Below are 56,983 nucleotides of genomic sequence, written 5' to 3' on the forward strand. Positions count from 1 at the left end.
AGGCGGCATCCGGCGTCGATACATTGAAGACGACCTGCATCGGCTTTGTCCTGCCGCCCGCCGCCACGCCGAGCCGGCCATCCGCGCCACGGGCGAGCGGCAGGATCGCCTCCGCGCCCGCCTCGCCGGTCAGCCCCAGCGAACCGCCGGCCATGCCGAAATAGGTGGGGCTCGACACGACGCCGCCCTTGGCGAAGGGCGTGACGCCGCCCAGGCCGCCAAGCAGGCCGGAGAAGAGCGACGACATAAGCCCCTGCAGCGGCTTCATGCCGGCATCCAGCGCCAGCCCCGCCAGATTGGTCGCAAGTCCGCGCAATACGTCGTCGAGGCTCCGCCCGCTGACGGCCGCTCCCTTCAACGCCGCCGTCAGGCTGGCCCCGAACCGGCCGGACTTCTTCTGCAGATCGTCGAGCGCGCGATCAAAGGCGCTGGTATCGGCGTCGATCGCGACCGTCACATTCTCGGTTTCTGTCATGTCTCACCTGTCGGGAAATGCTTGGCAGAGGGCGTCGAACGCTTCGCGCGATGGCGCATTCGCCGCTCGTGCCGTGAGGCCCAAAGCCGCCGCCAGCTCGCGCGGCGTCATGGCCCAGAAGGTTTTTGGAGAAAGCCGCAGATGCCCCAGCCCCGCCTGCATGGCTGCATCCCAGGGAAATGGAGGTGCTGATTCAGCCGCGGCTCTTAAGGGTTTGGCGCAGAATCGCTTTCCGGCTTTGATGTCGTTCCGAAAGTGGCGGTCAAAAGCTCGCTGACGATGCGGGCAAAACCCGCCGCGCCGCCATCGGCCTGCATCCCGGCCACGTCTTCCTCGGTGACGCTGTGGCCGCCGCCGCGCAAGCCCGCCGTGATGATGCGCACCATGTCGCGCGCCGAAAGCCGGGCTGAGGAAAAACGTGCGATCAGCGCCGTCAGATCCTCCGCCTCGAAGGCCGCCTCCAGCTCGGCGAGGCTCCCAAGCGTCAGGCAGAGCGCCCATTCGCGACCATCGAGAACCGCCGCCACCTCGCCGCGATGCCGGTTCACCATCATATGAGCTCTCCGAAGGTGATCACGCCGGCCGATTCCAGCGCGATCTCGAAGGTGACCTCCGCATCGTGATTGCCGCCATATTCCAGCGCGGTGATCTGGAACGGCCCGTCGAGCGTGCCGAAATCGGGCAGGATGATCCGCCAGGCGAGGATCTCGCCATTGAAGAAGGCGGCGCGGGTGAGCGCATCTGACGCGGCATCCCTAAAGATGCCGGAGCCGGTGACGGTGGCGCGCTGCACGCCGCTGCCGCCGAGCAACTGCCGCCACCGGCCGGCGGCATCGGCGTCGGTGACGTCGACCGTCTCGGCATTGAAGGCGATGCGCTTGGCGCGCAGGCCCGCGCAGGTTTCATATCCTCCGTCGGGACGGGCGAGCTTCAGCAATATGTCCTTGCCTCTCTGGGCGGGCATGGAGAGTTCTCCTTATAAGCGGAAGAATACGTTCCCCCTCCGGGCTACCGCCAATCTCCCCCTTGTGGGGGAGATACCCGGCAGGACAGAGGGGGGTGATTGAAGTGCGCTATGCTTGTTCCGTCACCGCACGATATCTCAGCAGCCCGTGATAACCGTCGCGCTCGTCATCATTGCGGGCCTGCGAATATTGCAGCGCCATGTTGATGAGCCGGTGTCCGTCGAGCGTCAGGGCGGCCTGCGTTATCCGGGTGGCGATCAGCTCCATGATCTCCAGCACCTGCTTCCTGCCGCCGGCGCGCGCCCAGACATGGATGGTGAAGAGATGCTCGTCGCCAACCTCGCTGTCGGTGCTCCAGTCATAGACCGCGGTCTGGCCGAAGGTGACGTAAGGGAAGGCAGCGGCGGCCGGTATGTGATCGTAGATATTGGGCCCGCCCAGTTTCGCCGCCAGGGCAGCATCACCGGAAAGGGCGAGATAGACCGCCTTCTGCAGTTCCATATTGGCGCTCGTCATCGGTTTCGTCTTCCTTCCGTGCGTCCGTTCTCGGTTCCATCAGCCCTTCCCGCAGTTCTTTATTTTTGCGCAAGTCCGGACGGAAAACCGCTTCACACTTTTCCTGGACTTGCTCGACGCCACGCCAGCGCAAGCTGCGGATCAGGCCATCCATGGTGAGAGCCATAGAGAGCTTCATCGGCCCTCCTCCCTCACCCGAGCGAGACAATAGCGGCCGCTTTCATCGGGATCATGAACGGTGAGGATAGTGAAGCACCGCCCGCCCTTGCGCAGCCGCATGCCGCTCGCGATATCATCGCGAAAGCGCATCGTGATGCGGTGGGTGATCTCCTCGAGCGGCTGCGCTCCGAAGTACCGCACCGTATCGGAAACCGGCTCGATACGAGCCCAGAGGGTGGCGATCTCCTCCCATGTCTCCCTATAGCCGCCGATGCCGTCGGCAACTGGCCGGAGCCGTTCGAGCGCCAGTTCGCTCGTCAACCGCCCGGCATCGATGAAGACCGTGTTCATAGCGAAACCCTGCGCCAGATATCGACGAGGCGGTCGAAGGCCGGCGGGAAGGAGACCGGCTGCGCCTCACCGTCGAACGCACCGCGAAACTCGTAGAGATGGGCGGTGAGCGTCAGGATGGCGTGCTTCAGGCTATCTGGCACATCCGCGCCGGTTTCGCCGAAACCCGCCACGAAATCGATCTCCAGCCCGCCGAGTGCGGACGATCCCGCACGCGGGCTGAGATAGAGCCGCTGCGGCCGCGAGCCCTTGTGCAAATGGCGCTCGCCCGCGCCGATCGCCGCCGGCGTGCCGTCGGGCTCGTATGCGCGAATTTCCACGATTTCCCGCACGGGATAGCGGAAGAGCGCGATGCGGCCCGAGCGCGGCCAGCGGTCGAGATGGAGCCGCCAGGTCTGGTCGATCAGCGCCAGCCCCGTTTGGGCTTCCACCACCTCGCGCGCCGTGCGCAGGAGCTGCTCGATAACGGCGTCCTCGCTAGTGGAGGAAATCTTGAGAAAAGCGCGCGCGTCGGCGAGCGTCACCGGCTCTGCCGCCGGCGGCGTGATCAAATGCATGGTCATGGGGAAGTCCTTGGAGTGTTCAGGTAAAAACGTCGGCGGGACAACGCCCCCTCTGGCCTGCCGGCCATCTTTCGCCTGCTATCGTCGTCATCCTCGGGCTTGACCCGAGGATCCATGGCAAGGGAGCGGAAGCGGTACTGTTACCTGCACCGGGATAGTGGATCGTCAGTCCGGATACGTTATCCGCTAACTGGAATGCATCGATGTAGCGAGAAGGTCAGCGCCCCTCAGCCGTGGATCCTCGGGTCAAGCCCGAGGATGACGACTGGAGGGGCGGCGGAGATGTCCGGCAGGACAGAGGGGGCGCTGTCCTGCCAGCGTTTCTATTTAGCAATCTGCCTCAATCCCCGAACTTCAACAGCTTGATCGCATCGAAATCCTGGACGCCTCCCCCGACGCGCTTGGTCGTATAGAACAGCACATAGGGCTTGGCGGAATAGGGATCGCGCAGGACGCGGACGCCGGTGCGGTCGACGACCAGATAGCCGCGGGCGAAATCGCCGAAGGCGATGGCGCAGGCATCCGCCGCCATATCCGGCATGTCCTCGGCCTCGACAAGGCCGAAGCCCATCAGCGAGGCCTTGCCGCCCAGGGCCGCCGGCGGCTGCCAGAGATAATTGCCGTCGCGGTCCTTGAGCTTCCGCAGCGCGCTCTGCGTCTTGCGGTTCATCACCCAGGTCGCGTTCTGGCGATAGCCGGATTTCAGGGAATAGACGAGGTCGATCAGCACGTCGGAAGCGTCTTCCGCCGGCAGCGCGCCGGCGACGCCGGTGGCGATCGTCCCAAGCCTGCCCCATTGCCAGTCCGCTTCCTCGACGGTCGCATAATTCAGAAGCCCGCGCGGCTTGTTGACGCCGTCGCCATTGACGAAGGCGGCGCTTTCCTGCTCGGCGAAGGCGGTCTCCACTTCCGACGATATCCACTGCTCGACATCGACCGCCGCATCATCGAGAAGCGAGGCGGTGGCGGCCGGCATGGCGTAGAGCTCCATCGTCGGGAACTGCAGCTCGGCAAGCACGCCCGACGCGGTTTCCGGGCGCGCGTCCGTCTCGCCGACCCAGCCGACCGCGGGACCGCTGACCGAGAACGGCTTCTTCAGCACCGCGCCGGAGACCTGACGCACCGAAGCAATGGAGCGGATAGGCGAAAGGCCGGCAAGCCGCCTGCCGATCTCGGTCTCGATCTCCGGCGGCACCAGATAGCCGCCATCGGGACCGGAGCCATAGGAATGGGCCTTCGCCTCCAGCCCGCGCAGCGCCTGCTCGTCGCCCCGGCGGACATAGGTTTCGAAGGCGTTCTTGTGTTCGAGCGAGGCAGCCGGGTTTCCGCGCCCCAGCGCCGGACGAGCCTGCTTCAGGAGCATCTGATCGAGCGCCTGCTTCTGCTCCTCCAGGCTGCGGTTGATGCGGTCGACCTTCTCGACGGTCAGCACATCGGGACCCATGCGCTTCTCGATCTCAACCAGCCGCTCGTCATTGGCCTGCTTGAAGGCGTCGAAGGCCGACATGAACTCGTCGAAGGCCTCGGCCACGTCCTGCGCATTGCCGAGCGCCTTGATCTCGACGCCCTTCTTCTCGGATGGAATAGTGTCTTCCTGCATTATCGTTCCTTCTTGTGAAATTTACCGGCGGCGGCGCGGATGCGCCTGGCCAGCGTTGCGAATTCCCTTGTTGTCGGCAGCCTCCCCCGCTTGACGTTTGCGATGCGGGCGGAAGGCAGCATGGGGAAGGTGACCACCGAGATTTCCCAGAGATCGGCCTCGACGATGCGGCGGATGCCGGTCCGCGTCTCCTTGCGCGCACGCACGGTGCGAAAGCCGACGGAAAGCCCGTCAAGGGCGCCGCTGCGCATCAGCTCCAGCGCGTCGCGCGCCCGGGGCACGCCCTTGGCCAGGCGGCCTTCCACATAGAGGCCACGCACATCTTCCCTGATCACGGTCCAGACGCCGATCGGCTCGTTGGCATCATGCTGCCACAGCATGCGGATGCCCGACGTGCCGCGCACCTTCAGCGATTTTGCAAAAGCGCCCAGCTCGATGACGTCCCGGCCGAGATCCACCTCGCCGAAGAGGCTGGCATAGCCGGAAAAGCTGCCGTCGATTTCCACCTGTTCAAGCGCCAGCCCGGCCAGTTTCGTCTCAAGCTGCAATTTCGGCCGCAGCCTGGCCTGGTCAGCCCTCATCACGGACCTTCCTTTCCTGTCGTTCTGGAATGAAATCGGGAAGCGGCGCGGCCTTCATGCGCTCGGCGAAGCGGTTGAAGATGCCGAGCGCCGACCAGGCGGCGAGGCTTGCGGCGGCCGATCCCATCAGCATCAGCTCCGCCTTGCCGAGACTGCCGTCGATGGCGAGCTCCTCGGCGATCTTCACGCCCGCCGCGCCGCCAAAGACGAGGCCGCAGATGATGCCGACGGCGAAACGGATCGCCGCCTCCTGCTTGCCCTTGGGCAGCATATAGGCGAGCGACACGGCGGAACCGGCAACCGCGCCTGCGGCCTTCGCCAGCAACACCCACGCCGTATCGCCCATTTCCTGAAACGCGCTCATGGGGGTCTCCATTCCTAAGGATCGGATGTCGCGGGACAGCGCCCACTTGGGCATTCCCTCTATCGTCGTCATCCTCGGGCTTGACCCGAGGATCCACGGCAAGGGGCGGAAACGGCATTATCGTCCGCAACGGAATTACGAATGGCCAGCCCGGATATTGATCGTACTTGCAAGCTGGAACGAGTCGATGGGCACGCAGGTAGCGCTCCTCAGCCGTGGATCCTCGGGTCAAGCCCGAGGATGACGATTGGATAGATGGAGTCGCCAATATCCCGCCACAGCACCTGCCAATGGCTGTTAATACCCCACCGCCTGCCGCTTCTCCTCGTCGGTCAGGAATGGCGCATCGGAAATGCGCCGCCAGAGGGCGTCGCGTTCGGCCGAAAGCCCTTCGATGCGGTCGTAATCATGCTCCAGCCGGAGATCGTCGCCATAAAGCGGCCCGAGCCAGTTGCCGAGCGCCTTGGCGGTGCGCGCGATCAGCGGCAGCACGGTAAGCCGGTAGAAGGCGCGGTTGGCCTCGGCATAATTGGCGTAGGTGTTGTCGCCGGGAATGCCGAGCAGCATCGGCGGCACGCCGAAGGCGAGCGCGATGTCGCGGCTGGCGGCATTCTTCGCCTCGATGAAATCCATGTCGCGCGGGGAAAGCCCCATCGCCTTCCAGTCGAGCCCGCCTTCCAAGAGCAGCGGACGCCCTGCCCCCGCCGCGCCGGTATAGCCATCTTCCAGCTCGGCTTTGAGCCGCGCAAACTGCTCCTCGGTCAGGTTGCCGCCGTCCTTTGGCGCATAGACCAGGGCGCCGGAGGGCCGCGCCGAATTGTCGAGCAGCGCCTTGTTCCAGGCGCCCGCCGCATTGTGGATATCGAGCGCCATCAACGCCGCTTCGAGGGGCGCGAAGCCATAGTGATCGTCAAGCGGGTGGAAGAGGCTCAAATGCAGCGCCTGCCCGCCCGCCGGCCCGTCGAGCGGCACGACGCGCTTGACCGCGCCGCAGCGATAGGTGAGCGCCTGCGGCCATCCCTCCTGATCCGTCTCGACGGTGACGCGTTCGGGGCGCAGCAGATGCAGTTCGCGCGCACCGCCCGCCGCCTCGACCCGCTCGACATAGGCATTGCCGGAGAGAAGCAGATGGCCATAGAGCATCTCGAAGAAGGCGGTGCCGTTCGTCCCCCGCCGCGGACTGGCGATGAGATCGAGCAGCGGGTGGGTCTCGTGCTCGGCCGTGCCTTCGTAGAGGAGCCACGGTACCGCGCTCGCCGCTTCCGCGATCATGCGCACCGCGCGATGGACGATCGGGTTTCGCATGAAGCCCTCGCGCGCCAGGGTCGGATAGTCCCGCGCGATCCAGGATGCGCTGCGCTCCACATGCAGGGCGACGAAGCCGGTGGTGGATTTCAGCTCGCGTGCGGGAGCATTCGCGGCGCGGCGGCGCCACGGCCAGGGGATGGGCATGGAATGGCCTTTCTTCATCAATTTTCTGATTTAGCGCCGGCGGGACAGAGGGGGCGCTGTCCCGCCAAGCTTGCCGTCTAAAACACCCTATTTCTACTCCACCCGTCTAATCCTCGGCATCCTCTCCCTCCCCAGCATCAGCTCGTTCAGCGCCCAGACCAGCGCGTCGAGCCGGTCGGGCGAGCGGCCGGAGGAGAGGCCGGCGGGGGCGAAATCGCACATCTCGTCTTCGAGCGCCGGAAAGCGCCCGGCGTGGCGGATGCGGCCCTGCTCGTAGAGGGCTGCGACCGGCTCGGCGCGAAGCCATTTGCCGCGCATCGCCCTGACGGAACGGACGGGCACGCCATGGTCTTCGGCTGATATCACCGCCTTGACCATGTCGCCGCCCTGGTTGACCTCGGCGATGATCATGTCCGCCTCGAGGCGGTGATAGAGCGCGATCGCCGCCCTCGCCCATTGATAGGGCTTGACGCGCGGCAGGCTTTCATCGGCCAGAACCCAGCCGAAGCCGTCATGGTCGATGCCGGCGGCGACGATGCCGCAGGCGTCGGAATTCCTGCCAGCGCTCGCCGGCGGGTCGACGGCGACGACGATGCGCTTCAACGGCGGCACCGCCTTGCAGACGAGGCTCTCGATCAGCGCGCGCGACCAGAGCGCATCGGCGCGATCCTCGATCAGCTCGCCGTCGAGTTCCTGCCGCCCGAGACGCGAGCCGGCATAGCGGCTCTCGATCATCTCGACGAAACCGGGCGCGAGGTGACCGGCATTCTCCGCCGTGCGCATTCGCGTCACCGGCATCGAATTATCCGCAAGGAGCGCCCGCAGCAGAACGGTGGGGCGCGGCGTGGTGGTGACGATCTGGCGCGGAGCATGGCCGAGCCTCAGGCCGAATTGCAGCATGTCCCAGGTCTCCTGCGGGTGCTTCCATTTGGCGAGCTCGTCGCACCAGGCGGCATCGAATTGCGGCCCGCGCAGGCTGTCGGGATCCTCGGAGGAGAAGAACGACGCCACCGCGCCATTGTCCCAGACGAGCCGCCGCCGCGTCGCCTCCAGCCGGGGACGCTCACGGCGCGAGACGGAGAGGATGCCGGACGGGCCCTCCACCATCACCTCGCGCACGTCGGCGAGCGTCTCGCCGACCAAAGCGATATGACCGCATTTTTCACGGGCAATCGTCGGCAGCCCCAGGGCCATGCCGATGACCCATTCCGCGCCGGTGCGGGTCTTGCCCGAGCCGCGCCCACCCATCAGAACCCAGGTGCGCCATGGCATCAGCGGCGGCTGCTGGGCGTCACGCCCCTCGCAGAACCACTCCCTCGTCAGCGCCAGCGCCGTCTCCCCGCTCAAACCGGCGTCGAATGATTTCGTCTGCCCGGAGATTTGCAAGTTCGTCGATCCTTCTGTCGATGCGCGCCAGCGCCTCGCTGATTTCCTCCGGCGTGACCGCCACCCCGGCGGCTTCCGCGAAGGGACGCCTCGCCTTCTCCGGCGTCAGCTCGATCAGCGTCTTCAGCGCCCGCGCCAGCGATACCAGCGCATCGACCGCCGCCTTGTCCGGCACCCGACCTCCTTCCGTCAGGCGCACCAGCTCGCCGCGGATATTCGCCAATATCTCTTCGATGTCGGGAAGCTGGCCCGCACTTTCGTCAGCGTCGGGATCGAGGCCTGACTGGCGCAGGCGGCGGAGATAGGTTTTCTCCTCGATGTTCAGGAGAAAGGCGATATCCGCATGCGGCACGCCATATCTGCGCGTGACACGATAGCCCGCGCGGGCGCGGCCGCCAGGATTAGCTGGTGCTGTCATGGTGATTTCCCGCCGTCATCCCTGAGCTTGTCCAAAGGATCTGCCATGGACGACGAAATAGCGCTTTGCGCTCCACCGTCGCAGATTCTCGGAGCACAAGCCCGAGAATGACGAGGAGGTCTGGATACAATTTTGTGACGATAGCTGAACCCTAGCAAAGCACCGTCACGGCGTCAAGGATTATTTTCCTATATTTGTTATTTTTTGATTTAGGGATTGAAAACTATCGCCCTCAAAATAGTTACCATGTTCCTTCATCGTGCTTGCCGTTTTGGTTCAAATGCGACACAATTCAGGCGTGGCGGTGTGGCTCATCGGCGCGTTTAACGCGATGTCGCCCACACGGATGGAGCGAAAGGCGGCATTGAGGCGTTCATCAGAAAACGACACTCGCCGAAACCAGAATTCATGCGCAATTCCAGGGAAAAGCAGCAAAAACCGCCCGCGCCGCGCAAGCCGTTCCGCAGCCCGCGGCTGATCGGCATCGACGCCTTTGTCGACAGCGCGCTCTACAATCTGCGGTTCGCGCTCGCCGAATTCTGGGAGAACACGACGATCTTCTTCCGCCGGTTCCGCGTGCGCGGGTTCCGCCGGCTGGTGGTGGAGCTCGCCGACGAATGTTTCACGCTGGGCGTCGGCGGCTCGGTGCTGCTTCTGGCGCTGGCGCTGCCCGCCTTTGAGGAGACGCGCAAGGACTGGCGCGCGCAGGACGATTTCGCCGTCACCTTCCTCGACCGCTACGGCAACGAGATCGGCCAGCGCGGCATCATCCATCGCGACGCGGTGCCGATCGACGAATTGCCCGACCATGTCATCAAGGCGGTGCTCGGCACGGAGGACCGTCGTTTCTTCGACCATTTCGGCATCGATTTCCTGGGCCTCACCCGCGCCATGACGGAGAATGTGCGCGCCAATACCGTCGTCCAGGGCGGCTCGACGATCACGCAGCAGCTCGCCAAGAACCTGTTCCTCTCCAACGAGCGCACCATCGAGCGCAAGATCAAGGAGGCCTTCCTGGCGCTGTGGCTGGAAGTCAATATGAGCAAGAAGCAGATCCTGCAGCTCTATCTCGACCGCGCCTATATGGGCGGCGGTACTTTCGGCATCGCGGCGGCGTCGGAATTCTATTTCGGCAAGAGCGTCAAGGAGGTGTCGCTGGCGGAAGCCGCGATGCTGGCGGGGCTGTTCAAGGCGCCGGCCAAGTTCGCGCCGCATGTCAATCTGCCGGCCGCCCGTGCCCGCGCCAATGTGGTTCTCTCCAACATGGTCCAGAGCGGGCTGATGACCGAGGGGCAGGTCGTCGTCGCCAGGCGCAACCCGGCCAATGTCGTCGACCGGGGCAAGGACGAAAGCCCGGATTATTTCCTGGATTGGGCGTTCGACGAGGTAAAAAGGATAGCGGCCGACCAGCCGCAGCACTCGCTGCTGGTGCGCACGACGCTCGACCGCAATCTCCAGAAGGCCGCCGAGGAAGCGATCGAGTTTCATCTGCGGCAGTACGGCAAGGAATATCAGGTGACCCAGGCGGCGGCCGTCGTCTTCGACAATGACGGAGCGGTGCGCGCCATTGTCGGCGGGCGCGACTACGGCGAGAGCCAGTTCAACCGCGCCACCAAGGCGCAGCGCCAGGCGGGATCGTCCTTCAAGCCTTATGTCTATGCCGCCGCCATGGAAAAAGGCATGACGCCGAAAAGCGTCGTCTCGGACGGGCCGATCAGCTGGGGCAACTGGTCGCCGCGCAATTACGGGCGCTCTTACGCCGGCAGGGTGGATCTGACGACGGCGCTGGTCAAATCGCTCAACACGGTTCCGGTGCGGCTTGCCCGGGATTATCTGACGACGGCACCCATCGTCGCCCTGACCAAGGCGATGGGCATCGAATCGCCCATCTCCTCGCACAAGACGACGGTGCTCGGCACATCCGGCATGACGGTGATGGACCAGGCGGTCGGCTACAACGTCTTCGCCAATGGCGGCTTTGCCGGCACGCGCCACGCCTTCACGCAGATCATGAACCAGCGCGGTGACGTGCTCTGGGACTGGGCGCGCGATGGCGGGGAGCCGCGCCGCGTGCTCTCCGAAAAGGCGGCGAGCGAGATGAACCAGATGCTGGTGCAGGTGCCGGAATGGGGCACCGGCCGGCGCGCCAGCCTGCCGATGACGCGCGTGGCCGGCAAGACCGGCACCACGCAGAGCTATCGCGACGCATGGTTCGTCGGCTTCACCGGCAACTACACCGCCGCGGTCTGGTACGGCAATGACAGCTTCGCGCCGACGAAGAACCTGACCGGCGGCATCCTGCCCGCCATGACATGGCAGCGGATGATGAACTACGCCCACCAGAATATCGAGCTCAAGCCGATACCCGGCATCGACAAGTCCTTCCCCGATCCGGCAAAGGTCGCCTCAGTCAAGGGCGTGAAGGGCAAGGCAGCGCCGGAGGAAGACCAAAGCCCCGTCGAGCGGCCGCGCATCCTTTCCAGCGCGACGACGAAGGCGCTGAAGGAACTGAACGCGCTCTTCAAGAAAGCGCCACCGCTGACCGCCCCGACGGTGCGCACCAGGCTTTCAGCGCTTTGAATGATTAGTTTCGATTGGAAACGCTGACACTGTCATACCCCCCTCTGGCCGGCAGGCCAGAGGGGGGGTGATAAACCTATGCGCCGGTTGATAAACCCTGCAGAATAGCTCAAATGCTTTCACCAACATATGATCCGCTCCCATGCTTCGAACCATTCTCCTCACGCTCCTAGTCCTCATCATCGCCGTCGGCGGCGGTGCGGGCAGCGTGCAATATGCGCTCGACCGCTTCGAGGGCTTCGGCGTGCTGGAAGTGGGGCAATGGAGCGCCTACCCCGCGGCGGGCACGCCGGATTCCGACCCCTACGCCAAGGCGCGCGGCGCCAGAAACGGGACGCTGGCCCTCGGAGCGGCCGAGGGCCTCATCTTTCATGCCAGCCGCGACGCGCAGGGCCGCCTCCTCGACCGCAACTGCACCTATCGCATCACCGGGGCGACGCCGCCCGCCCGCTTCTGGACGCTCTACGCCGCCGACCGGTCGCTGCAGCCGCTGTCCCCCGAGACGGGCATGCTGCCGGCGCTCCATTCGCGGGAGATCCTGCGCGGCGAGAATGGAAGCTTCACCGTCATTGTCTCGCCGAAGGCGCAGCCCGGCAACTGGCTGCCGGTTAACGGCTCGGGATTTTTCGTTCTCGTCATGACCTTCTACGACACACCGGTTGCCAGCTCCTCCGGCTTTTCCGATCTCGTCATGCCCAGGACAACCCTCGTGGAAGAGGCCGGCTGCCGTGGGTAGATTGTTTCACGCCCTGCTCGTCGGCCTGATCGGCGCAGGCATTGTCCACGTCGCGGCGCTGCTGCTCGTTCCCGTCTATTCGGACCGCAATGCCTGGTCGCGTATCTCCGGCTATGGCGCGCCCTATCGCTTTCATCTGCTTGAAACGGAGAAGGACGGGCGCGGCGGCGCGGGTGATCCGCTCTTTCAGGAGGCGGCCTGCCGCTTCGACCTGACCGACGGACCGGCGCGCATCACGACCGGGGGCAATGTGCCCTTCTGGTCGGTTTCGATCTACAATCGCAGCGCCGAAAATCTCTACAGTTTCAACGACCGCACCTCCACCGACGGCAGGCTTGACCTGGTGATCGCCAATCCGGTGCAGATGATCAATCTGAAGAAGGATCTGCCGGAAGCGGCGGCGCAGTCGATCCTGGTCGAGCAGGATATCGACGAAGGGATCGTGGTGATACGCGGCTTCACGCCGGATCAGAGCTGGCAACCTTCGGTGCGCGATTTCCTGAGTGATGCGGGCTGCGCCTCGCTGCCGATGTGAATGGTGAATGGTGAATGGGATCAGCTATCGCCCTGATAGGATAGACATTTTCCATTCACTATTCACTATTCACCATTCACCCTCCCATGGTTAACAGCTTGCTAAGGCTTCTCCGCTAGATTGCGGCGAGAGAGCGGGCAGACCGCTTCTCGAAGTCTGTGTTGCTTGCGATTTATCCGGAGTACCCCCGCGTGACAAACGAACAGTTCCGCGCCCTGGAAGCCCTGTCCGGAAGCGGAAAGGCCAATGGCGGCAAGGCCGATGATCTCCTCTCGGCGGCGGTCACCGCATTCACAGCCATTACGCGCCCGGCCCGAAACGATATCCAGCAACTCGAAGACCTGACGCTGCCGCTCCTCGAAAACGCGACGGCGCGCGGCAAGCGCCATGCCGCGGCGGTGCTGTCGCAGATGGAACATGCGCCGCGCAACCTGGTCCTGACGCTCTGCGACGAGGCGGTGGAGATCGCCGCCCCCCTGCTCCTGCGCTCGCCGATCCTGACCTCGACCGATCTCGTCGACATCATCGGCCGCCAAGGGCTGGGACATGCCCGCGCCATAGCCCGGCGTCCGCAGGTCGATCCGATCGTCCAGAGCCTGCTGGAAAGCTTCGCCGATCCCGCCATCGACCGCTCGATGGCTGTCAGGCGGCATCTGGCGCGCTCCGATGATGCACGAGCGGCGAAAGAACCTGCGCCGGTCTCCGATGCCGCGCGCCAGGCGCACGATAAGCTGCGCGCGATCATGCGCGAGGAAACATCGAAGCACCTCGTCTCGGAACTGCAATTGAACCGGGATGCGCCGAAGCCCTCGGCCACCGCCGATCACATGATCGACACCGCGCTGCTCATCGATCCGGTCTTCTTCCGCAACCTGCTCGCCGATACGCTCGGCGTGAGCTTCGAGCATGCGGAGGCGATCATCGGCAAATGGCCGGATTCACGGCTGCCGATCGCGCTCAGGGCGCTCGGCCTTTCGGCGCAGGACAGCTATCTGATCCTCACCGCCGTTCTCGGCACCATCCACAGCGACAAGAATGCGCTCAGGGATTTCGTGCACATCTATCGCTCGATCGAACGGGAAACGGCGCTCGCCATCGTCCGGCGGTGGAAAGCCGGGGACATGACCGCGCTGTTACGGGAGAAGCTTCGGGAAATGGCGGCCGCAGATGACGAGCCGGTGCTGGACGCCGCCAACAGCGACGGCGCCGGGCCACTGAAGGCTGTGCGCTGATCAGGATTGTTTTGCTGGGCGGTTCTCATTTTGATGGAAGCATCCAGCTTCTCACCCCCTCTGGCCTGCCGGCCAGAGGGGGTGAAGAAACGCCGCCGTCCCCGGCTCTACAGCTCCACCACCGCAAACAGCTCTTCATCGCCGGCATGGCCCTCGATCTCGACCAGCCAGAGATCGGGATCGAAGCGCGTCTCGGCGCGCAGTTTCTCGTCGGCCTCGAATTCCGGCAGGCCCTCACCGATGCGGGTGAAGACGCGTTCGTCCGGCTTGCCCGTGTCATAGGCGATCTGCGGCGCGGGGCCATAGAGATCATAGACGCCGTCGGGCTTGCGCAGCTTGATGAAGATTGCACCCGCTTCCGGCGAACCGCGCCGCGCGAGATAGGCGAAACCACCGCCGCCGCCATTCACGCGACGCATGAGGGCGGCAACCCAGAAATCGGATGTCAGGCGCAAGAAACCGGTATCCCCTCTCTTGCGATTTCTAACACTGAGCTTCGCTAAGCTGTTGAAATCGCTTTCTCTCCCCCAAGGGGAGAGATAAAATTTGCATGAGCGCTTCCGCCAATAGCCAACGCCGACGATTGGCATAAACAGCGGTGCCAGCCATATCTCTCCACTTGCGGGAGAGAAAGGATTTTCTTGGGTTTAGCGGAGCGAAGCGAACGCTAAGCCTTAGAAAATCCAAGAGAGGGGGCAATCGGCAACGCTAGCTGATCAAACCGATTTCACGCATCTTGGCGACCAGTTCGGCGTCGACCTGTCCCGTCACCTTGAGGCGGAAGAGCTTCTGGAACTCGCGGATCGCATCCTGGGTGGTCTTGCCGGCGACGCCGTCGACGGCAATCAGATCATTGCCGAAGGCCTTCAATCCAGCCTGAATGCGGATGATCTCCTCGGGCGAGACGGCGCTCTGGGGCTGCGGATTGACCGGAGCGGCAGGACGCGGCGCGACGACCGCCGTGGTGGTCGTCCGGTCGACGCCGTTTTGCGGCCGCTTGGGGCGCGCGGCGGGAATGGCGACGCTGCCGGTTTCGACCGTTTCGTTCGCAGCCGCGTTGCCCGTCGAAACGGTCTGGATGCCAGCCTTGGCCTGAACGGCGCGCCAGGTATCGAGCGCCTTGCGCGTCTGCGGGCCCGGCAAGCCGTCGATCGGGCCTTCGTAGAAGCCGAGGGCGGCGAGCTTGTGCTGCAGCTGGGCGATCTCGGGATCGCCGCCTTCGGCGAGCTGCGGCGCGGGCACCGGTATGTCCTCGGGCTCGATGGCCGGCTGCAGCGCCGTCACATCCGGCTCTGCCGGTTCCACCGCAGCGCGCTGTTCCGGCGGAGGCGGCGCGGCGGGCATGGGCGCCGGCGTCTGCGGCGCCATCGACTGCTTCAGCGGGTTTTCGGCCTGCGGCTGCGGCTTGAAGACGAGATCGGGCCGCGTCTTGAAAAATACCCCGCCATGCGCCTGGGGCTGATACCAGAGCGCGTTGGCGGAAACGAAACCGAGGGTGACGAGGAAGGCGGTCGCGCCGCCGGTCGCAACCGGATTGCGCGCGATGGCGTCGCCGGCCGCGATCGCCATGCTGGATACCGTGGCGAACAGCGCATCGACGATGCGGCGACCAACGCTACGCCGTTTTGCGGTCTTGCGCATAGGCCTGCCTTTCCGGTTCGTCTTCATGCTTGTCATGACGCCTTTCTGCCTGAATGCGATGGATATCGACCACCGTCCCTGCTTTTTCCTTCTGTTCCTGCAAACGATAGGCCCGCGGCCCGTTGACGGGCAGACGGACCGTGACGACAGTCCCCTCGCCCGGCCGGCTGGCGATTTCCATCGTGCCTTCATGCAGTTCCACCAGCCCCTTGACCAGCGAAAGGCCGAGGCCCGTTCCCTCATGGGCGCGGGTGCAGGCATTGTCGAGCTGCGTGAAGGGCTGGCAAAGATGAGCGAGATCGTCCTCGGCCATGCCTATGCCGGTGTCGGCCACCGAAAAGACCAGCATGGGCAGGTTCGTCGCCGTCTCCACCGCCGCATCGATGGTGACGCAGCCGCCTTTTTCCGTGAATTTCACCGCATTGGACACGAGATTGATCAGGATCTGCTGAACCGCGCGCCGGTCGGCAACCAGCTCGCCGACCCCGGCGTTGATCCGGTCGCAGAGGATAACGCCCTTCTTCGCCGCCTGCTGGCCCATCACGCCGGCGCACATGCCGACGGCATCGCCGAAAGCGAAGCTTTCCGGGAAAATGCGATAGGTGCCGGATTCGATCTTGGACATTTCCAGGATGGCGTTGACCACATCGAGGAGATGCGTGCCGGACCGGTGGATGAGATCGACATATTCGCGCTGCTTCTCGTTTTCGAAGCGGCACAGCATTTCGTGCAACAACGCGTCGGAAAAGCCGATGATCGAATTGAGCGGCGTGCGCAGCTCATGGCTAACGGAGGCGAGAAAGCGGTTCTTCGAGATCTGGAGATTTTCCGCCTCGTCCTCGGCGCGCTGCAGCGCCTCGCGCGCGGCCTGCTCGTTCGAGATGTCGCGGGCGATCAGGGTGAAGCCCCCCAGCACGCCGTTCTCCCTGTTGGCGACCGCATCGAGCCGGAAGGGCCGGAAGACGATCGAGTGGGTGCCGGTTTCGCCATCGACGCGGCGCAGCCGCACCTCGATGCTCGCGGAACGCTTCCGGGCGTTTTCGGGCGCACGCAGATCGGCGAGGAGGCCGAGATAGTGGACCCGGTCGGAGATGTGCATGCGGTCGATGAACTGGGTGCCGATCATCACCTGCCTGGAAACGCCGAGCTGTTCGGGCGCCTGCGCCGACAGCGAACGGATGACGCCATCGGGAGACAGGCGGATCACCACGCCGTCGAGCGCATTCTCGATATCGTCGGCGCTCGCGGGACGGGCTTTTTCCGTCATGGTGCGGACGACGTGCATGGCGCGCGCCAGCAGCGTTCCGATATAGGCGATCGTCAGCAGGGCCGTCACGACCGGTGAAGCCGGCGTTGCCGATGGAGAGGCGCCGGCGATGAGCGCGGCAAAGGCCAGCACGCCGACGACCATGCCGATGGCGGCGCTGCGGCCGGAGCGTCCGACGAGCCAGCTTTCGAAGGAGATGGCGGCGGCCATGGTCCAGAGCGCGGGGTTGGAGGGCGCCGCGTGAAACCCGGCAAGGCCGATCCCTGCCCCATAGACGGCTAGACCCGCGATACCGACGAGCCCGGGGCGCGTACTGAGCGAGGAAAGCGCGCAAAGGATCATGGCGATGCCGATGAAGATCGCCGTCGCCAAACCCGCCTCGAGGCCTCTGGAAATCGCGCCGCTTGCCGCGAATGCCGCGACGAGCGCAACCGGCATGGCGCAGAAGGCAGCGATCATCCGCTTGTCCGCCGCCTTGTCGGCGGTCTGCCCTGCCGGAACCCAGCGACCGCAATAACCGTCGAACGCACGGGCACAGCCACGCGCACGCGCATCGGCGAATTCGAAGGTTTTCAGAAAAATGGCGTGCACCGTGCCGTACCCACTACATGCGTTTTGTGCTTCCGGTTTCACCGCGACACCTTTGAAGACGCCTCGGAAAAACGCAGCTTTGTATAGCCGCCAGATTGCCGCCGAGGCTTTAAGGAATGGATAAAGGCTCTCTCTCCACCCGACCCACAGCACATATTTGCGCGGCTGGGGACCTCGCTTTTCCCGCTATGGTAAACAGAGGGTTGCCCGGCGCCGACCAAATGCGGCAGCACGACGGCGGCAGGGCCGTTTCGCCCCATGGCGGACGCATATGCTGACGAAACATTGCGAAATCCGCTCAAATTCGAATCAAATTCGCCGCGTGCCTTCAATCGGTTCTTTTTGTCTGTCTGTCATGATCGTTCCATAGACAAAGGCCGCGCCACTGGAAGCGGCGGAGCATACAGGGGATGAGGAGCACATGCGCTTTCTTATGAAGATGGCCTTCTGGCTGACACTGGCCTTTGTGGTTCTGCCGCACACGCCGCTCGCCGATCTGGCCATCAGGACGGACGATCAGGCGGCCGCCCGCCGCAGCAGCGCGCCGGCCGTCGTGCAGGGCAGCGCAGAGGCCGAAGGCCGGGAGAATGCCGGGGCCGAGCGGGCGCCCCCCCGCCGCAGCAGCGCGCCGGCCGTCGTGCAGGGCAGCGCAGAGGCCGAAGGCCGGGAGAATGCCGGGGCGCTCGAAACGCTCTTCGCCGCGCAGAGGACGCTGACCGATCTCGGCGATTTCTGCACGCGCAATCCCAGCGTCTGCGAGGCCGGCAGCTCCATGCTCTCGAGCCTTGGCCTGCAGGCCAAGGATGGCGCGCATATCGCCCATGAATATCTGAACGGCCAGCTCGGCGGTGAACCGGCGGCATCCGCGATCGCATCGAAGCTCGATGCGTTGCGGGCGAAAATGCCGGAAACGCCGAAGCATGGCGAAAGCATTCCAGTCCCAACATCGCGCGATGCAGTCACGGATGCGCTGCACACGGGAACAGTGAAGCACGGGAACTGACCGCGATACCACTTAGCCTCGAGCCTGCCGGGTTTCCGGTAAGCCGCATGCTCTCATGGCGTGCGGCTTTCTTTTTGCGATGGAGCGTGAGCGGTTCTGGTCAAAATGAGAATGCCGGTCCAGCCGCCATTTCTGTCCCGCCGGGGCATCTCCCTTCACTCCAGTCGTCATCCTCGGGCTTGACCCCGAGGATGACGATAATAGGAGGAGGATGACGACGATAGGAGGCGGGAGATGGCCGGCGGGACAGAGGGGCGCGCTGTCCCGCCAGCGTATAGGTTCGATGCTCTATTACGGGAAATTGTCCCTCCACCCGTGACGTCGCCGCCGCCAATCGCTATATGAGGGGCAACATCCAATCCGGCTATGTGGAGCGCATGACCCAGACCATAGACGACATCGTCACCGATTTCGACGTTCTCGACGAGTGGGAAGACCGCTATCGCTACGTGATCGACCTCGGACGCGATCTCAAACCCTATCCGGAAGACGCCCGCGACGCGGCGCACAAGGTGCAGGGCTGCGTCAGCCAGGTGTGGCTCAAGACCGAGATCGGCGGGGGACCGGATCCCGAGATCATTTTCCTCGGCGATTCCGATGCGCATATCGTGCGCGGCCTCGTCGCCATCGTGCTCGCGCTTTATTCCGGCCGGAAGGCATCGGAAATCCTGGCCATCGATCCGGAAGGCATCCTGAAGACGCTCGGGCTCGACGAGCACCTGACGCCGCAGCGCTCCAACGGCCTGCGCGCCATGATCCGCCGCATCCGCGTCGAGGCGCAGGGCGCGCTCGCTGCGGTGCATTAGAGCTGTTCGCTTTAACGCTGGCGAGACAGCGCCCCCTCTGCCCCGCCAGGCATCTCCCTTCACTCCAGTCGTCATCCTCGGACTTGACCCGAGGATGACGACAATAGGGGGCGGGAGATGGGTGGCAGCCCAGAGGGGCGCTGTCCCGCCGACGTTCTCATTTCAGTCCAAACCGCTAGCCGCCTACGGACGGCCGGTAATCCGCCGCTCCCCATTGCAGGATACGCGAACGTCCCGGTTTTGCGCTTGCCCGCGGGTGGTAATGCCGGTCGAGCGCGCCGAGGGCGGCTTTCAGTAAGAGTTTTGCCGAACGCGCCGGCCAGCGGCGCTCGCGCTCGACGGTTTCAAGCCCTTTCAGGAAACAGCAGATATCGATCAGCACGCCGGAAAGCTCCGGCCCGACGGCCTCGATCGCCTTTTCCACGCGGAAGCGCGCGGCAAGAGCGGCGTCGGTCAGTTCCGCCGCGCCGTTTCCGGCCGCGCGGTTGCGCCCCGCGACACTCGTCTCCCAATTGACGCCGATCCCCGACATCAGATTGCCGCGCGTGAAATCGGAGCGAAGGCGTTCGCCCGCGGCGAACTCCTCCGCCGTCAGGAACGGCTTTCCGTCCGCCCCCTTGCGCCGGTAGAGCTGGCAGAGCGGCGATTCCGCGCAGTTGAAGGCGACCCGCCTGCTCTCGCCATCGGTTTCGACCAGAATATCTTCCAGGTCCCGGCCGGGAGCCGGTGAATTGCCGCGCATGAAACTGCGGCCATGCTCCGTCAGCATCACCGTCTCGCCCTTGCGCGCGATCAGACCGGCCTGCTGCATGAGCCGCAAACAGGATTGCCGGGTGGAAATGGTGCCGTGCCCGGCGCTTTCCAGCAGGACCCGGTCGGGCGAGGCCGACACCCTGATATTGGCCGCCGCCCTGGCGAGAAACCGCAAGACGCGGCGGATGGTCTTGTCCTCCATATCCATCATATGCCCCTCCCCTCACCGAGAAAGGTCGCGGCGGAGAGACGCTCGAAGGCCGCAAGGATGGCGTCGAACTCCCTGTCCTCGCGCATATCCTCGATGAGATGGCAGGCATGCATGACCGTGGAGCGGTCGCGGGCGAACCCTCGCGCCACCTCCGTCATGGTCATGCCGAACAGCGTGTGGGCGACATACATGCCGATCTGGCGCACCCGCGCTATGTCGCGCCGGCAGCGATCGCAGGAGCGAAGCTCACTTCCCGGAACGCCGAAATAGGCGGCCAGAATATCGATGAAGGCATCGCAGACTTCGATCGTCCGGTGGCGGGAGAGCTTTCCGCGACGGCTCTCCCCGGCCGAAACCCTGTCGATGATCACGCAGCGCCCATGCTTGACGGCCATTGCGACCAGGGCGGCGACAGCCTCGGATTGCGTGTGGATCACACCGGAAAGCACCGAAGACATTCTTTTCCCCTCTGCTGGAAAATAGGAATATCTTCTTATAAATGCCTTGGCAATCGCGTGGATAAGTTTTTCGCCCCCTGCCACCGCGCGGCCATATGCCTTGCATTTCCGGTCTTCCACCTGAATTTATGCGGGTCAAAACAAAACGCATTAGGAATTTTATCCCCGATATCCGCAATGGGGCGAGACTGGCTGTCCAACAACGACGGACAGCCACCATGACCGATGATCATCTCTTAGCGGAAAGCCGGGCTTTTCTGGCATCGAAGGAAAAGCGGCGCGGGGAAGCCATGCAGCGCGCGGCGCTGCAGATCTTATGCGGCATCGACTTCGATGCCCTGCTCGCCGGCTCGCGGGAGGAGAAAGCCGGCGCGATCCGCCGGCTGACACGGCTGATCGAGCGCGAGCGGCTAAAGGGTGCGCGCGGCCACTGGAGCTACGATCTCAACCGGCACATCGCGCTCAAACAGGCGCTGGAGAGGGTAAAGGAAGGGAATAAGGGAATAAGAGAATAGGGGAATAGGGGAATATGTTTTATTTCCCTATTCACTTACTCCCTTATTCCCCTACTCCCTTTACAAAAAAACGGCGTCAAAGCGCCGTTTTTTGCAACCACGTGAAAGCGCGCGGAAAGACCGGCGGGCGATTCCGGTCCAGCCGCGGCAAAATCACGATCAGGATCGCTTGCCGCGTTTGCGACCAAGGCCCATCTTCTTCGCCAGTTGTGAGCGGGCGGCCGCATAGTTCGGCGCCACCATGGGATAGCTGGGGTCCAGATCCCACTTCTCGCGATACTGCTCCGGCGTCATGTTGTAATGAGTCATCAGGTGGCGCTTGAGCGACTTGAACTTCTTGCCGTCCTCAAGGCAGATGATGTAATCGTCCGAAACCGACCGCTTCGGATTCACGGCAGGCTTCGGCTTTTCGATTACCGGCACCGCTTCCTCGCGGACGCCCACGCGACCGAAAGCTGCGTGAACTTCCGCGATCAGCACAGGCAGTTCGCCAGCGCGAATCGAATTATTGCTCACATAGGCAGCGACAACTTCCGCCGTCAGACCAAGCAGTACGTCCTCGGCAGAATCGTTAACATCAAGATGTTCCATCAATCTTTCCTTTATATACACTCACGTCATATCCCGAGATATCTCCGTGAGGGCATCCACTCTTCAAAATGCAGGCAACAGATCGATTGTTTCGATTTTGCTGTGCCAGCCCATCCCGCGCGAGCGACCATATCGCCAAGGAAAATCGATCTGTCAAATGAATTGTACTACAATTTGCTTTTTCTTTCCAATATCTAATCAAGTAAAAATACAGATTACGGATTGTACTACTAATTCTCCATTCGCGCGATAGCAGTAAAATATCCCCTAGAAGTTGTTCGAATATTTGTCCGAGTCTCTATTTTCTATATTTTCAAGTCAATCGATGCCAATGGCGGAACGCTGCCTTAAACATTCGGTGTAGCTTTCTCCAAAATGCGGAGCATTACGTCAAATTTCTGGCGAGAAGGATTAATTCCGGTGATTTTTCGTCAAAATAACTGCAAAGTCGCTGATTCGCGGCCATTGCTGCGAAGGCTCGCGGTTGTCGAAACGGGCGGCAAGACCTAAATTGCGGGCACCTGCTTCACGAAAGGATAGTTTCATGAGCACGACCGGGACCCCGACGAAGCCGTTGAAAGTGGTCAAGACCGATGCGGAATGGCGCGAGCAGCTGACACCTATCCAATATCAGATCACGCGCCAGCACGGCACCGAACGAGCCTTCTCCAGTCCAAATTTCGACAGCAAGCTCAATGGCACCTATAAATGCGTGTGCTGCGCCCGGCCGCTCTACCGCTCCGAAGCCAAATATGATTCAGGCACGGGATGGCCGAGCTTCTTCGAGCCGATCGAGCCCGACGCCGTCAACGCCTTCGAGGACCGCTCCTACGGCATGGTCCGCACCGAGATCCGCTGCGCCGACTGCGATGCGCATCTCGGCCACGTCTTTCCCGACGGACCGCCGCCCACGGGCCTGCGTTATTGCATGAACGGTCATGCGTTGATATTCGATGAGGATTGAAATTTAACGTTCGTCGCGCACCAGTCACCCCCCTCTGCCCTGCCGGGCATCTCCCCCACAAGGGGGAGATTGGCTGTCAGTTCTGCTTTCGCCAATCGCCAACGCTGCAGGATAAAGCGATGCCATCGATGACGACCGATCTCCCCCTTGGGGGGTACTGTCCCGCCGACATTTCATAAAAGATAACCCTCCCCCACCCGAGATCATAAATGACCAAACCTATCTTCCCCGACCTGCCCGCCCCCGTCGCCAAGAAAAAGCCTGTCAGCGACACCCGCCACGGCATCACCCGAACCGACGATTACGCCTGGCTGCGGGCGCCTAACTGGCAGGAGGTGTTCAAGAACCCCTCCATCCTCGCGCCGGAAATCCGCGAGCACCTGGAAGCCGAGAACGCCTATCAGAGCGCCCTGATGGAGGATACCGGAGCGCTGCGGGACGTTCTCTTTGCCGAGATGAAGCGGCGGATCAAGGAGGACGATTCCTCTGTTCCGCACAAGGACGGGCCCTATGCCTACGGCACGTCCTTCAAAGTCGGCGGCGAGCAGCCGCGCTTCTTCCGCACGCCGCGCGACGGTGGAGTGGAGACCATGCTGCTCGACGGTGATCTGGAAGCCGAGGGCAAGGCCTATTTCCGCCTCGCCTCGACCGATCACTCACCCGACCACAAGCGCCTCGTCTGGGGCTTCGACGACAAGGGCTCGGAATTCTATTCGCTGAAGGTGCGCGATCTCGGCACGCTGGCCGATCTCGACGATTTGGTCGCCGACACCAGCGGCGGCGGCGTGTGGGACGCGGCCGGCAAAGGCTTCTTCTATACCCGTCTCGACGACAATCACCGCCCGTCGAAACTCTATTATCACAAGATCGGCACGCCGCAGCAGGACGACCAGCTGATCCATGAGGAGCCGGATCCGGGCTTCTTCATGAGCGTCGGCGGCTCGAGCCTCGACGATTTCATCTTCATCGCCATCGGCGATCACGAAACGTCGGAGGAATGGATCATCCCGGCGAACGATCCCATGGCCAAGCCACGGCTGGTGCGGAAACGCGAAACCGGCGTCGAATACAGCCTCACCGAGGGCGGCGACGTGTTCTTCATCCTGACCAACATAGACGGCGCGAAGGATTTCAAGATCATGAGCGCGCCGGTCGATGCGCCGGAACGGGAAAACTGGCGGGAAGTGGTGCCGGAAAAGCCCGGCACGATCATACTGAGCCATGCCGCCTATCGCGATTTCCTGGTCTGGCTGGAACGCGACCAGGGCCTGCCGCGCATCCTGGTCCGCAATCGCAAGACCGGCGAGGAGCACGCCATCGCCTTCGAGGAGGAGGCCTATTCGCTGGGCCTCGGCGGCAGCGCGGAATACGACACCGACATCATCCGCTTCTCCTATTCCTCGATGACGACGCCGGCGCAGGAATTCGACTACGACATGCGCACGCGCGAGCGTACATTGCTGAAAACGCAGGAAGTCCCCTCCGGGCACAATCCCCAAGATTATGTGACGCGGCGGCTGCTGGCCCCCGCGCCCGATGGCGAGCTCGTCCCCGTCTCGATCCTCTATCATCGCGATACGCCGCTCGACGGCTCGGCACCCTGCCTGCTCTATGGTTACGGCTCCTACGGCATGACCATTCCGGCGAGCTTCAACACCACCTGCCTGTCGCTGGTCGATCGCGGCTTCGTCTATGCCATCGCGCATATCCGCGGCGGCAAGGACAAGGGCTTCGCCTGGTATGAGAACGGCAAGCGCGACAAGAAGATCAACACATTCACGGATTTCATCGCCGCGGCCGAGCATCTGGTGGCGGAGAAATTCACCAGCCATGACCGCATCGTCGCGCATGGCGGCTCGGCGGGCGGCCTGTTGATGGGGGCGGTCGCCAATATGGCGCCGCAGGCCTTCGGCGGCATCATCGCCGAGGTGCCGTTCGTCGATGTGCTCAACACGATCCTCGACGAAACCCTGCCGCTGACGCCGCTCGAATGGCCGGAATGGGGAAATCCCATCACCTCAGAGGCCGATTACCGCACCATCGCCTCCTATTGCCCCTATTCCAACGTCGGCGCGCGGGCCTATCCGCCGATCCTGGCCGCAGCCGGCCTCACCGACCCGCGCGTCACCTATTGGGAACCGGCGAAATGGGTCGCCAAGCTCCGGGAATTGAAGACGGACAACAACCCCATCCTCTTCCGCATCAACATGGATGCGGGACACGCCGGCGCCTCGGGCCGCTTCTCACGGCTGGAGGAAGTGGCGCATAATTATGCATTTGCCCTGAAGGTGACGGGGAAAACGACGGCAAAGGTGGCGAGCAAGACGGTGGCTTGAGGTTTGTTGTTCCTGCGAAACAGCTCAACACCGTATCTGCAGCGTTAGAACGGTGGAGAAGGCGAGGAATGGATTCCAGTGACAAACAAGCACTGGAATCCATGCCTCAGCGAAGCCGCTACCGCTACGGTGAAAAAGGGCAGCCATGCTAATGGAACAATCCTATCGTTTCCGTCATCAATGGCCCAACATTACCCATATTTCACCACATCGGCAGGCACAGAAACATTTCGACGCAATTTCGGGTTATCCTGTCAAATCCAGTGCATCTGAAGGTTTTGAGACCATGAAACACATCGTTTTTGCCTTCCTCATCGGTTCAGCCGCGATTCTGCAGTCATTTGCCTCTTCCGCGCCGGCCGAAGCCGCCGTTCTCAAGAATGTGAGCGAATATGCCGGCCAACGCTGCAACACGCCGCCGCGCGGCAGCGGCGTGGTCGTCGGCATATTTCACGGCGTGAAGGAATCTCCCTTCATCAGCGACAATGATGCCCGCGTGCCCGTCGACCGCTTCCGCTGCTTCACCTCGATGGAGGAGTGCCAGGGCTGGCTCTATACGATGCAGACCAAATATGACGCGGGTATACCGACCACCTCCTGCAGGAGGCGCTGAACCGCCCTCAAAAAGAAAAACCCCGGCGGAACCGGGGTTTTTCGAAAGGGGTATGCGATAAAAACCGCTTACGAGGCCTTCTCGTAGAGCTCGAGGACGTAGTCCCAGTTGACGAGGCTGTCGACGAAGGCTTCCAGATATTTCGGGCGGGCGTTGCGGTAATCGATATAGTAGGAGTGCTCCCACACATCCACGCCGAGCAGCGGCGTCGCCCCATGGACGAGCGGGTTTTCGCCGTTCGGCGTCTTAGCGATTTCCAGCTTGCCGTTTTTGAGCTGCAGCCATGCCCAGCCAGAGCCGAACTGCGTCGCGCCGGCGGCGAGGAAGTCTTCGCGGAACTTGTCGTAGCCGCCGAGATCGGAATCGATGGCCTTCTCAAGCTTGCCCGGCAGCTTGTTGCCGCCGCCGCCCTTCTTCATCCACTTCCAGAAGTGGATGTGGTTGTAGTGCTGGCCGGCGTTGTTGAAGAGGCCCTGATTCTTGCCGTAGCTCTCCTTGACGATCTCTTCGAGGCTCTTGCCTTCGAGACCGGAGCCCTCGAGCAGCTTGTTGCCGTTGGTCACATAGGCCTGATGGTGCTTGTCGTGGTGATATTCCAGCGTCTCGCGCGACATGAACGGAGCAAGGGCGTCATAGTCATACGGCAGTGCGGGCAATTCAAAAGCCATGGGAACTCTCCTCTTATCTGACTGCTAACAGGCATGGCGATGACCTGCCTGAAATATCAATGCAATAGCTACATAGGCCGGGTCATTGCATCGGGCAATGCTTAAGACGGGAATGAGAACCTAATATTATCGAATTCGGCAGACGATAATTCCGCAATGGAAGAACGAGGGCGAGAGGAAAGACAGGCATGGCCTATTCGACCTATATATTCGATGCCTACGGCACATTGTTCGACGTGCATGCGGCGGTGCGCCGGCATGCCGACAGGATCGGGCCGGACGGGCAATTGCTTTCGGAACTGTGGCGCGCCAAGCAGCTGGAATATTCCTGGGTGCGGACGCTGATGGGGGCATATGCGGATTTCTGGACTCTGACGGAACAGGCGCTGGACTTCGCGCTCGCCAAGGTGCCGAGCGCCGACCGCACCCTGCGCGAAGCCCTGCTCGAAGCCTATTGGCATCTCGACTGCTATCCGGAAGTGCCCGGCGTTCTCAAGGCGCTGAAAGCCCGGGGCGCGCGGCTCGCCATCCTCTCCAACGGCTCGCAAGCCATGCTGGAGGCAGCGGCCAAATCGGCCGCGCTCGATATCGTGCTCGACGAGATCTTTTCGGTGGAGACCATCCGGCGCTTCAAGACGGACCCGGACGTCTATGATCTCGTCACCACCGAATGGAGGCTCTACCCCGATGCGATTTCCTTCCAGTCCTCGAACCGCTGGGATATTGCGGGGGCAACCAAATTCGGCTTCCGGACCGTCTGGATCAACCGCAGCAACCAGCCGGACGAATATTTCGACTATGCGCCCTCGCTGATATTGCCCGACCTGAAACAATTGGCATGACGCGTCGTTCACCGAGAAGTGAACATGCGTCAACGCAAAGCGGTGGCCAGCCTGGATATATCTGTTGCATCAAGGCAACAGCATCGCCGGGGCCATTTTTGCGCCCGATTCCGACCGGCTCGCGGCCATAATCCTCGTGCGATAAGGACGCATTCACAACCCGATTGGTATTCGTTAACCCGAAGAAGCGTATAAAATCCTCCCTCCACAAGTCTGGTTCTAGAATGGAAAATGCTCTTTCTCGCCGCTCGTTCCTGACGGCATTGACCGCCACCGCAGCAGCCGGCCTCTCAGGCTGCACGCAATTGCGCCAGGACATTCCGGTCATCAATGTCGGCTTCGATGGCCGGCCGGTTTCGCCGCGGGCAAGCGTCGATTCCGCCTTTGATCCCTATGCGGCGATGTATGCCGCGGTGGAAGATGAAGGCTATCAGCTGCCGGCCATCCCGATCCAGAAGATGGATAAACAATATCTGCGCCAGATCGTCCGCGACCCGACCGGAGAGCGGCCGGGCACGATCGTGGTCGATACCTCCAACCGCTTCCTCTATCTGGTCCGCGAGGGCGGCGAAGCCATCCGCTACGGCGTCGGCATCGGACGGGAAGGCTTTGCCTGGTCCGGCCGCGCGATCGTCCAGTGGAAGCGCAAATGGCCGACCTGGACGCCGCCGGCCGAGATGATCGCCCGCCAGCCGGAGCTGGCGCAATACAGCGCCGCCAATGGCGGCATGCAGCCGGGCCTCACCAATCCGCTCGGCGCGCGCGCGCTCTATATCTTCAAGGATGGCAAGGATACGCTCTACCGCCTGCACGGCTCGCCGGAATGGTGGTCGATCGGCAAGGCGGTTTCCTCCGGCTGCGTGCGCCTGATCAACCAGGACGTCATCGATCTCTACGACCGGGTTCCGAACAAGACGCCGATCTTGGTGATGTAGTTCGTGTATTGATTTTTAGATGGAAACGCCGGCGGGACAGCGCCCCCCTGCCCTGCCGGGCATCTCCCCCGCAAGGGGGGAGATTAGCCGTTATTGATGATGGCGCTAGTTCTTGCAACGCTGGCGATTAGCGAAAGCGGAACTGATAGCTAATCTCCCCACTTGCGGGGGAGATGGCTGGCAAGCCAGAGGGGGCACTGTCCCGCCGGCGTTTCTTTTAAAGCGCCCTACCGCTTCAAGCTCCCCAGCACCCCGCGCACCAGCGCGCGGCCGAGCGACGAGGCAACGGAGCGCACGACGGATTTCATGGCCGCTTCAGCCACCGTCTGGCGGCCCGAGCGGCGGCTGCCGCCGAGGGCGCTTTCCAGGACGTCGCCCCAGCCGCCGCTGCTTCCGCCCTGGCTCTCTTCTTTCATCTTTTCCTGGACCGAGGCCGCTTCCTGCGCCTTGCGCTGAAGGATTTCATAAGCGGATTCCGGATCGACCGTCTGGTCGTATTGTCCAGCGATCGGGCTCGCGGCGATGACCCTGGCGCGCTCGTCCGGCGTCAGCGGACCGATGCGCGATGCCGGCGGCCGCATCAGCGTGCGCTGGACGATGGAGGGCACGCCCTTGTCCTGCAGGGTCGAGACCAGAGCCTCGCCGGTGCTCAGATTGGTGATCGTCTTGAAGGTGTCGAAATCCGGGTTGGGCCGGAAGGTGTCGGCGGCCGTCTTCACGGCATTGGTCTCGCGCGGGGTATAGGCGCGCAAGGCGTGCTGCACGCGGTTGCCGAGCTGGGCCAGGACGGGATCCGGCACGTCGAGCGGGTTCTGCGTGACGAAATAGACGCCGACGCCCTTCGAACGGATGAGGCGCACCACCTGCTCGACGCGGTCGAGCAGCGCCTTCGGCGCTTCGTTGAAGAGCAGATGCGCCTCGTCGAAGAAGAAGACGAGCCGCGGCTTGTCGGGATCGCCCACCTCGGGCAGTTCCTCGAAGAGCTCCGACATGAGCCAGAGGAGAAACGTCGAATAAAGGCGCGGATTCATCATCAGCTTGTCGGCGGCGAGCACGTTTACGAAGCCGCGCCCGTCCGTGGTGGTGCGCATGAGATCGGCGATCCTCAACGCCGGCTCGCCGAAGAACTTCGTGCCGCCCTGCTGTTCGAGCACCAGGAGCGAGCGCTGGATGGCGCCGACGGAGGTCTTGTTCACATTGCCGTATTTGGTCGAAAGCTCGGCGGCGCGCTCCGCGATATTCGTCAGGAGCGCCTGCAGATCCTTCATGTCGAGGAGGAGCAGCCCCTCCTCGTCGGCGATGCGGAAGGCGATGTTGAGCACGCCTTCCTGCGCATCGGTCAGGTTCATCAGGCGCGAAAGCAGCAACGGGCCCATTTCCGTGATGGTGGCCCGGATCGGATGCCCCTGCTCGCCGAAAATATCCCAGAAGATGGTGGGCGCGGCCGCGAACACATAGGGATCGAGCTTGACCTGCTCGGCCCGCTTCAGAAGAAAATCCTTCGGCTCGCCCTTGGCCGCGATGCCGGAGAGATCGCCCTTGATGTCGGCACAGAAGACCGGCACGCCCGCATCGGAAAAGCCCTGCGCCAGAATCTGGAGGCTGACGGTCTTGCCGGTGCCCGTCGCACCGGTCACGAGGCCATGACGGTTGCCATATGGCAGCAGCAGATATTCCGGCTCCTGATAGCTGTCGTCGGGCTTTCGGCTTGCGCCCAGAAAAATCTTGTCGTCGGCGAGCATGTCTCGTCTTCTCCTCGTTGCATCAACATCCGGAACCAGCGCAGCGTTCCAGAAGCCCTCTTCCGGTATAGTGTGGCTATCCCCGGGGGACAATCATGAATTCGCCGGCCAGACGGTCGGGGCGTAGATTTGGAGCTTTTCCAAAACAGTTTGCCAAAGGGGTTCACTTTTTTATGGAAACGCCAGGCGTGCCCCTCTGGACTGCCGCCCATCTTCCTCGCGAGGGGGAGATTGCTCATGAGTTCCGCTTTCGCCAATCGCCAGCGTTGCAAGAATTAGCGCCATCATCAATGACAGCCAATCTCCCCCCTTGCGGGGAGATGTCCGGCAGGACAGAGGGGGCGCTGTCCCGCCAACACTTGCATCAAAAATGAGCTGTTCTGGCGCCGGGCCTCACCATCTCCGGCGGCACCGAAAAAGTGCCTGCTGAACCGCATGGGACGGCTTGCATTCGTTCGCGCCAAATGCATATTACGTAAACGTCAATTTTCTTTGGAGAGGACCCCATGGACGAACTCGTCGCGCGTATCACTTCCAATGTCGGCATCGACCCCGCCACGGCCACGAAGGCGGTCGGGCTGATCCTCGCCTTCCTGCAGAAGGAAGGCCCAGCGGACAAGGTTTCCGCCCTCATCGCCGCCATTCCGGGCGCGCAGGACGCCATCACCGCGGCCCAGAGCCAGGGCGGCGGCTTCCTCTCCGGCATGATGGGCGGCGTCATGGGTCTCGGCTCGCAACTCATGGGGCTCGGTCTCGGCATGGGCGAGATCTCAGGCGTTTCGAAGGAAACCATCGGATTTGCGCGCGAGAAGGCGGGCTCCGGCCCTGTCGACGAGGTGGTCAATTCCATTCCCGGCCTCAGCCAGTTCGTGTGAGGGCGGCTAGAGTGACGCATTTTCAAATGGGGGCGCGTGCTTCCATTTGAATGTTCCGGAATGGGATCCTCGGGCTGGACCCGAGGATCCCATTCCGGAACATTGCAGCCCCCCAGCGGTCAGACATCAAGGTCATTGATCGGAACAGCTCGCGATTCCACAAACCGGAGCCCGAGTCGACCATTCCGCCTCCCCCTCCCGCCCTATCGGCTTTTGTTTTATTGCGAAGCCGCATGGGAACTCCTAAACTTCATGTGCAGGCATCGCATGGATGGGAGAAGGCATGGACGCGGGCATATTGAGGGAAGCTGGGTTTCCTTCGGTTGATTACGATCGCTGGGTCCAGCTTGCCGAAAAAGCGCTGAAGGGCCTGAGTTACGAGGGGGCGCTGGTTTCGGATACCGATGACGGGATCATCATCGAGCCGCTTTACGGCCGCACCCGCAATGCCGGGCTTGTGCCGCGTGCGCACCCGGACCGCCCCTGGCGAATCATCCAGCGGGCGGACGACCCTGATGCATCCCGCGCCAACCGCCAGTTGATCGAGGATGTCGAAAGCGGCGCGAATGGCGTGGCGCTTATCTTCGAAGGCGCGCAGAACGCCTTCGGCTACGGCCTGCCGGCCAAGCCCGACACGATCAGCCGCCTGTTCGACGGCGTGAAGCTCGACAATCTGCATTTGAGGATCGACGCGCATCCCAACGGCCGCTCCTGCGCCGACTGGTTCGTCGACTATATGCGCTCCCGGCGCATCGATCCGGCGCGCACCACCTTTGCACTCGGCATCGACCCCACCGCGACGCTTGCCTCCGCCGGGTGGCTGCGCATGAGCATCGGGGCCTTGAAAGCCTCCCTGCCGCAGTCGCTCTCCGGCTTCTTCGCCTCCGGCCTGCCGGGCATCGTGCTGGAAGCCGACGGACGCCCCTACCACAATGCGGGGGCGACGGAGGCGCAGGAACTGGGCGCGATGCTGTCGGTCGCCATCGGGCATCTCAGGATGTTCGAGGACGCGCGCCAGCCGATCATCTACGCCGCGCCGCATATCGGCTTCTCCATTTCCGCCGATCAGGACCAGTTCGTCACCATCGCCAAGCTGCGCGCGCTGAGGCGGCTTTGGACACGATTGCAGGAGGCCTGCGGCATCCCGCCCTCTCCCGCCACGATCCATGTCGAAACGTCGATGCGCATGATGGCCGCGCACGACCCCGAGACCAATATATTGCGCACGACGATTGCAACCTTCGCGGCGGCAATCGGCGGCGCGGATACGGTCTCGGTGCTGCCGCATACGATCACCCACGGCCTGCCCGATCCATTCGCACGGCGGCTCGCCCGCAACACGCAACTCATCCTGGCCAGGGAAGCCAATCTCGGCTTCGTCGCCGACCCGGGAGCCGGTTCGGGCGGCATCGAGGCGCTGACGGAGGCGCTCTGCGAGGCGGCGTGGAACGCCTTCCAGGCGCTGGAACGCGAAGGCGGCGTGCTGAAAAGCCTTGTGCATGGCCATTTCCAGGCGCAGATCGCCGAGGCCCGTAAAAAACGCGCGGCAGCCTATCGCGACGGCAAGCGCTCGATCGTCGGCACGACCATCTATCCGCCGAAAGAGGACCGGCCGGTGACGGTGCTCAAGGCTGAACGCAAGGCCCTGCCGAGCGAGGGCGCGGTGCATTGCGAGCCGCTGACCTTCAAGCGCATCGATGAGAGCTTAAGCGAAAATGGGCCGGTGGCGGAGACGGAGGCGGTGCAATGATCCCGGATTTCACCGAAGTCCCCTGGAAAGAGCCGAAGGCGAAGGCGCCGAAGCCTGTTGCCGGAACCTGGACCACGCCCGAGAGCATCAAGGTCAAGCGCGCCTATGGCGAGGCGGATCTGAAATCGCTCTCCTGGCTCGATACCTATCCCGGAACGCCGCCCTTCATCCGCGGCCCCTACCCGACGATGTATATCCAGCAGCCCTGGACGATCCGGCAATATGCGGGGTTCTCCACGGCCGAGGAATCGAACGCCTTCTACCGGCGCAACCTCGCGGCCGGGCAGAAGGGCCTTTCCATCGCGTTCGACCTAGCCACCCATCGCGGCTATGACAGCGACCATCCGCGCGTCGCCGGGGATGTCGGCATGGCGGGGGTGGCCATCGATTCCATCCTCGACATGCGGCAGCTCTTCGATGGCATCCCGCTTGATCAAATGACCGTCTCCATGACCATGAACGGTGCGGTGCTGCCTGTTATGGCGCTCTATATCGTGGCAGCGGAGGAACAGGGCGTCGGCCAGGAGCAGTTGGCCGGGACCATCCAGAACGACATCCTCAAGGAGTTCATGGTCCGCAACACCTATATCTACCCGCCGCAGCCCTCGATGCGGATCGTCTCCGACATCTTCGCCTATACGGCGAAGCACATGCCGAAATTCAATTCGATCTCGATTTCCGGCTATCACATGCAGGAGGCGGGAGCGACCGCCGATCTGGAGCTCGCCTATACGATCGCCGACGGCATCGAATATGCGCGCGCCGGCGTGGCGGCGGGGCTCGACATCGACCGTTTCGCGCCGCGGCTCTCCTTCTTCTGGGCCATCGGCATGAACTTCTTCATGGAGGTCGCCAAGCTGCGTGCAGCCCGCCTCCTCTGGGCGGCGCTGATGAAGAAGAATTTCGACCCCAAGGACGAGCGCTCGCTGTCGCTCCGGACCCATTGCCAGACCTCCGGCTGGTCGCTGACGGCGCAGGACCCCTACAACAACATCATGCGCACCATGGTCGAGGCGATGGCGGCGACGCAAGGCCACACCCAATCGCTGCACACCAACGCCTTTGACGAGGCGCTGGCGCTGCCGACCGACCATTCGGCGCGGATAGCCCGCAACACGCAGCTCATCCTGCAAAAGGAATCCGGCACGACGCGGATCATCGACCCGTGGGGCGGCTCGGCCTATGTCGAGCGTCTGACGCATGATCTGGCCAGGAGGGCGCTCACCCATATCGAAGAGGTGGAGAAGCTCGGCGGCATGGCGAAGGCCATCGAGCAGGGCATCCCGAAGATGCGCATCGAGGAGGCGGCCGCGCGCACCCAGGCGCGCATCGACAGCGGCGAGCAGCCAGTCATCGGCGTCAATGCCTATCGGCCGAGCGAGGAGATCGAGGTCGACGTGCTGAAGGTGGATAATGCGGAAGTCCGCGCCCGCCAGCTTGCCAAGCTGCAGGAACTCAAGGGCACACGCGACGTCGCAAGCGTCGAGACCGCCCTCTCGCAGCTCACCGAGGTGGCGAAATCCGGCGACGGCAATCTCCTGGACTATGCCGTCCGGGCGGCGCGCGCCAAGGCGACGGTCGGCGAGATTTCGCTGGCGCTGGAAAAGGCATTCGGCCGCCATGTCGCCGAAATCCGCACGATCTCCGGCGTCTACCGCAAGGAGATCGGCAAAAGCGAGGTGGTGGACCGGGTGCTGGCGAAAGTGGCGGCTTTCGAGAAGCGCATGGAGGGAAAGCCGCGCGTTCTCGTCGCCAAGATGGGACAGGACGGCCATGACCGCGGGCAGAAGGTGATCGCCACCGCGTTCGGCGATCTCGGCTTCGACGTCGTTGTCGGCGCGATGTTCCAGACGCCGGAGGAAGTGGCCGAACTCGCGGTGACGAGCGGCGTCAATATTCTCGGCGTCTCGTCGCTCGCGGCCGGCCATCTGACGCTGGTGCCGGAACTGAAGGATGCGCTGCGAAAGCGCGGTGGCGACGATATCCTCATCGTCGTCGGCGGCGTCATCCCCCCGCAGGATCACGACGCAGTGCTCAAGGCCGGCGCGACCGCGATCTACCCACCCGGAACCATCATCGGCGAGGCGGCGGAAAATCTGATCGATATTCTGCTGGAGCGGCTATAACTGACTGAGAGAACATTGGGGGCAAGGGGTAAAAAAACGCACGGTGCGGTTGCACTTGTCGTTGCCTGATATATCGTCTTTGCCATACTGAAATTCGTAATGGTTCAAAAGGATATCTTCATGGCAATCAAGGATCTCCTTGGCTTCGAAAAATTCCTGACGCCCGTCTTGGTCAAGATCGTATACTGGCTTGGGGTCATTGGCGTCATCGGCTCAGCCATCGTAACCTTCGCCACCGCTTTTTCGCAAACCGGCGGGGCGTCCCAGATGATCGGGGCCATTCTGATGCTGATCGGGGGCCTGATAGTCTGGCGTGTGCTCTGCGAAAGCACGATCCTGATATTCAGAATCTACGACCGGCTGACCGAAATCCGCGATCAGGGCAGAGCACAACGGTAGCCTTTCTACGGTTCGCCCCCCTCTGTCCTGCCGGACATCTCCCCCGCAAGGGGGGAGATTGGCTTGCATCGATGGCGGCTCTCAATTCTGCAATGGTGGCGATTGGCAAAAGCGAAACTGGTAGCTGATCTCCCCCCTTGCGGGGGAGATGGGCGGCAGCCCAGAGGGGGCGCTGTCCCGCCGACTTTTCTATTTTAACACGAACCACCATTATTCCATTTTAAAGCCTTATCGCCGTAGAGTTCCCATTTCGACGTTCAAGAGAATTTCCATGATCAGGATCTACTGCCTCGATAATGACCATCTGATACTGGTTGAAGAGGAGCCGGGAAGCTCGCTACCCGGCCATGCGCTGTGGATCGACCTGATCAACCCGACGGCGGAAGAGGAAAAAGCGGTCGAAGGATGGCTCGGCGTTGATATACCGACCGACGCGGATATGGCGGAAATCGAGGAATCGAGCCGCTTCTACATGGAAAACGGCGTGCAATACCTGACCGTGCCCATTCTCTATGCCGTGGACAAGGATCATCGAAAGACCGCGCCGGTCTCGTTCGTGCTTACGCCGAGGCTGCTCGTCACGGTACGCTATAGCGAACCCAGGGCGTTCACGATCTATATCGAGCGCGCCATGAAGCCGGGGAACGGCCTCATCGATGCGAAATGCAACGGCCTATCGATCCTGCTCGGCATCGTGGAAGCGGCAACCGACCGGCTGGCCGACATATTGGAAGGCGTGGCGGAAAAAACCGAGGCGGCGTCGCAGTCAATTTTCCATCTGCGGGCCCATGAACGGCCGATGACGAACCAGGACTTCCGCCGGCTGCTGACGCAGATCGGCGGCCAGGGCGCTTTTCTTTCCAAGGTGCGGGAAAGCCTGACCGGCGTCAGCCGGCTGCTCGTCTATGTCACGGCGAACATGCGGGCAAGCGGCGTCGGAAAGGACAAGAGCGCCTGGGTCAAATCGCTGGAGCGGGACGCGCAATCGCTGGAAAACTACGTCGATTTCCTGTCGAACAAGATCAATTTCCTGCTCGATACCGTCGTCGGGCTGATCTCGGTCGAGCAGAACGCCATCATCAAGATCTTCTCGGTCGCCGCGGTCGGCTTCATGCCGCCCACGCTGATCGCCTCGATCTACGGCATGAACTTCCGCTTCATGCCGGAACTGGCGGAAAGCTGGGGCTATCCCATGGCGCTCATCCTGATGGTTATCTCCGCCATCCTACCGCTCGTTTATTTCCGCAGGAAGGGGTGGTTATAGACGGCGCTTGAAAGGGCCAGCCCATTGTTATATCATGCGTTATAACGTTGGAGAAAGGACATGAACGTCACCATCCGCAAAATTGGCAATTCCGAAGGGGTCATCCTGCCGAAGGAAGTGCTCGACCGTCATAACCTGCGGGCGGGAGACACTCTGCTTCTTATCGAGGATGGAGACGAGCTAAAACTGCGCCGCTCTTCCGAAGACCCGGAAGCGTTTGAAAAGAAGATGCAGATCGCCCGCGAGCGCATGAAGAAATACGAGACCGCCTATCGCGTTCTCGCCAGATGATCGACTTCCACTCCCAGGAGTTCGTCGAGGCCCTGCATGTGGAACAGTTGCGGCTCCACGGCGGCGCATCGGGTGTCCGTGACGAAGAAGCCCTGCTTCAATCCGCTCTTGCCCGTCCTGTCCACAAAGAGGCTTACGGAAAAGCCGATCTAAGTGTGCTGGCCGCTGCCTATCTTTTCGGCATCGTGAAAAATCATCCGTTCATCGATGGCAACAAACGTACGAGCTTCGCAGCGGCCGACCTTTTTCTTTATTTCAATGGATACAGCTTCGAAGCCGAACAAGAAGATGTCATTCAGCTTGTTCTCATGGTTGCAGCCGGAGAAATCAACGAGGAAGGAGCGGCGGCCTTTTTCCGTGATCATATCGTCGAAATTGCTCCATAAGAAAATAAAACAATCAGCGGCTACAACGGCTTGTGCAGCAATTGTGCGAGATAGATTCCGTCATGGGTAATCAGCCGATCGCGGTGATTTCCCATTCCTTGTCGTTGACGGCGATGACGTCGCCGACGCCCTTGCCGAAGAGGGCGACCGCGACCGGCGAGACATGGGAAATCTTGCCGTGCGCGGCATCCGCCTCGTCCTCGCCAACGATCTTCCAGGTCTGGACCTTGCCGTCCTCGTTCTCGATCGTGACCGTCATGCCGAAGCGCACCACGTCGCTGTCCGGGTCGGGCACGGAGATTTCCGCCGTTTCGCGGCGCGCCGTCCAATAGCGCAGGTCACGGGCGACGCGGGCGATCGTCTCGCGATCCTCATAGTCATTGGCCTGGTGCAGCTGCTCTTGAAGAGTCGCAACCTCGCTTTCAATCTGCTTCAGCCCTTCCGGCGTGACCAGATTGCGATGGTGACTGATGGGACGCTCGGCAATATCAATGGGAGCGTCGTCCTGCTCCTTCGTGAATGCTCGGCTCATTCCCCAAATCTAGGGCACAAATCCTGGGGCAACAAGGGAAATCTATCCGATTTCAGCCTTTGTCAGCTCTTCCACCGGGGCCACGACACCATAGGGAATGCCGTTCCAGTTCCTCATCTCGCGGGTCGAGTAGCGGTCGAACTTGGCGCAGAGTTCCGGCTCGGAGGCGAAGAGCCGCGAAAGCAGCGCGGCGACCATCGCCTCGGAGGCCCGTGTCGCGCCATCGTCGCATTTGATGGCGAAGCCCAGTCCCAGCTCGGGCACCGCGCCGGCGAAGACGCCTTCCGCTCCCGTCTTCACGAAGACCCGGCCCGGCGCCATGCCCATCAGCATGGTGCAGGCGCGCTTCGTGCCGGCGACATAGAAGGGCTCCGCCATGCAGGCCTCGATCAGGCGCCGGGCGGCTTTCGCCCTTTCCGGGCCGAGCCCGTTGCCGGTGGCCATCCGCGCAAAGCCTTGCGCCAGATTCCTGAGCGGGATCGCATAGGTCGGGATTGAGCAGCCGTCGGTGCCGCAGAGATCGATCGCGTGTGGCGCGCCGGTGACCGCCTCCATGCTCTCGCGCACCATCTCCTGGATCTGCGAGCCGAGCGCGACGTAGCCTTTCGTCTCCAGCCCGCAATGCACGCAGGTGGAGAGGAAGCCGGCATGCTTGCCCGAGCAATTGTTGTGCAGCGGCGTCGGCTCCTTGCCGCTCTTCGCCAGTTCGATCAGGACCGGCTGGTCGAACGGCCAATGCGAACCGCATTCGAGCGCGGAAGCGTCCAGCCCGGCACGCTCGAGCATCGAGGCGGCGCGCGCGACATGCTCCGGCTCGCCGGAATGCGAGGCGCAGGCCATGGCGAGGTCGACATTATCGAAGCCAAAGGCATCCGCCGCGCCAGTCTCGACCAGCGGCAGGGCCTGGATCGCCTTGATCGCCGAGCGGGGAAACACCGGACGGTCGATATCGCCAAGCGAAAACACCGTGCGTCCATCGCCATCGACAACCGCGATCGCCCCGCGATGGCGGCTCTCCACCACCTCGCCCCGAAAAACCTCAACGAGAACCGGATTGGTCATAATGTGCGCTTTCGTATCCAGTGCTTATTCGGAGACCTCTATAGCCGCGATAGGGGAGTAGGGGAATAAGGGAGTAAGGGAGTAGGGGAGCAGGGAAAACATACTCCCCTACTCCCTTACTCCCTTTTTTATTGATTGATCAGTCAATCAAACATAGATTAGAACAATCCCCGAGGAGCGACAGGTATGCCGAAGATCGGAATGGAGCCCATGCGAAGGCGCGAGCTGATCAATGCAGCGATCCGCACGATCGGCCAGCGCGGCTCGCTCGACGTGACCGTGGCGCAGATCGCGCAGGAGGCGGGCGTCTCGCCGGCGCTGGCGCATCATTATTTCGGCGGCAAGGAACAGCTGATGCTTGCCACCATGCGCCATCTCCTGCACGAGCTGGGGCGGGATCTCAGTATCGCGCTGCGCCGGGCTTCCAGCCCACGCGAGCGGATCTCGGCGATCATCGCGGTCAACTTCTCCGCCTCGCAGTTCGCGCCGGAGACGGTCGCCGCATGGCTCACCTTCTATGTGCATGCGCAGCAATCGGCGGAGACGCGGCGGCTTTTGCGCGTCTATGCCCGCAGGCTGCATTCCAATCTCGCCGAGGCGCTGGCCGGGATCACCGGCCGGACGCAAGCGCGGTTCATCGCCGAGGGCGCGGGCGCGCTGATCGACGGGCTCTATATCCGCCACGCACTCGGCGCAGACGCCCCTGATGCCGCCTCGGCGACCGCCCTCGTCGAAGATTACATCGCCACCAAACTCGCAATATCCGGAGCCACCGCATGAGCAGCCGCCTATCCCGCCCGAATATCCTGATCGTGATGGTGGATCAGATGAACGGCACATTGATGCCGGACGGTCCCGCTCCCTTCCTGTATGCGCCGAACCTGAAGGCGCTGGCCGAGCGCTCGGCGCGCTTCGCCAACACCTACACGGCCTCGCCGCTCTGCGCCCCTGCCCGCGCCTCCTTCATGTCCGGGCAACTGCCGTCGCGCACCCGCGTCTATGACAATGCGGCCGAATTCGCCTCCGACATTCCGACCTATGCGCATCATTTGCGCCGGGCCGGCTATTACACCGCGCTTTCCGGCAAGATGCATTTCGTCGGGCCGGATCAGCTGCATGGCTTCGAGGAGCGGCTGACGACCGATATCTATCCCGCCGATTTCGGCTGGACGCCTGACTATCGCAAGCCCGGCGAGCGGATCGACTGGTGGTATCACAATCTCGGCTCCGTCACCGGCGCGGACGTGGCCGAGATCACCAACCAGATGGAATATGACGACGAGGTCGCGTTCCATGCCACGCAGAAGCTCTATCAGCTCGCCCGCCAGTCGGACGATCCGGCGCGGCGGCCCTGGTGCCTTACCGTCTCCTTCACCCATCCACACGATCCTTATGTGGCGCGGCGGAAATATTGGGACCTCTACGAGGGTTCGCTGGCGCTCGACCCCAAGATCGACGCCATCCCCTTCGAAGAGCAGGACCGGCATTCGCAGCGGCTGATGCACGCCTGCGACCACACCAATTTCGACATCACGCCGGAGCATGTCCGCCGCGCGCGGCAGGGCTATTTCGCCAATATCAGCTATATCGACGACAAGCTCGGCGAGATTCTCGAAGTGCTGCGCATGACGCGGATGCTCGACGATACGGTCATCGTCTTCGCCTCCGATCATGGCGACATGCTGGGCGAGCGCGGCATGTGGTTCAAGATGAGCTTCTTCGAGGGCTCGGCCCGCGTACCGCTGATGATCGCCGGGCCTGACATCACTCCGCAGCTGATCGAGGATCCCGTTTCCACGCTCGACATCAACCCGACGCTTGCCGCGCTCGCCGGCATCGACCTCTCGGCCGTCGCGCCCTGGACGGACGGCCAGAACCTGCTGCCACTTCTCGACGGCGCCAGCCGTGTGGGCAGCGTGCCAATGGAATATGCGGCCGAGGGCTCAGAGGCGCCGCTCGTTGCGCTGCGCGCGGGTCGCTACAAGTTCGTCCATTGCGAGATCGATCCGCCGCAACTCTTTGATCTTGAATCCGATCCTCTGGAGCTGACCAACCTCGCCGCCGACCCGGCGCATGGCGATCTTGTGGCGGAATTCAAGGCCAAGATCAAAGCGCGCTGGGACATGGCGGCCTTCGATGCGGCGGTGCGTGAGAGCCAGGCGCGGCGCTGGGTGGTCTATGAGGCGCTACGCAACGGGGCCTACTACCCCTGGGACTACCAGCCCCTGCAGAAGGCGTCGGAACGCTACATGCGCAACCACATGGACTTGAACGTCCTGGAAGAGAACGCCCGCTACCCGCGCGGCGAATGAGGCATCGATGGAAGCGGATTTCGTCATCATCGGCTCTGGCTCGGCGGGCTCGGCTCTCGCCTACCGCCTTTCGGAGAACGGCAAGCACTCGGTGATCGTCATCGAATATGGCGGCACGGATATCGGCCCGTTCATCCAGATGCCGGCCGCCCTTTCCTTCCCGATGAACATGGCGACCTATGATTGGGGCTTCGCCTCGGAGCCGGAGCCGCATTTGGGAGGCCGCAGCCTGGTGACCCCGCGCGGCAAGGTGATCGGCGGCTCCTCCTCGATCAACGGCATGGTCTATGTGCGCGGACACGCCCGCGATTTCGACCATTGGGCGGAGGTGGGCGCGCGCGGCTGGGCCTATGCGGATGTGCTGCCCTATTTCAAGCGCATGGAGAATTCGCATGGCGGCGAAGAAGGCTGGCGCGGCACCGACGGGCCACTGCACGTCCAGCGCGGCAGCCGCAGCAATCCGCTGTTCCATGCCTTCGTGGAGGCAGGCAAGCAGGCGGGCTTTGAGGTCACCGAGGACTATAACGGCTCGAAGCAGGAAGGCTTCGGCGCCATGGAGCAGACGATCTATCGCGGCCGCCGCTGGTCCGCCGCCAATGCCTATCTGAAGCCGGCGCTGAAACGCCAGAATGTGAGTCTTGTCAGGGCGTTGGCGCGCAGGATTGTCATCGAGAATCAACGCGCGACGGGCGTCGAGATTCAGCGGGGCTCGAAAATCGAGACCATCAAGGCGCGGCGCGAGGTGGTTATCTCAGCCTCCTCGATCAACTCGCCGAAGCTGCTGATGCTTTCCGGCATCGGCCCCGCCGCGCATCTCAAGCAACACGGCATCGAAGTGATCGCCGACCGTCCCGGCGTCGGCCAGAACCTGCAGGACCATCTGGAGGTCTATATCCAGCAGGAGTGCGTCCAGCCGATCACGCTCTATTCCAAGCTCAACCTTTTCTCCAAGGCGCGGATCGGCGCGGAATGGCTGTTCTTCAAGACCGGCGACGGGGCGACCAATCATTTCGAGAGCACCGCCTTCCTGCGCTCGAAACCGGGCGTCGAATATCCGGATATTCAATATCATTTCCTGCCTGTCGCAATCCGCTATGACGGCAAGGCGGCCGCGGAAAGCCACGGCTTCCAGACGCATGTCGGGCCGATGCGCTCGAAATCGCGCGGCTCGGTGGCCTTGCGTTCCGCCGACCCGCTGGAGAAGCCGAAGATAGTCTTCAACTACATGTCGCATGAGGATGATTGGGCGGAGTTCCGCCATTGCGTGCGGTTGACACGGGAGATATTCGGGCAGCACGCCTTCGATCCCTATCGCGGGCGCGAAATCCAGCCGGGCGAGAGCGTGCAAACGGATGAGGAGATCGATGATTTCATCCGCGCGCATGCGGAAAGCGCGTTCCATCCCTGCGGCACAGCCAGGATGGGGGCGAAGGACGATCCATTCGCTGTCGTTGATCCCGAATGCCGGGTCATTGGCGTCGAGGGCTTGCGTGTGGCGGATTCCTCGATCTTCCCGCGCATCACCAATGGCAATCTGAACGCCCCCTCCATCATGACCGGCGAAAAGGCGGCGGATCATATTCTGGGGGTGGAGCCGTTGCCGCGGTCAAATCAAGAACCGTGGATCAATCCGCACTGGCAGGTTTCGGACAGATGAAAGTCCATGCTCACCCCCCTCTGCCCTGCCGGGCATCTCCCCCTCAAGGGGGGAGATTGGCTTGCAGCAACGACGGCCTCCATCCTCTACTGTCTGCGATTGGCAGCAGCGCAAATGAGAGCGTAATCTCCCCCCTTGAGGGGGAGATGTCCGGCAGGACAGAGGGGGGTCCTACAACAGCTAATTTCCAAATCGCAGGAACACCCTAACCCATGCGCGCACAACCCAAGGCATCGCACTTCATCAACGGCGAATTCGTGGAGGACAAGGCGGGCAAGCCGCTGCCGGTCATCTACCCGGCGACGGGCGAGGAAATCGCAAAGCTGCATTCCGCCACGCCGGCCATTATCAAACAGGCAGTGCAGGCCGCCGCACATGCGCAAGGGGCATGGGCGGCGCTGAAGCCAGTCGAGCGCGGGCGCATTCTTCGGCGCACGGCGGAAATCCTGCGCGAGAAGAACAGGCAGCTTTCGGAGCTCGAAACGCTCGATACCGGCAAGGCGCTCCAGGAGACGCTGGTGGCGGATGCGGCCTCCGCGGCGGATGCGCTGGAATTTTTCGGCGGCATCATCGCCGGCTTCAACGGCGAGTTCGTCGAGCTGGGCGGCTCCTTCGCCTATACGCGGCGCGAGCCGCTGGGGGTCTGCGTCGGCATCGGCGCGTGGAACTATCCGATCCAGATCGCGGCATGGAAATCCGCCCCGGCGCTCGCCATGGGCAACGCCTTCATCTTCAAGCCTTCCGAGAACACGCCGCTTTCGGCGCTGGCGCTGGCGGAAGCCTATAAAGAGGCTGGGCTGCCGGATGGGCTTTTCAATGTCGTGCAGGGTTTCGGCGATGTCGGCGCGGCGCTGGTCGATCACCCTGATGTGGCCAAGGTTTCGCTCACCGGCTCTGTGCCGACGGGCAAGCGCATCATGGCCCAGGCCGGGGCCCATCTGAAGCATGTCACGATGGAGCTTGGCGGCAAGTCGCCGCTGATCGTCTTTGACGATGCCGATCTCGAAAGCGCCATTGGCGGCGCGATGCTCGGCAATTTCTATTCCACCGGGCAGATCTGCTCGAACGGCACCCGCGTTTTCGTGCATGAGAATATCCGCGAGCGCTTCGTCGAGCGGCTTGTCGAGCGCACGCGCACCATCCGCATCGGCGACCCCATGGATGAGGCGACGCAGATGGGGCCACTGGTCAGCGCCGCCCAGCGCGACAAGGTTCTCTCCTATATCGAGAAGGGCAAGGCAGAGGGCGCGACGCTTGCCTGCGGCGGGGCCAAGCCGCATTTGCAGGGCTTCGAGAAGGGCTTCTTCATCGAGCCGACCGTCTTCACCGCCGTGACCGACGGGATGACCATCGCGCGGGAGGAAATCTTCGGGCCTGTCATGAGCATCCTCGACTTTTCCGATGAGGACGAGGTGATCGCGCGCGCCAACGACACGGAGTTCGGCCTTGCGGCCGGTGTATTCACCGGCGACCTCCAGCGCGGCCATCGCGTCATTGGCCAGATCAAGGCGGGCACCTGCTGGATCAACGCCTATAACCTCACCCCGGTGGAAGTGCCCTTCGGCGGCTACAAGCAATCCGGCATCGGGCGCGAAAACGGCATCGCCGCGCTCTCCCACTACAGCCAGATCAAGACGGTGTATGTGGAGATGGGGCGGGTGGAAAGTCCGTATTGAGAGGGGAGTAAGGGAATAGGGGAATAAGGGAGTAGGACGACATATTCCCCTACTCCCCTACTCCCCTACTCCGCTACTCCCTTCCACCCACACCCTCACACTCGCCGCCCTCCCCGCCGCGTCGATCACCGTCAGCGTCGAATAGCCGGCGCCGTCGGGCGTCCAGGCGGCGGTGCGGCGGCGGGAGGCTTCAGGCAGCGGCCTGCCATTGGCGAGCCAGCGGAACGGCGCGCGGCCGCCCTGCAATTTCAGCACCAAAGGTGATATTTCGCCCGCCCCGCCGCCCATCAACTCGACCCGGGCGCCTTCCGGCGGGTAGACGATCTGCGGTGCCGGCTCGGTTGCATTCGCAGTGACGAGTTGGCCGGGCGAGAAGCGGCGCAGGCTCGGCGGCAGCTCGGAACGCGCGACGCGGACCGCGCCGGCCGGCGCACGCGGCAGCGGCGTGATGGGAAGACCGGATTTGGCAAAGCCTTCGAAGAGGATGGGGGCTGCAGAGCCATAGCCGGTCAGCCCCGGCACGGCGGCATTGTCCGCCCGACCGACCCAGACGCCCAGCACATGACGCCCATCGAAGCCGACCGACCACGCATCGCGGTAGCCATAGCTCGTGCCGGTCTTATAGGCGATGCCACGCCTGGCAGCACCCTGCGGCGGCTGGACGCCGGAGAGGATGTCGGCGATCTGCCAGGCGGCGGCGGGGGTGAGGAGGGTTTGTTCGACAGCGCTATTTCCTATTTGCTGAAATGGAAATGCTGGCTCCAGGCGCCCCCCTCTGTCCTGCCGGACATCTCCCCCGCAAGGGGGGAGATTGGCTGGCAGGACAGAGGGGGGCGCTGTCCCGCCAACCTTTAGATATGAGGAGCACTCCACCCCATCCCGCAGCCGCACCACCTTCCCGCCATTCGCCAGCCCGGCGTAAAGCTGCACCAGGTCCCTCAATGTCAGCCCCACCCCGCCGAGCCCGATAGCCAAACCCGGCGCCTCGCCCGGCGGCAGTTTCGCATTTACCGCTGCCCGCCGGAAGCGCACCATGAGCCGCATCGGCCCGACGGCATCGAGAAGCCGGACGGCGGGGACGTTGAGCGAGAGTTGCAGAGCCTCGCGGATGCTGACATCGCCCTGATAGCTCATGTCGAAATTGCGCGGCCGGTAGCCGGAGAAGCTGGCGGGGCGATCCTCGATGATCGTCTCCTGGCGGACAAGGCCATCCTCGAAGGCGAGGCCGTAGATGAAGGGCTTCAGCGTCGAACCGGGCGAACGGGAAATCTTCGTCATATCGATCCAGCCGGAACGGCTGTTGTCGAAATAATCGGCCGATCCCACCTCCCCCAGGATCTCGCCGGTGCCAGCATCGGCAAGCACCATGGCGACGGAGAGTTTGGGGCCGAGATGCGCGGCGGCCGCCTTCGCGACATTTTCCAGCCCCTCTTGGACATTGCGGTCAAGCGTCACCCGATGCTGCCGTACGCCCAAGTTCGCCCGCAGCGCGGCGTCCGCCAGATGGGGGCCAAGCGCCGGCAGGGCTCGACGGGTCGACGGCACAGTTTCGGCCGAGGCGCGCTGGATTTCGCCGGCGTCGATCGTTTCCGTCGAGGCCATCCGCTCCAGCACCCGGTCGCGCGCGGCGCGGGCACCGGCCAGGTTGCGGTCGGGACGTCGCCTTTCCGGCAATTGCGGCAGGGCGACCAGAAGTGCTGCCTGGGCGAGCGTCAGCCGGCGCGGTTCCTTGCCGAACCAGGCAAGGCTTGCCGCGCGCACGCCCTCCAGATTGCCGCCATAGGGCGCAAGCGTGAGATACAATTCAAGGATTTCCCGCTTGCTCAGGCGACGCTCGATCTGGATGGCGCGCGCCATCTGCCGGAGCTTCGCGGTGATGCTGCGCTCAGCCCTGGGTTCGATCAGCCTTGCAAGCTGCATGGAAAGGGTGGAGCCGCCGGAGACGATGCGGCCGTTCGCGATGAGCTGGCCTGCGGCGCGCAAGAGCGCCAAGGGGTCGATGCCGTGGTGGGTCCAGAAACGGCGATCCTCATAGGCGACGAGCATCTTGACGAAGCGCGGATCGACATCCCCGATTTCGGTTTTCAGCCGCCAGCGCCCATCCCTGGTGGCGAAGGCCCGGAGCAGCTGGCCGTTGCGGTCCACCACTTCCGTTGAGACGGATTTGGCGGTTTCGAGCGGCGGCGGGTAGAGCCGGTCGAGAGTGAGGAGAGTGGCTGCCGTGGCACCCATGGCAGCGGCAAGTGCCGCGGCGGTCAGAACTATGGTTTTGGCGCGGCTCATTCAGGCGGCAACGCTGGCGGGACAGCGCCCCCTCCGGTGCTCACCCCCCTCTGCCCTGCCGGGCATCTCCCCCTCAAGGGGGGAGATTGGCTGACACGACCCATGGTGCCCATCCCGCAAGGTTTGCGATTGGGTGCCAGAAGGTCATGACGGCGTAATCTCCCCCCTTGAGGGGGAGATGGCCGGCAGGCCAGAGGGGGGTGGTCAGCAGACACCACCGTTATCTCACCTCCATCATCCCAGTCGCCGTGCGGGCCGAGAGCTGCGGGCGGTACATGTCCTCCACGCTCGCCGCCGGATGGGCATACGTACCGGGCGTCACCGCGCGAACGACATAGGCGACGGTGAACTCGCGCGGGCTCGACGAATCGCGATTGAAGGCCGCGACGAAGCGGTCGTAGCGGAACTCGCTATGGGCTGTGTCCGTCTGGCCGAGCCACTCGAAATTTTTCAGATCCGCGCTCGATACAAGGCTCGGATTGTCGATCTGGAAGCCTGCGGGCAGCAGGTCGGTGACGAGCACGCGCGAGGTCCAGGCATTGTTCTCGGTGACCTTCAGGATAACCACGTAGCGCTCGTTCTGCTTGGCCTCCATGACGCTGACCTCATTGCCGTCGAGCGTATAATAGCGGCGGTCGATGGCGAAGCCGTCGCCGCCGGCGGGAAGCGGCTGCGTGGGGGCGGCGATGGTGGTCACGACAGCGTCGATCGGCTTGTCGCCGCGATTGACGACGGTCAGCGGTGTGTCGATTACCTCCTGCCCGCTCAGCGTCTCGGCGAAGTTTCCGGTGTGAGCCGTGCCATTGATTGCAAGTGCAATGTCGTCATTGTCCTGCCGGAGCGCGCGGGCGGCGAGCAGCATCCAGGCATCGTCCTGGGTGCTCATATAGGTCGTCTCCTTGCGCAGCGTGGAGACCAGATTGACCATCTGCGGCACTTGGCTCGGCACCGGCCGGCTTTCGGCGGCAAGCGTCAGCATTCCGGCGCCGTCGCGCAAAGCGGAGCCATAATCGGCGCGGGCGGGATCGACAGGCGCGGTGCTCGCCAGTTGATAGGCGGAAGCGAATGTGCTTTGCGCACCTTGCGCATCGCCATAGAGCGAAAGGCCGGCGGCGAGCTGCGCGCGGGCCAGCGGCGAGCGGAAATCATCGAGCTGCGTTTCCGAATAATAGCGCAGATCACCCACATTGGCGCGGCGGTTGCGGGCCAGCACATAGAGCGCATAGGCGATATCGCTGCCCTGATCCTTCACATTGGTGTTGTAGGACAGGACATTCTGCAGATTGTCCAGCGCCTGGGACATGGCCTCATCCGGCACCTGGTATTTCTGCTCGCGCGCCCGCGTCAGGAAATCGGTGACATAGGCGTCAAGCCAGAGATCGCCGGAACCAGGGCTCCATAGGCCGAAGCTGCCGGAGGAGGACTGGAAGGCGAGAACGGTGGAGATCGCGTCCTGCACGCGCTTGCGCACATCCGGATCCTCGGGAATGCCCGATGTGGCCGACAATTCGCTCATATAGAGGAGCGGCAGGGCCTTGCTGGTCGTCTGCTCGGCGCAGCCATAGGGATAGCGGTCGAGCGCCATCAACAGCGCGGGAACATCGAACCCGGCGGTACGCGAAACACTTACCCCAACCGAGGCGCCCTCAAGCAGACTTGCCGCCAGAAGCTCGCGGTCGATGGTGATGCTGCCGCCATTGGCGGCGAGGTTCAACTGACGCCTCGTCGTCACCGGCAGGACCGAGGGGCGGACCGGAAGGTCCAGCGCCTGCTCGACGCTGACGCCGTCTGCATGGGTGAGCCGCACGGAGAGATGGCCCGCGCCCGGAGCGCTCGCCGTCAGCGGCAATGTCAGGCTCGTCTTGCCGCCTGTCGCCAGTCGCACGCTTTGGGGTGCATTTGCCTTGTCGATGGCAACAGGCCCTTCCGCATCGATGCCCAGCATGTAATCGCCCGCCGGGCCATCCGTATTGGCGATATCGAGGCGCAGCTGCGCCCGGTCGCCCGGCGCCAGGAATTCCGGCATGCTGGCGGTCACCACCACGGGATCGCGGATGATCACATCGCGCTCGGCATGGCCGACGCCGTTCTTCGTCCAGGCGACGGTCATGACGCGGACGGTGCCGTTAAACTGCGGAATATCGAAGCTGACATTGGCCCGCCCTTGATCATCGAGCCTGACCGGACCGGAGAAGAAGGCGACCAGCTTTTCCGTCGGCGGGCTACCCTCCGTGGTCATCTGCGCGCCATCGCCGCCGGTGCGGATGCGTCCGGTCGCGCCGAGCGAGCCGTCGATCAGCCGGCCGTAGAGATCGCGGATTTCGAGCCCCAATTGCCGCTGGCCGAAATACCAGCCATCGGGGTCGGGCGTCTGGTATTTCGTCAGGTTCAGGATGCCGACATCGACGGCGGCGACGGTGACATAGGCCGTGTCCCCTGCCCCGAGTCCCGCGACCTGCACGGGAATATTCAGCGGCTTGCGCGGCTCGGTCTTCTCGGGCGTGTCGAGCGTCACCGCCAGCTTGCGGCTGCCGGGATCGAGTTTCAGCCATTTGATGCCGATGGCGCGCATCGGCATGCGGCTGGCTTGCGCCTCGCCGGGGCGGAACAGCGTGGCGGTCACATAGGCGCCCGCGCCCCAATCGCCGCTGACGGGGATATCGATCGTCGCGCCATCCTCAGGCACGCTGGCCGTCTTAACCATCTGGAGGCGATCGGCACCAACGGTGACCAGCACCTCGCCGGCAAAACGCGGCGATATCTGCAGTTTCGCCACATCGCCCGGGGCATAGCCCTCCTTGTCTAGTGCGATCTCCAGCCCGTCGGGCGTTTCCGTCGCGCGCGCCTCGACATACCAGCCCGCATCGAATTCGACGCTGGTTGCCGGTCCCGCCGTCTCGGCGCTCTCCACCTCGAGCCGGTAGCGCCCCCAATCCACAGGCACCGAAATATTCGCCTCATTGTCGGCAGTGAGCGTCAGCTTTCCGTCAGCGACCTTCTTGGTATAGGTCACCGGCTCATAGTTCCAGGCATCGCCATTGCGGTACCATTGATAGTTCTGCTCGACCTTGATCAGCGACCAGCTCACATCGGAAAGGTTCTGGCGCTTGCCCGCGGGATCGACGGCGATCACCTTGAAGGCGGCGGTCGAATTCTCCGCCACCTGGTTGCCCGAGAATTCCGGCCTGATGCCGATCGCCGGGCCATCCGGGGCGACAGGCAGCGTCAGCGTTCGCTCGACGGCACGGCCGCCGGCCTCGCGCATGCGCACCACGATATCGGCACTCAGCGGGCGCGTGGAGGATGGCGCCTCGTCGATATTGACGTCGAAGGAGGCCTTGCCCTGGTCGTCGAGCACCGGCAGCTGGCCGAGATCGATGCGGCTATCCTCGTTCGCCTCCTCATCGGCGAGGCCGAAGAGGAAGCCTGGATAGCCCGCGCGATCGCGCACGGTCTTCAGATGCACCTCGCCTTCCAGGGCCAGCCCGGCGGCGGGCGCGCCGTAGAGATAGCGGCCATCGACATCGATCCGCGCCGGCTTGCCGATGGCGATCTCCTTGGCGTCGCTCGAAAGGTCGAAGGTGATGCGATCAGGCACGAAATCCTCGACCAGGAAGGACTTGTCGGCGATCGAGGCGGCCTTGGGATCGGTGAAGACGCGCATCTGCCAGGTGCCGCGCATCGCATTCCCGGACAAGGGGAGTTCCGCCACATGGCCGCCGAGTGCGGAACCGTCGCTCACCATGCGCCGGTCCTCGACGCCATCCGGCCTAAAGAAGACGAAGGTCAGCGGCAGGTCTTCCACGGCAACGGCCGCATGGTCACGGGCAAGGGCCGCAGCATGCACGGTTTCGCCCGCCCGGTAGATGCCGCGTTCCGTCCAGGCCATGACGTCGATCGGCCCCGGAACCGGACGACCGGTGACGCCGCGATCGGAAAGATCAAAGCCGGCGCGTGTCATGTCGAGGAAGACGTAATCGTCACCGCCGTTCTTCGCGGTCAGGACCGCCGGCGTCAGGCCGGCGCTGCCCCGCGTCAGGCCGGCGGTGAAGGTGGCGCGGCCGTCGGCATCCGTCGTCGCGGTGCCGAGTATTTCGTTATTGCGAGCGAGCAGCTGCAGTTCGATGCCGGGAAGCGGTTTTGCGGTCGCCAGCGACCGGGCGAAGACATTCAACCCATCCTCGCCGGCATAGGTGGCAAGGCCGATATCGGAAATGACGAACCATTGGGTAGCGAGCGCACCATAGGTATCGGGCGCGCCATCGGGCACCGCCGTCAGCACATAGACGCCGGGCTTGCGCTCGGGCAGCGCCTCATCGACGGGGAAGCTCGTCACCACATCCTTGTTGCGCTCGGACTTGATGTCGAGCTTGCCCCGCCAGACCATTTCGCCATAGCTGTCGGCGATGTTTCCCGCCTGATAATCATTGAGCTGCGTCAGGAATTGCGAGCCGGTCATCACCTCGGCGAGCGAGCGATCATTGACACGGTAGAGCTTCAAATCCGCGACGGAGGTGTTGACCGTCACCAGCGGGATACCGCGCCGCATGGTCGACGGCAGCACGAAATTCTCACCCGTAAAGCGGGCGGACGGCGTGCGATCGCGGATATAGAGATTGAGCACGACAGGCTTTTCCAGCATGTCGCCGACGGCATCGGGGAGCCCTGCGCGCAGGGTCACATTGTAGCGCCTGCCATGCTCCAGCCCCTCGATGCAGATCTGGCGGTCCTTGGCCTCGATCGCCTTGGGCGCGGCATTGTCGAGCGTGACGAACTGCGAATAATCGACGCCCGCCTTCACCAGCGGCTCGGAAAGCTGCACGCAGATGCGCGGCTCCTGGTTGTCGGAATCGACTGTATTGTCGACCACGCGAAAGCCCTGGCGCGCCTTGAGATCGTCATATGCCGCCTGCACCTGCAGCGACGGGCCAAGCGCCAGGCTCGCCCGATAGGCATCAAGCGCCGGGCGGTAGAGCGCCCGCCTTTCGAGCGCGGCGGCAAGCACCGCGAGCGCCTCGGCCCGCGCGGTGGCCGTGCGCGACAGCTGATAGGCATTATAGGCCGCCGACGTCGCGGCCTGCTGGTAAGCAATGGGATTTTCTCCGGGAGCAGGCTGGGCGGAGAGCGCCGCGCGCGCCAGCTCCAGCCAGATGCTGCCATTATCCAGGGCCCTGGATAGAGCGGCGATGTATCCGTCGAGCGGGCCCGCAGCGGCAGCGCCAGGCTGATTTTCCATCGCAGGCCGGGGCGAGCCGTCGATATGACCGCCGAGTATGCTGCCCGCCCGGGGAGCCGGCTGCCCGGGCTGAGTGCCGGGGGCCGGCGGCACGCCCTCCATTATCCTTTGCCTATAGGCACGCGCATCGTCGACGACGGATGCGGGAACAAAGGCCAGCGACGGCGGCGCGCCGATATCCGGCCCGTCCGCCGCTGCCTCGACCACCTTGCCGGCTATGGCCCCCGGAGACGGATTGAGCCTGGTGAAATCGGATTTGAGAAAGCACCATTGCGCCTTGACGTTATAGGTGAAGGCGCGGCAGGCATTGTCGCCGACGCAGGCCGCCTCGCATTGCTCAAGCGAGACATTCTGCTCGGTGCGCAGGTCGGACCCGAAATAATCCGCATCCCTGGTGGTGACGACCTGGCGCGCGCCTTCCGCCAGAGCCGGCGAAAGGCTTGCGAACATCGCGCCCGAAAGCGCGGCCGCGAGGAAACCGATCACTCCAAGAGCTGCACGAACCGGCATGGTGTCCCTCCTGCGTTTCCTCTCCGATCACGGGATGAGAAACCAGGGCGGGACCGATGTCAATCTCCGGTTGCCGCTCAGCGCCCTTTCCGCCGCGCCGGCCCCTCGATCAACCGGGCATAGATATCGGCATAGGCCGCCGACATCTTCTCCATGGTGAAATTGGCTTCGTAGCGTTTGAGAGCGGCCTCCCCCATGCGCCGGGCCTGGAGGGGATCGTTCCACAGCAATTGCATCGCCTTGGCGATTGCCTCGGCGTCGTCGGGCCTCACGACCAGGCCGGTTTCGCCGTCCACATTGACGAAGCTCGTTCCCGTGCCGATCTCGCAGGAGATCATCGGCTTTGCGAACATCGCCGCCTCCACAAGCGACAGGCCGAAGGCTTCCGAGCGCAGATGGGAGGGAAAAACCGATGCGTAGCAGAGATCGAGCAACGCGACCTTGTCCTCATCGGGCACCGGCCCCAGAAAATGGACGTTCGGCAGATCCAGCCGCGCCGCCTGCTCGCGCAGATCCTGCTCCGTCGGGCCCGCCCCGATGATGACAACGGGAAATCCGGTCGCTTTCGCGGCTTCGAGCAGGATATGAATGCCCTTGTAATAGCGCAGCACACCGACGAAGAGGAAGAATTTCTCCGGCAGGCGGGCGCGCCACCGGGCCTTGACATCCTCCTTGACGGGCGGATAGGCGGCGCGGTCGAGCCCGATGGGGATGATGTCGGTCTTCTGCCGGAAATCCCTGAGATGCTCGCTGGACTCCAGATAATTGGGCGAGGTCGCCACGATCCTGTCGACGTTCGTCAGAAAGCGCTTCATCAACGGCCGGTAGGCATACATCAGCAGCCGCTGCCTGACGATATCGGAATGGTAGGTGACGAGTGTCGGCTTGCCGAGCTTGGTGGTGAAATGGACGATGTCCATGAACGGCCAGGGAAAATGATAGTGGATGATGTCGGCCTTTTTTCCCAATTCGGCGAAACGGCTGAAAGCCTCGAAGGAAAAGCCCGTTGACGCCAGCTCGAAATCGAGCCGCGCCTTATAGGCCCAATCGCCGTCGAATTCGACGGTATTCTCCACGGGATGACGGCTCAGCGAGAGCACCGCGGTTTCCACGCCGTGCGCGGCGGTGCCCTTGGCGATGGCGTGGATCGTCCGCTCGATGCCGCCGAACGTGTCGGGCCAGTAGGTCTTGAAGAAATGGAGAACCCGCATCTCAAGGCGCCCTGAGTTCGATCGCTTCGCGGAAGACCGCCATCAGTTCGCCGGCGCTCTTCTCCCAGTTGAAACGCCCGGCATTGGCCCGCGTCCTGGACGACAATTCCCGATAGAGAACGTCGTCCGTCGCCAATCGTGCCAGACCGTCGGCAATTGATTGCACATCGGCCGGATCGATGAGCAGCGCCGCATCGCCCGCCACCTCGGGCATGGAGGAGGAATCTGATGTCAGGACCGGAATTCCCGCGGCGTTGGCCTCTATGATAGGGAAACCAAAGCCCTCATAGAAGGAGGGCATGGCCAGAAACCTGGCATTTGCATAAAGCCCGGCCAGTTCGTCGTCAGGGACATAGCCTGTCAGGCGGACGAAGGGCTCGATGCCGAGCCGCGCGATCTGTTGCCTCAGATCACCGAGCCGCCAGCCCTGCCCGCCCGCGATCACCAGAGCCAGGCCTTCCCGGACCCGCCCGGGCAGGCGCGCATAGGCTTCAAGCAGGTTCGGCAAGTTCTTGCGCGGCTCGAGCGTGCCGACAAAAAGCATATAGGGACCGGTGATCCCGTGTTTCTCCAGCACGTCCTTCGAACTCCCCTGCCCGATCGCGCTCAGGCCGGGATGGACGACACGGACCTTGCCGGCGCAGTGGGGAAGAAGCGTCTTCAAGGCATCGGCGGTGGCGGCGGAGACCGCAACGATCCGGTCCGCGCTTTCAAGGGCCGGCTTCATCAGGAGACGCTCCGCGGCCCATGTCCGCGGGCGCATGGTTTCGGCGGCATGCACCCAGACGAGATCATGAATGGTGACCACCCTCGGGATATGCCGATCGAGGAAGCGCGGCAGGCGATGCGCCGGCCCCCAGAAGACATCGACCCGGTCCTTCATGGCCAGGCGCGGCAGCGCCGTCTGCCCCCAGATCATGCGCCTGATGCCTCCCCGATAATTGCCGATCCGCACCGTGGTTCCAGGCCATTGCGGCAAGGCAGAGACAGGCTTCTCCGGGAGATAGAGAAAAAGCTCATTGCCGCCGAAAGCCAACTGACGGCACATCTCGAAGAGATAACGGCCGATACCCGTTAGTTCAGGAACAAGGTTACGGGCGTCGATGCCGATTTTCATTCAGCATGTCCCTTCGCCGGGTACGTCAGCTAACATGGGAGCCGAAACTCAAAGCCAACATCCGTTTCTCTAAATATTCTGCTATATTCGAGAAACTGTGAGCAGCCCTCCACCTTTCCGCGCGTTCAGCTATCTGCCTGGTCGTGGTCGTCTTGCTCTTCAGAGACGAGAATACTTCTTTGATCCCAGCCGCCAATTCCTCGGGTTTCGTACCTGGGAGAATATGAACGACATCAGCTACATCATCGAATACCGACAAAGGCGTGACCGCCACAGGGACTCCAGATGACAAACCGGTTCTGACAGCCGCGCTCGAGGACTCCCCCGTTTTCTGATAGGGAAATACCACAACATCCGCCTCACGGAGATGGCGAATGCTATCCTCATCCTCAAGGTAATCGTCTATTATCGTTATGTTTTTTTCGATACCTAACTCACGTATTTTGCTTTTGCATAACTCAATTTCCCCCCGGGATACCCCACCAGTGTCGTTATAATCAGCGTTAACCATTTTCAAATGAACATCCACGCCAGAAGTGAGGAGCAGGTGTGTCGCTTCGATCAATTGAGGAAAACCCTTACCAGGGAGAAAGAACCCGTAGGATGCCATGATTCTTTTGGGAGCGCGGGTTGCGGTGCGAGACCCGTAAGCGGTAGCTTGCACTCCCTGTGGGAGGATTTTGACGTTATGACAAATACCTCTGTCAGCGAGATTCCTTATATCCTTTTCCGTATGGACGAAAATACCGGTGGCCTTGCGCAGAGCCGGCACTAGCTCCGCCAACTCGAAGCCATCCATTTTATCGACCGGATCGGTAGTAGAATGCATTGTTATGAAAACAGCAATTCCTGAATCAAGCAGATCTTGCATCATGGTGGCCAAATATTGGAAATTAAATAGACCGTAATTGAACTGAATGATCACCTCATCGACTTGCCGCGATTTTATCGCGGTCGTCAGTTCATGAAGATCATCCCCCTTTCCTTCATTCCACGTAGGCAGGACGTCCAAGACATCAATGCCCTTCCTAGAGAACTCCAGATCACCTTCCTTCTGACAAAAAACAATCGGCCTGCTTTGCACATGCTGAATGATATTTTTCGAGTAGGAGGCTACACCGCATCGCTTATTCCACGTTGTAACCCACCCTACTTTCCGGGAATCTGCGTGAACCCAGCCCCGTTCAGTCTCGATCTCGTTTGAAGCCAAGCAGAAGGCAGCAATTCTCTTATCCTTGTCGGAAAGATTGAGATAAGCGATCTTTTCTCTACTTTCCTGCAGGCTGCTTACTTCATCCTTATCCTTAGTCGCCAATGTTTTTCTGGCCTTATCCGCAGTCCTTCGAAGCGCCTCCATTGCAGTTGCTGCGCTACGCTCCCAGGTGAATTCGCGCGCATGCTGAATGCCTTTCTCGCGCAACCAGTTCAGACGCTTCTCATTGGAAAGAAAATGTTCCATACGCTCAGCAATCGCTGCGGAAGAACTCGGATCAAATCCGGCTTCAGGATCAGCCAAAAATTCCGGCAGGCTCGTTGTATAGGATCCAATAACGGGGGCTCCGCACGCCATTGCCTCAATGACGGGCAAGCCCAACCCTTCCCAAAACGACGGAAAAACAAATAACTTGCAATTCCTGTAGAGGTCTACAAGTTCTTCATCCTGCACACGTCCAGTAAAGATGATTGAATTATCCTGAAGCCCAGCCTGGCGACCTATCGTATGGAGCCTATTATAAACATCCGGCCAACCGTTTCCAACAATCACCAATTGATGACTCTCCCGAAGGGCGGCGGGCAATTGTGCAAAGGCGCGTATCAACCCTTCTTGATTTTTCCGATGGTCAAAACTGGCTGTATAAAGCAAAAATGGGCGATTTATATTATACTTATTTAATAATTCTACTGACATTCCTTCATTCAAAACACAAAACTTTTGGTCGATCCCTCCTCTGATATTCGCAATATCGCCCGAAAATTTCTTGAGCAGTCGCCGTCCTTCATCCGCTGAGTACTCTGAAATCGCCAAAAGTAGATCTGCCTTCTCCAAGAAGGACAATCTCTGCATATAATGCCTCTTCACAAGATCATACGCTAGATACTTCTCTGGATTCGCAAGCGGTATTAAGTCATAAAGCGTAACAGCAACCGGAATATTTGTGGATATTCTTTTTAAAGACCCCACAACTGGAACATCCACACCTTCAATCAAACTGCCGATATGCAAGATATCCGGGGAAATTTCATTTATAAACTGTTCCCTGATTATTTCCGCAGCTTCCTGCTTTGCTGGATTTCCGTCCATGAAAGCACAGTCGCGAGGCACGTCAAATACTTTGATATTGGATTGAGGAAGAAGATTTCTAAAGGAATTGCGGATTTCCTGAATATGCTCAGGAAGCTGATTATTCAGGATGATGTAGAAATCATCCTCGGGGGAAATTGAGATC

The 56,983-nt window shown here is 62.5% G+C and carries 52 protein-coding genes (2 of these 52 only partly in view); 23 read left to right on the top strand and 29 right to left on the bottom strand.

The features are described from left to right. The 14 genes from ATN84_RS00255 to ATN84_RS00315 all read right to left on the bottom strand — a co-directional run. Positions 1–475, bottom strand: partial view of a phage tail tape measure protein gene (locus ATN84_RS00255; RefSeq protein WP_068879545.1) — the 5' portion only. The gene continues 74 nt to the left of window position 1, outside the view; 475 of the gene's 549 nt are visible here — the first part of the coding sequence; the start codon lies at positions 473–475; the stop codon falls past the left edge of the window. 3 nt (positions 476–478) lie between these two features. Then, a complete protein-coding gene (locus tag ATN84_RS25755) occupies positions 479–718 on the bottom strand; it encodes a rcc01693 family protein (protein WP_280139603.1) in 240 nt (79 codons plus the stop codon). Next, positions 682–1,029 (bottom strand): gene transfer agent family protein, encoded by a 348-nt coding sequence (locus ATN84_RS00260; RefSeq protein WP_244490957.1) that lies wholly within the window; start codon positions 1,027–1,029, stop codon positions 682–684. Before ATN84_RS00260 ends, ATN84_RS25755 begins: the two co-directional genes overlap by 37 nt. After that, a complete protein-coding gene (locus ATN84_RS00265; RefSeq protein WP_068879546.1) occupies positions 1,026–1,439 on the bottom strand; it encodes a phage major tail protein, TP901-1 family in 414 nt (137 codons plus the stop codon). Before ATN84_RS00265 ends, ATN84_RS00260 begins: the two co-directional genes overlap by 4 nt. Before the next feature lie 109 nt (positions 1,440–1,548). Then, positions 1,549–1,956, bottom strand: coding sequence for a DUF3168 domain-containing protein (locus ATN84_RS00270; protein WP_068879547.1), 408 nt, complete (start codon positions 1,954–1,956; stop codon positions 1,549–1,551). Then, positions 1,901–2,134: a hypothetical protein gene (locus ATN84_RS27195; protein WP_161939544.1), complete on the bottom strand. Its 234-nt coding sequence runs from the start codon at positions 2,132–2,134 to the stop codon at positions 1,901–1,903. The genes ATN84_RS00270 and ATN84_RS27195 overlap by 56 nt, the downstream gene beginning before the upstream one ends. Continuing rightward, a complete protein-coding gene (locus ATN84_RS00275; protein WP_068879548.1) occupies positions 2,131–2,466 on the bottom strand; it encodes a phage head closure protein in 336 nt (111 codons plus the stop codon). Before ATN84_RS00275 ends, ATN84_RS27195 begins: the two co-directional genes overlap by 4 nt. Continuing rightward, positions 2,463–3,029, bottom strand: a complete 567-nt coding sequence (locus tag ATN84_RS00280; protein ID WP_068879549.1) for a head-tail connector protein — start codon at positions 3,027–3,029, stop codon at positions 2,463–2,465. The genes ATN84_RS00275 and ATN84_RS00280 overlap by 4 nt, the downstream gene beginning before the upstream one ends. 340 nt (positions 3,030–3,369) lie before the next feature. After that, positions 3,370–4,629, bottom strand: a complete 1,260-nt coding sequence (locus tag ATN84_RS00285; RefSeq protein ID WP_068879550.1) for a phage major capsid protein — start codon at positions 4,627–4,629, stop codon at positions 3,370–3,372. After that, positions 4,629–5,210 carry an HK97 family phage prohead protease gene (locus ATN84_RS00290; RefSeq protein WP_068879551.1) on the bottom strand — a complete coding sequence of 194 codons (582 nt, stop codon included), beginning with the start codon at positions 5,208–5,210 and terminating at the stop codon, positions 4,629–4,631. The genes ATN84_RS00285 and ATN84_RS00290 overlap by 1 nt, the downstream gene beginning before the upstream one ends. Then, positions 5,200–5,574: a DUF6107 family protein gene (locus ATN84_RS00295; protein ID WP_068879552.1), complete on the bottom strand. Its 375-nt coding sequence runs from the start codon at positions 5,572–5,574 to the stop codon at positions 5,200–5,202. The genes ATN84_RS00290 and ATN84_RS00295 overlap by 11 nt, the downstream gene beginning before the upstream one ends. A 297-nt stretch (positions 5,575–5,871) precedes the next feature. Next, positions 5,872–7,026 carry a phage portal protein gene (locus ATN84_RS00305; RefSeq protein ID WP_068880795.1) on the bottom strand — a complete coding sequence of 385 codons (1,155 nt, stop codon included), beginning with the start codon at positions 7,024–7,026 and terminating at the stop codon, positions 5,872–5,874. A gap of 93 nt (positions 7,027–7,119) precedes the next feature. Continuing rightward, entirely contained in the window at positions 7,120–8,412 is a 1,293-nt protein-coding gene (locus ATN84_RS00310) for a DNA-packaging protein (RefSeq protein ID WP_483140684.1), read from the bottom strand. After that, the gene (locus ATN84_RS00315; RefSeq protein ID WP_068879555.1) at positions 8,318–8,830 is read right to left on the bottom strand and encodes a beta-ketoacyl-[acyl-carrier-protein] synthase family protein; all 513 of its coding nucleotides are present in this window, start codon (positions 8,828–8,830) and stop codon (positions 8,318–8,320) included. Before ATN84_RS00315 ends, ATN84_RS00310 begins: the two co-directional genes overlap by 95 nt. Before the next feature lie 408 nt (positions 8,831–9,238). Between ATN84_RS00315 and ATN84_RS00320 the strand changes: the two genes are divergently transcribed. From ATN84_RS00320 to ATN84_RS00335, 4 genes are all read left to right on the top strand, one after another. Further along, on the top strand, positions 9,239–11,410 hold the full coding sequence (locus ATN84_RS00320; protein WP_068879556.1) for a transglycosylase domain-containing protein: 2,172 nt from the start codon (positions 9,239–9,241) through the stop codon (positions 11,408–11,410). 142 nt (positions 11,411–11,552) lie between these two features. Then, on the top strand, positions 11,553–12,146 hold the full coding sequence (locus tag ATN84_RS00325) for a DUF1214 domain-containing protein (protein ID WP_068879557.1): 594 nt from the start codon (positions 11,553–11,555) through the stop codon (positions 12,144–12,146). Continuing rightward, the gene (locus ATN84_RS00330) at positions 12,139–12,681 is read left to right on the top strand and encodes a DUF1254 domain-containing protein (RefSeq protein WP_068879558.1); all 543 of its coding nucleotides are present in this window, start codon (positions 12,139–12,141) and stop codon (positions 12,679–12,681) included. Before ATN84_RS00325 ends, ATN84_RS00330 begins: the two co-directional genes overlap by 8 nt. A gap of 191 nt (positions 12,682–12,872) precedes the next feature. Then, positions 12,873–13,913: a DUF2336 domain-containing protein gene (locus ATN84_RS00335; protein ID WP_068879559.1), complete on the top strand. Its 1,041-nt coding sequence runs from the start codon at positions 12,873–12,875 to the stop codon at positions 13,911–13,913. A gap of 107 nt (positions 13,914–14,020) precedes the next feature. On the opposite strand, the gene ATN84_RS00340 is transcribed toward ATN84_RS00335, so the two are convergent. The 3 genes from ATN84_RS00340 to ATN84_RS00350 form a co-directional block, all read right to left on the bottom strand. Then, positions 14,021–14,368, bottom strand: a complete 348-nt coding sequence (locus tag ATN84_RS00340) for a DUF1491 family protein (RefSeq protein WP_068879560.1) — start codon at positions 14,366–14,368, stop codon at positions 14,021–14,023. A gap of 253 nt (positions 14,369–14,621) precedes the next feature. Then, positions 14,622–15,554: a peptidoglycan-binding domain-containing protein gene (locus ATN84_RS00345; RefSeq protein ID WP_068879561.1), complete on the bottom strand. Its 933-nt coding sequence runs from the start codon at positions 15,552–15,554 to the stop codon at positions 14,622–14,624. Beyond that, positions 15,529–17,412, bottom strand: a complete 1,884-nt coding sequence (locus ATN84_RS00350; RefSeq protein ID WP_068879562.1) for an ATP-binding protein — start codon at positions 17,410–17,412, stop codon at positions 15,529–15,531. The genes ATN84_RS00345 and ATN84_RS00350 overlap by 26 nt, the downstream gene beginning before the upstream one ends. Positions 17,413–17,833: 421 nt before the next feature. Here ATN84_RS00350 and ATN84_RS00355 point away from each other — a divergent pair, with 421 nt between their 5' ends. Beyond that, entirely contained in the window at positions 17,834–18,415 is a 582-nt protein-coding gene (locus tag ATN84_RS00355) for a DUF5330 domain-containing protein (RefSeq protein WP_068879563.1), read from the top strand. 377 nt (positions 18,416–18,792) lie between these two features. Next, positions 18,793–19,221, top strand: a complete 429-nt coding sequence (locus ATN84_RS00360; RefSeq protein ID WP_068880796.1) for a SufE family protein — start codon at positions 18,793–18,795, stop codon at positions 19,219–19,221. A gap of 175 nt (positions 19,222–19,396) precedes the next feature. Here the strand turns inward: ATN84_RS00360 and ATN84_RS00365 are convergent, their stop codons facing one another. Continuing rightward, positions 19,397–20,185: a DUF6456 domain-containing protein gene (locus ATN84_RS00365; RefSeq protein WP_244490958.1), complete on the bottom strand. Its 789-nt coding sequence runs from the start codon at positions 20,183–20,185 to the stop codon at positions 19,397–19,399. After that, the gene (locus ATN84_RS00370) at positions 20,182–20,643 is read right to left on the bottom strand and encodes a helix-turn-helix domain-containing protein (RefSeq protein WP_068879564.1); all 462 of its coding nucleotides are present in this window, start codon (positions 20,641–20,643) and stop codon (positions 20,182–20,184) included. Before ATN84_RS00370 ends, ATN84_RS00365 begins: the two co-directional genes overlap by 4 nt. A gap of 218 nt (positions 20,644–20,861) precedes the next feature. Here ATN84_RS00370 and ATN84_RS00375 point away from each other — a divergent pair, with 218 nt between their 5' ends. Beyond that, complete coding sequence (locus ATN84_RS00375) at positions 20,862–21,158, top strand: cytoplasmic protein (protein ID WP_068879565.1); 297 nt, start codon at positions 20,862–20,864, stop codon at positions 21,156–21,158. 159 nt (positions 21,159–21,317) lie between these two features. Here the strand turns inward: ATN84_RS00375 and ATN84_RS00380 are convergent, their stop codons facing one another. Next, positions 21,318–21,749 carry a Ros/MucR family transcriptional regulator gene (locus ATN84_RS00380; RefSeq protein WP_068879566.1) on the bottom strand — a complete coding sequence of 144 codons (432 nt, stop codon included), beginning with the start codon at positions 21,747–21,749 and terminating at the stop codon, positions 21,318–21,320. Between the two features lie 544 nt (positions 21,750–22,293). On the opposite strand from ATN84_RS00380, the gene msrB reads away from it, so the two are divergent. The 3 genes from msrB to ATN84_RS00395 all read left to right on the top strand — a co-directional run bounded on the left by msrB (position 22,294) and on the right by ATN84_RS00395 (position 25,662). Further along, complete coding sequence (gene msrB / locus ATN84_RS00385) at positions 22,294–22,713, top strand: peptide-methionine (R)-S-oxide reductase MsrB (protein ID WP_068879567.1); 420 nt, start codon at positions 22,294–22,296, stop codon at positions 22,711–22,713. 209 nt (positions 22,714–22,922) lie between these two features. Further along, complete coding sequence (locus ATN84_RS00390) at positions 22,923–25,049, top strand: S9 family peptidase (RefSeq protein ID WP_068879568.1); 2,127 nt, start codon at positions 22,923–22,925, stop codon at positions 25,047–25,049. A 286-nt stretch (positions 25,050–25,335) separates the two neighbouring features. Further along, a complete protein-coding gene (locus ATN84_RS00395) occupies positions 25,336–25,662 on the top strand; it encodes a metallophosphoesterase (protein ID WP_068880798.1) in 327 nt (108 codons plus the stop codon). 68 nt (positions 25,663–25,730) lie between these two features. Here the strand turns inward: ATN84_RS00395 and ATN84_RS00400 are convergent, their stop codons facing one another. After that, positions 25,731–26,330, bottom strand: a complete 600-nt coding sequence (locus tag ATN84_RS00400) for a superoxide dismutase (protein ID WP_068879569.1) — start codon at positions 26,328–26,330, stop codon at positions 25,731–25,733. A 188-nt stretch (positions 26,331–26,518) separates the two neighbouring features. On the opposite strand from ATN84_RS00400, the gene ATN84_RS00405 reads away from it, so the two are divergent. Together ATN84_RS00405 and ATN84_RS00410 are read left to right on the top strand one after the other, a co-directional pair. Then, positions 26,519–27,172 (top strand): haloacid dehalogenase type II, encoded by a 654-nt coding sequence (locus ATN84_RS00405; protein ID WP_068879570.1) that lies wholly within the window; start codon positions 26,519–26,521, stop codon positions 27,170–27,172. Between the two features lie 224 nt (positions 27,173–27,396). After that, a complete protein-coding gene (locus ATN84_RS00410) occupies positions 27,397–28,107 on the top strand; it encodes a L,D-transpeptidase (protein WP_068879571.1) in 711 nt (236 codons plus the stop codon). A gap of 227 nt (positions 28,108–28,334) precedes the next feature. On the opposite strand, the gene ATN84_RS00415 is transcribed toward ATN84_RS00410, so the two are convergent. Continuing rightward, the gene (locus ATN84_RS00415) at positions 28,335–29,849 is read right to left on the bottom strand and encodes a helicase HerA-like C-terminal domain-containing protein (RefSeq protein WP_068879572.1); all 1,515 of its coding nucleotides are present in this window, start codon (positions 29,847–29,849) and stop codon (positions 28,335–28,337) included. Between the two features lie 506 nt (positions 29,850–30,355). Between ATN84_RS00415 and ATN84_RS00420 the strand changes: the two genes are divergently transcribed. The 7 genes from ATN84_RS00420 (at position 30,356) to ATN84_RS00450 (ending at position 36,940) form a co-directional block, all read left to right on the top strand. After that, entirely contained in the window at positions 30,356–30,724 is a 369-nt protein-coding gene (locus tag ATN84_RS00420) for a hypothetical protein (protein ID WP_068879573.1), read from the top strand. A gap of 283 nt (positions 30,725–31,007) precedes the next feature. Then, positions 31,008–32,474, top strand: coding sequence for a methylmalonyl-CoA mutase subunit beta (locus ATN84_RS00425; RefSeq protein WP_068879574.1), 1,467 nt, complete (start codon positions 31,008–31,010; stop codon positions 32,472–32,474). Beyond that, positions 32,471–34,600: a methylmalonyl-CoA mutase gene (gene scpA / locus ATN84_RS00430; RefSeq protein WP_068879575.1), complete on the top strand. Its 2,130-nt coding sequence runs from the start codon at positions 32,471–32,473 to the stop codon at positions 34,598–34,600. Before ATN84_RS00425 ends, scpA begins: the two co-directional genes overlap by 4 nt. Positions 34,601–34,720: 120 nt before the next feature. Further along, on the top strand, positions 34,721–34,999 hold the full coding sequence (locus ATN84_RS00435; protein WP_161939545.1) for a DUF4282 domain-containing protein: 279 nt from the start codon (positions 34,721–34,723) through the stop codon (positions 34,997–34,999). A 271-nt stretch (positions 35,000–35,270) separates the two neighbouring features. Further along, positions 35,271–36,263 carry a magnesium transporter CorA family protein gene (locus tag ATN84_RS00440; RefSeq protein WP_068879577.1) on the top strand — a complete coding sequence of 331 codons (993 nt, stop codon included), beginning with the start codon at positions 35,271–35,273 and terminating at the stop codon, positions 36,261–36,263. A gap of 60 nt (positions 36,264–36,323) precedes the next feature. Then, a complete protein-coding gene (locus ATN84_RS00445) occupies positions 36,324–36,554 on the top strand; it encodes an AbrB/MazE/SpoVT family DNA-binding domain-containing protein (protein WP_068879578.1) in 231 nt (76 codons plus the stop codon). Beyond that, positions 36,551–36,940 carry a type II toxin-antitoxin system death-on-curing family toxin gene (locus ATN84_RS00450; RefSeq protein WP_068879579.1) on the top strand — a complete coding sequence of 130 codons (390 nt, stop codon included), beginning with the start codon at positions 36,551–36,553 and terminating at the stop codon, positions 36,938–36,940. Before ATN84_RS00445 ends, ATN84_RS00450 begins: the two co-directional genes overlap by 4 nt. 70 nt (positions 36,941–37,010) lie before the next feature. On the opposite strand, the gene greA is transcribed toward ATN84_RS00450, so the two are convergent. Together greA and ATN84_RS00460 are read right to left on the bottom strand one after the other, a co-directional pair. After that, positions 37,011–37,472, bottom strand: coding sequence for a transcription elongation factor GreA (gene greA, locus ATN84_RS00455; RefSeq protein WP_068879580.1), 462 nt, complete (start codon positions 37,470–37,472; stop codon positions 37,011–37,013). Between the two features lie 42 nt (positions 37,473–37,514). Beyond that, positions 37,515–38,537 carry an asparaginase gene (locus tag ATN84_RS00460; protein ID WP_068879581.1) on the bottom strand — a complete coding sequence of 341 codons (1,023 nt, stop codon included), beginning with the start codon at positions 38,535–38,537 and terminating at the stop codon, positions 37,515–37,517. Positions 38,538–38,720: 183 nt separating this feature from the next. On the opposite strand from ATN84_RS00460, the gene betI reads away from it, so the two are divergent. The 4 genes from betI to betB all read left to right on the top strand — a co-directional run bounded on the left by betI (position 38,721) and on the right by betB (position 44,179). Next, the gene (gene betI, locus ATN84_RS00465) at positions 38,721–39,314 is read left to right on the top strand and encodes a transcriptional regulator BetI (protein ID WP_068879582.1); all 594 of its coding nucleotides are present in this window, start codon (positions 38,721–38,723) and stop codon (positions 39,312–39,314) included. Continuing rightward, a complete protein-coding gene (gene betC / locus ATN84_RS00470; protein WP_068879583.1) occupies positions 39,311–40,846 on the top strand; it encodes a choline-sulfatase in 1,536 nt (511 codons plus the stop codon). The genes betI and betC overlap by 4 nt, the downstream gene beginning before the upstream one ends. A gap of 7 nt (positions 40,847–40,853) precedes the next feature. Then, positions 40,854–42,503 carry a choline dehydrogenase gene (gene betA, locus ATN84_RS00475; protein ID WP_068879584.1) on the top strand — a complete coding sequence of 550 codons (1,650 nt, stop codon included), beginning with the start codon at positions 40,854–40,856 and terminating at the stop codon, positions 42,501–42,503. A 212-nt stretch (positions 42,504–42,715) separates the two neighbouring features. Further along, the gene (gene betB / locus ATN84_RS00480; protein ID WP_068879585.1) at positions 42,716–44,179 is read left to right on the top strand and encodes a betaine-aldehyde dehydrogenase; all 1,464 of its coding nucleotides are present in this window, start codon (positions 42,716–42,718) and stop codon (positions 44,177–44,179) included. A gap of 57 nt (positions 44,180–44,236) precedes the next feature. Here the strand turns inward: betB and pbpC are convergent, their stop codons facing one another. From pbpC to ATN84_RS00505, 5 genes are all read right to left on the bottom strand, one after another. Continuing rightward, positions 44,237–46,462 carry a penicillin-binding protein 1C gene (gene pbpC, locus ATN84_RS00485; RefSeq protein WP_068879586.1) on the bottom strand — a complete coding sequence of 742 codons (2,226 nt, stop codon included), beginning with the start codon at positions 46,460–46,462 and terminating at the stop codon, positions 44,237–44,239. Between the two features lie 220 nt (positions 46,463–46,682). After that, entirely contained in the window at positions 46,683–52,208 is a 5,526-nt protein-coding gene (locus ATN84_RS00490; RefSeq protein ID WP_068879587.1) for an alpha-2-macroglobulin family protein, read from the bottom strand. Between the two features lie 77 nt (positions 52,209–52,285). Then, positions 52,286–53,419, bottom strand: coding sequence for a glycosyltransferase family 4 protein (locus tag ATN84_RS00495; protein WP_068879588.1), 1,134 nt, complete (start codon positions 53,417–53,419; stop codon positions 52,286–52,288). Between the two features lies 1 nt (position 53,420). After that, on the bottom strand, positions 53,421–54,536 hold the full coding sequence (locus tag ATN84_RS00500; RefSeq protein WP_068879589.1) for a glycosyltransferase family 4 protein: 1,116 nt from the start codon (positions 54,534–54,536) through the stop codon (positions 53,421–53,423). Between the two features lie 25 nt (positions 54,537–54,561). Continuing rightward, a protein-coding gene (locus tag ATN84_RS00505) for a glycosyltransferase (RefSeq protein ID WP_082766031.1) crosses the window boundary here: on the bottom strand, positions 54,562–56,983 show its 3' portion. 89 nt of this gene lie beyond the right edge of the window; only the last 2,422 of its 2,511 coding nucleotides appear in the window; its start codon lies beyond the right edge, outside the window — the gene reads right to left on this strand; it ends in the stop codon at positions 54,562–54,564.

The organism is Paramesorhizobium deserti, from assembly GCF_001558695.1.
GTDB lineage: Bacteria > Pseudomonadota > Alphaproteobacteria > Rhizobiales > Rhizobiaceae > Paramesorhizobium > Paramesorhizobium deserti.

What these genes read in the sequence shown, in the direction of transcription:
- ATN84_RS00260 (WP_244490957.1), bottom strand. Translation starts at nt 1,029, where the DNA reads ATGATGGTGAACCGGCATCGCGGCGAGGTGGCGGCGGTTCTCGATGGT.
- ATN84_RS00265 (WP_068879546.1), bottom strand. Translation starts at nt 1,439, where the DNA reads ATGCCCGCCCAGAGAGGCAAGGACATATTGCTGAAGCTCGCCCGTCCC.
- ATN84_RS00270 (WP_068879547.1), bottom strand. Translation starts at nt 1,956, where the DNA reads ATGACGAGCGCCAATATGGAACTGCAGAAGGCGGTCTATCTCGCCCTT.
- ATN84_RS27195 (WP_161939544.1), bottom strand. Translation starts at nt 2,134, where the DNA reads ATGAAGCTCTCTATGGCTCTCACCATGGATGGCCTGATCCGCAGCTTG.
- ATN84_RS00275 (WP_068879548.1), bottom strand. Translation starts at nt 2,466, where the DNA reads ATGAACACGGTCTTCATCGATGCCGGGCGGTTGACGAGCGAACTGGCG.
- ATN84_RS00280 (WP_068879549.1), bottom strand. Translation starts at nt 3,029, where the DNA reads ATGACCATGCATTTGATCACGCCGCCGGCGGCAGAGCCGGTGACGCTC.
- ATN84_RS00285 (WP_068879550.1), bottom strand. Translation starts at nt 4,629, where the DNA reads ATGCAGGAAGACACTATTCCATCCGAGAAGAAGGGCGTCGAGATCAAG.
- ATN84_RS00290 (WP_068879551.1), bottom strand. Translation starts at nt 5,210, where the DNA reads ATGAGGGCTGACCAGGCCAGGCTGCGGCCGAAATTGCAGCTTGAGACG.
- ATN84_RS00295 (WP_068879552.1), bottom strand. Translation starts at nt 5,574, where the DNA reads ATGAGCGCGTTTCAGGAAATGGGCGATACGGCGTGGGTGTTGCTGGCG.
- ATN84_RS00305 (WP_068880795.1), bottom strand. Translation starts at nt 7,026, where the DNA reads ATGCCCATCCCCTGGCCGTGGCGCCGCCGCGCCGCGAATGCTCCCGCA.
- ATN84_RS00315 (WP_068879555.1), bottom strand. Translation starts at nt 8,830, where the DNA reads ATGACAGCACCAGCTAATCCTGGCGGCCGCGCCCGCGCGGGCTATCGT.
- ATN84_RS00320 (WP_068879556.1), top strand. Translation starts at nt 9,239, where the DNA reads ATGCGCAATTCCAGGGAAAAGCAGCAAAAACCGCCCGCGCCGCGCAAG.
- ATN84_RS00325 (WP_068879557.1), top strand. Translation starts at nt 11,553, where the DNA reads ATGCTTCGAACCATTCTCCTCACGCTCCTAGTCCTCATCATCGCCGTC.
- ATN84_RS00345 (WP_068879561.1), bottom strand. Translation starts at nt 15,554, where the DNA reads ATGCGCAAGACCGCAAAACGGCGTAGCGTTGGTCGCCGCATCGTCGAT.
- ATN84_RS00355 (WP_068879563.1), top strand. Translation starts at nt 17,834, where the DNA reads ATGCGCTTTCTTATGAAGATGGCCTTCTGGCTGACACTGGCCTTTGTG.
- ATN84_RS00360 (WP_068880796.1), top strand. Translation starts at nt 18,793, where the DNA reads ATGACCCAGACCATAGACGACATCGTCACCGATTTCGACGTTCTCGAC.
- ATN84_RS00365 (WP_244490958.1), bottom strand. Translation starts at nt 20,185, where the DNA reads ATGATGGATATGGAGGACAAGACCATCCGCCGCGTCTTGCGGTTTCTC.
- ATN84_RS00370 (WP_068879564.1), bottom strand. Translation starts at nt 20,643, where the DNA reads ATGTCTTCGGTGCTTTCCGGTGTGATCCACACGCAATCCGAGGCTGTC.
- ATN84_RS00375 (WP_068879565.1), top strand. Translation starts at nt 20,862, where the DNA reads ATGACCGATGATCATCTCTTAGCGGAAAGCCGGGCTTTTCTGGCATCG.
- ATN84_RS00380 (WP_068879566.1), bottom strand. Translation starts at nt 21,749, where the DNA reads ATGGAACATCTTGATGTTAACGATTCTGCCGAGGACGTACTGCTTGGT.
- msrB (WP_068879567.1), top strand. Translation starts at nt 22,294, where the DNA reads ATGAGCACGACCGGGACCCCGACGAAGCCGTTGAAAGTGGTCAAGACC.
- ATN84_RS00390 (WP_068879568.1), top strand. Translation starts at nt 22,923, where the DNA reads ATGACCAAACCTATCTTCCCCGACCTGCCCGCCCCCGTCGCCAAGAAA.
- ATN84_RS00395 (WP_068880798.1), top strand. Translation starts at nt 25,336, where the DNA reads ATGAAACACATCGTTTTTGCCTTCCTCATCGGTTCAGCCGCGATTCTG.
- ATN84_RS00400 (WP_068879569.1), bottom strand. Translation starts at nt 26,330, where the DNA reads ATGGCTTTTGAATTGCCCGCACTGCCGTATGACTATGACGCCCTTGCT.
- ATN84_RS00405 (WP_068879570.1), top strand. Translation starts at nt 26,519, where the DNA reads ATGGCCTATTCGACCTATATATTCGATGCCTACGGCACATTGTTCGAC.
- ATN84_RS00410 (WP_068879571.1), top strand. Translation starts at nt 27,397, where the DNA reads ATGGAAAATGCTCTTTCTCGCCGCTCGTTCCTGACGGCATTGACCGCC.
- ATN84_RS00415 (WP_068879572.1), bottom strand. Translation starts at nt 29,849, where the DNA reads ATGCTCGCCGACGACAAGATTTTTCTGGGCGCAAGCCGAAAGCCCGAC.
- ATN84_RS00420 (WP_068879573.1), top strand. Translation starts at nt 30,356, where the DNA reads ATGGACGAACTCGTCGCGCGTATCACTTCCAATGTCGGCATCGACCCC.
- ATN84_RS00425 (WP_068879574.1), top strand. Translation starts at nt 31,008, where the DNA reads ATGGACGCGGGCATATTGAGGGAAGCTGGGTTTCCTTCGGTTGATTAC.
- scpA (WP_068879575.1), top strand. Translation starts at nt 32,471, where the DNA reads ATGATCCCGGATTTCACCGAAGTCCCCTGGAAAGAGCCGAAGGCGAAG.
- ATN84_RS00435 (WP_161939545.1), top strand. Translation starts at nt 34,721, where the DNA reads ATGGCAATCAAGGATCTCCTTGGCTTCGAAAAATTCCTGACGCCCGTC.
- ATN84_RS00440 (WP_068879577.1), top strand. Translation starts at nt 35,271, where the DNA reads ATGATCAGGATCTACTGCCTCGATAATGACCATCTGATACTGGTTGAA.
- ATN84_RS00445 (WP_068879578.1), top strand. Translation starts at nt 36,324, where the DNA reads ATGAACGTCACCATCCGCAAAATTGGCAATTCCGAAGGGGTCATCCTG.
- ATN84_RS00450 (WP_068879579.1), top strand. Translation starts at nt 36,551, where the DNA reads ATGATCGACTTCCACTCCCAGGAGTTCGTCGAGGCCCTGCATGTGGAA.
- greA (WP_068879580.1), bottom strand. Translation starts at nt 37,472, where the DNA reads ATGAGCCGAGCATTCACGAAGGAGCAGGACGACGCTCCCATTGATATT.
- betI (WP_068879582.1), top strand. Translation starts at nt 38,721, where the DNA reads ATGCCGAAGATCGGAATGGAGCCCATGCGAAGGCGCGAGCTGATCAAT.
- betC (WP_068879583.1), top strand. Translation starts at nt 39,311, where the DNA reads ATGAGCAGCCGCCTATCCCGCCCGAATATCCTGATCGTGATGGTGGAT.
- betA (WP_068879584.1), top strand. Translation starts at nt 40,854, where the DNA reads ATGGAAGCGGATTTCGTCATCATCGGCTCTGGCTCGGCGGGCTCGGCT.
- betB (WP_068879585.1), top strand. Translation starts at nt 42,716, where the DNA reads ATGCGCGCACAACCCAAGGCATCGCACTTCATCAACGGCGAATTCGTG.
- pbpC (WP_068879586.1), bottom strand. Translation starts at nt 46,462, where the DNA reads ATGAGCCGCGCCAAAACCATAGTTCTGACCGCCGCGGCACTTGCCGCT.
- ATN84_RS00490 (WP_068879587.1), bottom strand. Translation starts at nt 52,208, where the DNA reads ATGCCGGTTCGTGCAGCTCTTGGAGTGATCGGTTTCCTCGCGGCCGCG.
- ATN84_RS00495 (WP_068879588.1), bottom strand. Translation starts at nt 53,419, where the DNA reads ATGCGGGTTCTCCATTTCTTCAAGACCTACTGGCCCGACACGTTCGGC.
- ATN84_RS00500 (WP_068879589.1), bottom strand. Translation starts at nt 54,536, where the DNA reads ATGAAAATCGGCATCGACGCCCGTAACCTTGTTCCTGAACTAACGGGT.